Origin of the sequence: Streptomyces panaciradicis (assembly GCF_023516615.1) — a bacterium.
GTDB classification, from domain to species: Bacteria; Actinomycetota; Actinomycetes; order Streptomycetales; family Streptomycetaceae; genus Streptomyces; species Streptomyces panaciradicis.
In genome coordinates, this window is the sequence record NZ_JAMGBF010000118.1 from 1 (window position 1) to 48029 (window position 48029).

Below are 48029 nucleotides of genomic sequence, written 5' to 3' on the forward strand. Positions count from 1 at the left end.
GCCGCGGTCAGCGACGACGGCGGCCGCACCTGGCGGCCGGCCGCGGCGCCCCCGCCCGCCTACCGCTCCGGCGCCGCGTGGCTGCCGCACAGCCGCGCCGCCGCCCTCGCGGTGGGCCCCACCGGCACCGACCTCACCACGGACGGCGGCCGGACCTGGCGGACCGTCGACACGGGCTCGTACGACACCGTGGACTGCGCCGCGGACCTCGGCTGCTGGGCGGCGGGCGAGAAGGGACGGGTGGCTCGCCTGGAACGGTGACGCATGGGCCCGAATGCGGGTACCCGGTCGCCGACGGCGCCGGCCGTCGACCGCGAAAGGAGTGAGCGACCATGCCCGCAGGTTCCAGCTCGAAGCGGGAGCGCCAGTACGAGCACATCAAGGAGAGCGCGCAGGACCGGGGGGAGAGCACCAAGCGCGCCGAGGAGATCGCGGCGCGGACGGTCAACAAGGAACGCGCGCGGTCCGGCGAGTCGAAGACAGCGAGCCGCAGCTCGAAGCAGGACATGTCGTCGAGCAAGCGCGGCGGACAGCGGTCGGGCAACCGGACCGGCCCCCAGGGCCCGACCCGCGACCAGCTGTACAACGAGGCCAAGCAGCGCGGCATCGAGGGCCGTTCGCACATGAACAAGGACCAGCTGCAGCGCGCGCTGGACTCGAAGAAGAGCTGACCCGCCGGGCCCGGGCCGGCTCGCCGGGACCCGTACGCTCGTCCCCATCATGACGACCGTACGCATTCCCGCGGGCTGGCCCGCGACCGAGGAAGAGGCCCGGGCCGTGCAGGACGAACTGCGCGCCCGGGTCGTACTGGACACCCCCGGCCCGCCGCCCGGCAGCGGGCACGTCACGGGCGTCGACGTGGCCTACGACGACGAGCGGGACGTCGTGGCCGCCGCGGCCGTCGTCCTGGACGCCGCGACACTGCGGGTCGTCGCGCAGGCCACCGCGATCGGCCGCATCTCCTTCCCCTACGTCCCCGGACTCCTCGCCTTCCGGGAGATTCCGACCGTCCTCGCCGCCCTCGAAGCCCTGCCGTGCCCGCCGGGCCTGGTCGTCTGCGACGGCTACGGCCTCGCCCACCCCCGGCGCTTCGGCCTCGCCAGCCACCTGGGCGTCCTGACGGACCTGCCGACGATCGGCGTCGCGAAGAACCCCTTCACCTTCCGCCACGACGACCCGCCCGCCCCGCGCGGCAGCACCTCCCCGCTCCTCGCGGACACCGAGGCCGGCCCCGAGGAGGTCGGCCGCGCCCTGCGCACCCGCGAATCCGTCAAGCCGGTGTTCGTCTCGGTCGGCCACCGCACCACCCTCGACAACGCCTGCGCCCACGTCCTCGCCCTGACCCCCGCCTACCGCCTCCCGGAAACAACCCGCACAGCGGACACCCTGTGCCGCAGGGCGCTGCGGGAGGCGACGGAGGGGTGAGAGAGGCGTCTGAGTACCCGTACTGAGTACCTGTACGGATGTGGGCGGGTGGGTGCTGTCGGCAGGGTGGGGCCCATGACGACGCATCGCGCCCGTGCCCCCAAGCCCCTCGCCGATCCGAACCGGCCCGTCGAGCGGGCCGTGACGGCCGCTCTCGTTCTCGCCGTGCTGGCCGGGCTCGGCTGGATCGGCGGGATGATCTACACGGTGGCCGGCTGGTCGCTGTAGGGCCCGGACGGGCCGTTCCGGGTCACCGGCTCGCCGCCACCCGGAAGGTGATGCCAGCGCGGCGCAGGCGGTCGGTCAGGGCGTCGCCCATCGCGACCGCCGTGGTGACCTGACCGGACGTCGGCGGCAGGTCGTCGAAGGCCAGGGACAGGGCCGACTCGGCGAACATCTTGGCCGTCTCGTCGTAGCCGGGATCGCCGCCCGCGACCTCCGTGAAGACGCGCCGGCCGCCGCCCTCGCCGACGAAGCGGACCGTGAACCAGCTCTTGGCGCGCTTCTCGGGGTCCGGCCCGTCTCCGGGCTTGAGCCGGTCCGACAGCCAGCGCCGGGCGGGCGGCAGCTGGGCGGCCGCGACCAGTGCGCCCATGGCCGCCGCCCCGCCCACCGCGACGGGCAGGTGCCGTACCGCCGCGTAGTGCCGGTAGCGGAAGTCCGGGCCGTAGCGCTCCAGCGCCTTCGCGGACCGGTGCACGATCTGCGGGTCGATGGTCGGCAGCGGCAGCGCCCAGGCACCGACCTCCTTGGCGAACCGCGGCGCACCGGTCGGCGCGGCGGCCCGCCGGCCCACCAGGCGCGGCTCGTGGCGGCGCCGGTCCCGCTCGGCGGCCAGCATCGGCCGCAGCCGGGAGAACTGGTTGAGCGCCGAGGCGAACGTACCGCCCGAGAAGGTGGCGTCGGCGGTGACGAACCCGTCCACCCTCAGCGGCACGCCCTCGGGCAGCTGCCGCACGGTGAAGTACGCGCCCAGGTCGTGCGGGACCGAGTCGAACCCGCACGCGTGCACCAGCCGCGCGCCCGTCTCCCGCGCGCGTGCGTCGTGCCGCACGTAGGTCAGGTCCACGAACTCCGGCTCGCCGGTGAGGTCGAGGTAGTCGGCCCCGGTGTCGGCGCAGGCGGCGACGAGGTCCTCGCCGTAGGTCACGTACGGCCCCACGGTCGTGGCCACCACGCGCGCGTGCTCGGCGAGTTCGCGCAGCGAGGCGGGGTCGGCCACGTCGGCCGTCAGCACGCCGGTCTTCTCGCCGCCCGGCAGCCGCTCGCGCAGCTCCTGCAGCTTGCGCTCGCTGCGGCCGGCGATCGCCCAGCGCAGCCCCTCGGGCGCGTTGGCGGCGAGGTAGTGCGCGGTGAGCGTCCCGACGAAACCCGTGGCTCCGAAAAGCACGATGTCGTACGGACGGTCCGTCCTGTTCAGCCTGCTCATGACACCTCTTGTCCGCTGCGCGCGCCGTTGTCGGTCGCCGAGGCTAGCTTGAGGTGTGCCGGGCCCCGGCGCCGGGTGGCGCGCCCTCACCATAATTGGCTAAGCGCTTGCTCGTCCGGGTCTTGTGCTCATCGGGACAGGTTCATAGCATCACTGGTGTTACATCAGTTGTGTCATACCCATGGGATCAGTCTGGGGGCCGGATGGCGACGACGCCAGGGCAGGGGCCGCTCACCGGCGTGCGCGTGGTCGAGCTGGCCGGGATCGGGCCCGGCCCCTTCGCCGCGATGCTCCTGGCCGACCTCGGCGCCGACGTCGTCCGCGTGGACCGCCCCGGCGGCCCCGGCCTCGCGATCGACCCCGCCTTCGACGTGACCAACCGCAACAAGCGCTCGGTCGTCGTCGACCTCAAGGCCGCCGACGGCCCCGCACGCGTCCTCGACCTGGCCGCCCGCGCCGACGTCCTGATCGAGGGCTACCGCCCCGGCGTCGCCGAGCGCCTCGGCGTCGGCCCCGCCGACTGCCACGCCCGCAACCCCGCGCTCGTCTACGGCCGTATGACCGGCTGGGGCCAGGACGGCCCGCTCGCCCAGCGCGCCGGCCACGACATCGCCTACATCGCCCTCACCGGCACGCTCGGCATGATCGGCGAACCGGACCGGCCGCCGGCCGTCCCCGCCAACCTCCTCGGCGACTACGCGGGCGGCTCCCTCTACCTCGTCGTCGGCGTGCTGGCCGCCCTGCACCACGCGCGCGCCACCGGCACCGGCCAGGTCGTCGACGCCGCCATCGTCGACGGCACCTCCCACCTCTCCGCGATGATCCACGGCATGCTCGCCGCCGGCGGCTGGCAGGACCGGCGCGGCGCCAACCTCCTGGACGGCGGCTGCCCGTACTACGGCACCTACGCCACGTCCGACGGCCGCTACATGGCGGTCGGCCCCCTGGAGCCCCAGTTCTACGACGAGTTCGTCACCCTCCTGGACCTGCCGGAGCACGCCGGCGCCCGCAAGGACTGGACCCGCTGGGGCGAGCTGCGCGAGGCCGTCGCGGCCCGCTTCGCCTCCCGCACCAGGGACGAGTGGACGGCCCTTTTCGACGGCTCCGACGCGTGCGTGGCCCCCGTGCTCTCCCTGGCCGAGGCCCCCGGCCACCCGCACCTCGCCGCCCGCGGCACCTTCACCGACCACGGCGGCATCACCCAGCCCGCCCCCGCACCCCGTTTCTCCGCGACCCCCACCGCCGTGCGCACCGGCCCCGCCCGGCCGGGCGCCGACACCGCGGGCGTGGCACGCGACTGGGACGTACCCGACCTCCTGAAGGGCCTCGAATGAAGCGGCAGATCTTCGCCCCCGAGCACGACGCGTTCCGGGAGACCGTGCGCGCCTTCCTGGCCAGGGAGGTGCTGCCGTACTACGAGCAGTGGGAGAAGGACGGCGTCGTCTCCCGCGAGGCCTGGCGCGCGGCCGGCAAGCAGGGCCTGCTCGGCCTCGCCGTGCCCGAGGAGTACGGCGGCGGGGGCACCGACGACTTCCGCTACAGCGCCGTACTGGCGGAGGAGTTCACGCGCGCGGGCGCGCCCGGCCTCGCCCTCGGCCTGCACAACGACATCATCGGCCCCTACCTCACCTCACTGGCCACCGACGAGCAGAAGCGGCGCTGGCTGCCGGGCTTCTGCGACGGCTCGATCATCACCGCCATCGCCATGACCGAGCCGGGCGCGGGCTCCGACCTGCAGGGCATCCGCACCCACGCCGAGGACCGCGGCGACCACTGGGTCCTCAACGGCTCCAAGACGTTCATCTCCAACGGCATCCTCGCCGACCTGGTGATCGTCGTCGCACGGACGACGCCCGAGGGCGGCGCGCACGGGCTGTCGCTGCTCGTCGTCGAGCGGGGCATGCAGGGCTTCGAGCGCGGCCGCAACCTCGACAAGATCGGCCAGAAGGCGCAGGACACGGCCGAGCTGTTCTTCCACGACGTGCGGGTGCCGAAGGAGAACCTCCTCGGCGAGCTCAACGGCGCCTTCGTCCACCTGATGACCAACCTCGCGCAGGAGCGCCTGAGCATCGCCGTCTCCGCGATCGCCGCCGCCGAGCACCTGCTGGAGATCACCACCGCGTACGTCAAGGAGCGCGAGGCCTTCGGCCGGCCGCTCGCCACCAAGCAGCACATCCGCTTCGAGGTGGCCGAGATGGCCACCGAATGCGCGGTCACCCGCACCTTCCTCGACCGCTGCACAGAAGAGCACGCGAACGGCGCGCTCGACGCCGTGCACGCCTCGATGGCCAAGTGGTGGGCGACCGAACTGCAGAAGCGGGTCACCGACCGCTGCCTCCAACTGCACGGGGGATACGGCTACATGAGCGAATATCCCGTCGCCAGGGCCTTCGTCGACGGCCGCATCCAGACCATCTACGGCGGTACGACCGAGATCATGAAGGAGATCATCGGCCGTTCCCTGCTCGGCTGACGTCCTTCCGCCCGGCCCGACCCTCACCCTCGAAAGGCCTCCCAGTGAGCACCGAAGCGTACGTGTACGACGCGATCCGCACCCCGCGCGGCCGCGGCAAGGCGAACGGCGCCCTGCACGGCACCAAGCCCATCGACCTGGTCGTCGGACTCATCCACGAACTCCGCGGCCGCTTCCCGGGCCTCGACCCGGCCGCGATCGACGACATCGTGCTCGGCGTCGTCGGCCCCGTGGGCGACCAGGGCTCCGACATCGCCCGCATCGCCGCGATCGCCGCGGGCCTGCCCGACACGGTCGCCGGCGTGCAGGAGAACCGCTTCTGCGCCTCGGGCCTGGAAGCCGTCAACATGGCCGCCGCCAAGGTGCGTTCCGGCTTCGAGGACCTCGTCCTCGCGGGCGGCGTCGAGTCCATGTCCCGGGTGCCGATGGCCTCCGACGGCGGCGCCTGGTTCAACGACCCGATGACCAACCTCGCCACCAACTTCGTGCCGCAGGGCATCGGCGCCGACCTGATCGCCACCATCGAGGGCTTCTCCCGCCGGGACGTCGACGAGTACGCCGCCCTGTCGCAGGAGCGCGCGGCCACCGCCTGGAAGGAGGGCCGCTTCGACCGCTCCGTCGTGCCGGTGAAGGACCGCAGCGGCCTGACCGTCCTCGACCACGACGAGCACCTGCGCCCGGGCACCACCGCCGACTCGCTGGCCAAGCTCAAGCCGTCCTTCGCGGACATCGGCGACCTGGGCGGCTTCGACGCCGTCGCCCTGCAGAAGTACCACTGGGTCGAGAGGATCGACCACGTCCACCACGCCGGCAACTCCTCCGGCATCGTCGACGGCTCCGCGCTCGTCGCGATCGGCACGAAGGAGATCGGCGAGCGCTACGGCCTCACCCCCCGCGCGCGGATCGTCTCCGCCGCCGTCTCGGGCTCCGAGCCCACCATCATGCTCACCGGCCCCGCCCCCGCCACCCGCAAGGCCCTCGCCAAGGCCGGCCTGACCATCGACGACATCGACCTCGTCGAGATCAACGAGGCCTTCGCGGCGGTCGTCCTGCGCTTCGCGCGGGACATGGGCCTGTCCCTGGACAAGGTCAACGTCAACGGCGGGGCCATCGCGCTCGGTCACCCGCTCGGCGCGACCGGCGCGATGATCCTGGGCACGCTCGTCGACGAACTGGAGCGCCAGGACAAGCGGTACGGCCTCGCGACCCTCTGCGTGGGCGGCGGCATGGGCATCGCCACGATCGTCGAGCGCGTCTGAACACCCCAGCGGCCACACGAGACTTCAACGGAGACCCCCTCATGACCGAGAGCACCACCATCCGCTGGGAACAGGACCGCACCGGCGTCGTCACCCTCGTCCTCGACGACCCGAACCAGTCCGCGAACACCATGAACCAGGCGTTCCGCGACTCCCTGGCCGTGATCACCGACCGCCTGGAGGCCGAGAAGGACTCCATCCGCGGCGTCATCGTCACCTCTGCCAAGAAGACCTTCTTCGCCGGCGGCGACCTGCGCGACCTCATCCGGGTCACCCCCGAGACCGCGCAGGACCTCTTCGACGGCGGCATGGCCATCAAGCGCAACCTGCGCCGCCTCGAGACCCTCGGCAAGCCGGTCGTCGCCGCGATCAACGGCGCCGCCCTCGGCGGCGGTTACGAGATCGCGCTCGCCTGCCACCACCGCGTCGCCCTCGACGCCCCCGGCTCCAAGATCGGCTGCCCCGAGGTCACCCTCGGCCTGCTCCCCGGAGGCGGCGGCGTCGTCCGCACCGTCCGCATGCTCGGCATCGCCGACGCCCTGCTGAAGGTCCTGCTCCAGGGCACCCAGTACAACCCGCAGCGGGCCTTGCAGAACGGCCTGGTCGACGACGTGGCCGCCACCCAGGACGAACTGCTCGCCAAGGCGCGCGCGTTCATCGACGCCCACCCCGAGTCGCAGCAGCCCTGGGACAGGCCCGGCTACCGCATCCCGGGCGGCACCCCCGCCCACCCCAAGTTCGCGGCCAACCTGCCCGCCTTCCCCGCCAACCTGCGCAAGCAGACGAACGGCGCCCCCTACCCGGCCCCGCGCAACATCCTCGCCGCGGCCGTCGAGGGCTCCCAGGTCGACTTCGAGACCGCCCAGGTCATCGAGGCCCGGTACTTCGTGGAGCTGGCCGCCGGCCAGACCTCCAAGAACATGATCCAGGCCTTCTTCTTCGACCTCCAGGCCGTCAACTCCGGCGCCAACCGGCCCAAGGGCATCGAGCACCGCAAGGTCCGCAAGGTCGCCGTCCTCGGCGCCGGGATGATGGGCGCGGGCATCGCCTACTCCTGCGCCCGCGCCGGCATCGACGTCGTCCTGAAGGACGTCTCCCTGGAGGCGGCCGTCAAGGGCAAGGGCTACTCGGAGAAGCTGTGCGCCAAGGCCGTCTCCCGGGGCCGTACCACCCAGGAGAAGGCGGACGCGCTGCTCGCCCGCATCACGCCGGCCGCCGACCCGCAGGAGGTGGCCGGCTGCGACGCGGTGATCGAGGCCGTCTTCGAGAACCCCGAGCTCAAGCACAAGGTCTTCCAGGAGATCCAGCACATCGTCGAGCCGGACGCGCTGCTGTGCTCCAACACCTCGACCCTGCCGATCACCGCGCTCGCCGAGGGCGTCGAGCGCCAGAGCGACTTCATCGGCCTGCACTTCTTCTCGCCGGTGGACAAGATGCCGCTGGTCGAGATCATCAAGGGCGAGCGGACCGGCGACGAGGCCCTCGCACGCGCCTTCGACCTGGTCCGGCAGATCAACAAGACCCCGATCGTCGTCAACGACTCCCGCGGCTTCTTCACCTCCCGGGTGATCGGCCACTTCATCAACGAGGGCGTCGCCATGGTCGGCGAGGGCGTCGAGCCCGCGTCCGTCGAGCAGGCGGCCGCCCAGGCGGGTTATCCGGCCAAGGTGCTCTCCCTGATGGACGAGCTGACCCTCACCCTGCCGCGCAAGATCCGCAACGAGTCCCGGCGGGCCGTCGAGGAGGCCGGCGGCACCTGGGCGACGCACCCCGCGGAGGCCGTCATCGACCGCATGGTCGACGAGTTCGACCGCCCCGGCCGCAGCGGGGGAGCGGGCTTCTACGACTACGACGAGACCGGCAAGCGGGCCGGTCTGTGGCCCGGACTGCGCGAGCACTTCACCAAGCCGGGGCACGAGATCCCGTTCGCGGACATGCAGGAGCGCATGCTCTTCTCCGAGGCCCTCGACACCGTCCGCCTGCTGGAGGAGGGCGTCCTGACGTCGGTCGCCGACGCCAACATCGGGTCGATCCTCGGCATCGGCTTCCCCGGCTGGACGGGCGGGGTGCTGCAGTACATCAACGGCTACGACGGCGGACTGCCCGGATTCGTGGCCCGCGCCCGTGAGCTGGCCGAGCGCTACGGCGAGCGGTTCGAGCCGCCCGCGCTGCTGGTGCGCAAGGCCGAGCAGGGGGAGCGGTTCGCGGACGCGTAGCGCACCCGGGCGGCGGCGCCGGTACCTCCGGCGCCGCTGCCCGGTTTCTTTCGGTCGGGAACCGGACCCGCTTGCCCTCGCAGGCCGGGACACCCACGCTGGCCCGCGAGCCGTCAGCCCGGTCCCGTCCCCGGAGGAGCCTCATGGGATACCGTCCCGCCCTCGCCGTCCTGGACATCCTGCGCGACGAGGGCGTGGACCGCGTCTTCGGCAACCCCGGCACCACCGAACTCCCCTTCCTCGCCGCCCTCTCGGACACGCCCGGCGCCCCCGAGTACGTGTTCGGCGTCCACGAGGGCTCCGTCGTCGCCATGGCCGACGGCTACGCCCGCGGCACCGGCCGCCCGGCCTTCGTCAGCCTGCACATCGCCGCCGGTCTCGCCAACGGCCTCATCGGCCTGCTCAACGCCCGCCGCTCGCGCACCCCGCTCGTGGTGACGGCCGGTCAGCAGGACCGCCGCCACCTCCAGCAGGACCCCATGCTCTCCGGCGACCTCATCGGCCTCGCCACGCCCGCGGTGAAGGCGGCGTACGACGTCCAGCACGCCCACGACCTGCCGCTCGCCCTGCGCCGCGCCTTCGCCCTGGCCGTACGCCCGCCCGCCGGCCCGGTGTTCCTGTCCGTGCCCACGGACCTGCTCACCGAGGACACCGAGGTCGAGGTCCCCGCCCGCACCCCCGTGCCGCCCGCCGGACCCGCCGCCGGCCTCGAACGGGCCGCGTCCCTGCTCGGCGGCGCCGCCCGCCCGGCGATCGTCGCCGGGGACGGCGTGGGCCGCGAGGGCGCCCTGGCCGAGCTGGTGCGCACGGCGGAGGCCTGCGGGGCGGTCGTCCACCACCAGCCCATGGCGGACTGCCTGGACTTCCCCACCACGCACCCCCTGTACGCCGGGATGCTGCCGCCCCGTCACGACGCCGTCCGCGCCGCCCTGGCCGCGTACGACACCGTCCTGATCGTCGGAGCGCACGCCTTCACCCCGCACGCCTACACGCCCGGTCCGCCGCTGCCGCCCGGCCTGCGGGTCGTCCAGCTGGACTCCGACCCGGACGAGATCGGCCGCAACTTCCCCGCGGAGATCGGCCTGGTGGGGGCGCTCGCCCCCTCCCTGGACCGGCTCTCGGAACTGCTGCGGGACCACGTCCCCGCCCACACCGCCAAGTCCCGCACGCTGCGCGCCGGTGAACGCCACGCCGCCGAACGCGAGCGCGACGAGTCCGCCGCCCGCGCCGCCTGCTCCACGGCCCCGCTCGCCCCCTGGGCCGCCGCCCACGCCGTCGCCCGCGGCCTGCCCCCGGACGCCGTGGTCGTCGAAGAGGCCATCACCGTCGGCCTGTTGCTCCGCCGTCTCGTCCGCCTCGACCGCCCCGGGAGTTACACCCACACCGTCGGCGGCGGCCTCGGCTGGGGCATCGGCGCCGCCGTCGGCCGCGCCCTCGCCGAACCCGGCCGCCCCGTGGTCGCCGTCCTCGGCGACGGCTCCACCCTGTTCGGCCTGCAGGGTCTGTGGAGCGCCGCCCGGCAGCGCTCCCCCGTGCTGTTCGTGGTGATGGGCAACGGCGCCTACCGGACCGTGCAGGAGACCTACCGGGCGATGGGCGGTCAGGGCGTCTGCCCCGGCACGGACCTGGGCGAGCTGGACTTCACGCAGGCGGCACGGTTCTTCGGGGTGGACGCGGTACGGGCCGAGAGCGCCGAGCATGTGCGTGAACTGGTCGCGGGGGCGGGGCGGCTGACCGGGCCGCTGCTGATCGACGTACCCGTGCGGTCCTGAGCGGGGCCGGGCCGGCCCGGGCGGGGGGCCGGTCGGCCCATGGCAGCGCACCGGGACCGCGTCCACGCTGACGGCACATCAACTGACAGCCGCCCGGAGGGCCGTCATGCCACATCAGCGCACCGTCCCCAGAAGACTGCTCGTCCTGTCGTCCGCCTGCCTCCTGACCGGCGCGGCCGCCCTCGCCCTCGCCCCGGCGGCCGCCGCCGAACCCGCCACCTCCGTCGCCTACCCCTCCGGTGCGAGCGCGACCCGCTACTCGGGACTCGCCTTCGACACCTGTACGGCACCGCCGCTCGCGTCCGTGCAGGCCTGGAACGCCTCGCCGTACCGCGCCCTCGGCGTCTACGTCTCCGGCGTCAACCGCACCTGTGCCCAGCCGCAGTTGACCGCCTCCTGGGTGGCCTCCGTGTCGCAGCTGAAATGGCGTCTGCTGCCCATCCACAAGGGCCTGCAGCCGCCCTGCGGAGCGCGTCCGACCGACGACAAGATCAGCACGACGCCGGCCACCGCCCGCTCGCAGGGCACCGCCGCCGCCACCCAGGCGGTCACCGCGGCGAAGGCACTCGGCATGCGGCCGGGCAGCGCCCTGTACAACGACATCGAGAACTACAGCCAGACGGACACCACGTGCCGCACGGCCGTGCTGTCCTACCTCTCCGCCTGGACGAAGGAACTGCACCGCGTCGGCTGGGTGTCCGGCGTCTACATGAACCTCAACCTCGGCGCGGGGCAACTCGCCGCCGCCTACACTTCCACCGCCTACGCGCGCCCGGACGCCCTGTGGATCGCGCGCTACGACGGGGTCGACTCGCTCAAGGGCTGGAGCGGCGTCACCGACTCCAAGTGGGCCGTCCACCAGCGCGCCAAGCAGTTCCGCGGCGGCCACGACGAGACCTACGGCGGCGTCACCCTCAACATCGACACCGACCGCCTCGACGCTCCCGTCGCCACGGTCGCCCACCCCTACAAGGTGACCAGCACGACCGCCCTCAACGCCCGCACCGGTCCCTCGACGAGCTACCCCGTCGCCGCGACCTACGCCCCCGGCACGACCCTGAACATCCTCTGCCAGGCCCCCGGCGCCAAGGTCGCCACCACGTCGGTGTGGGACAGGCTCACCAACGGCGCCTACGTCTCCGACCACTACGTCAGCACCCCGTCCGACACCGGCTACAGCTCCCCGCTGCCCCGCTGCACCTACCCCTACCAGGTCACCGCCACCAGCGGCCTGACCGAACGCAGCGGCCCCGGCTCCGGCTACACCGCCGTCGGCACCTCACCGAACGGCGCGCTCGCCTGGGTCACCTGCCAGCGCACCGGCACGACGGTCGGCACGACGAAGATCTGGGACCGCCTCGACAACGGCCACTACCTCTCCGACCACTACGTGGCGACCCCCAGCACCACGACGTACAGCAAACCGGTCCCGCGCTGCTGACACCCGGGTGTCAGGCGGGGCGGCCCTCCTCGGGAGCCGCCAGCCACTGGTGCACCTCTTCCTTCAGCGACCGCTGGAACGTGGTCAGCAGCGCCTGCACCACGATCGGCTGCATGTGCGCGGACAGGGACTTCACGTCCTCCTCGGTCCGCTCGGACACCTCGCTGCGAAACAGCCGGGACAGCTCGCGGGCCGCCGCCCGGGAGTGCTCGATCATCACCTCGCGCGCCGCGAGGATCGCCTCCTGCGACAGCGGCACGTCGAGCAGCTGCACGGCCAGCCGCAGCAGCCCCGAGTCCACCCGGAAGGCGTCCCCCTCGCGCCGCACCATGCCCATCGCGGTCAGCCGCTCGACGTCCTCCTCGCTCAGCGCCCGCCCCGCCCGGCGCCGCAGCTCCTCGGGGGTCACCGTCTCCACGCTGTCCGGCGCCCAGGAGGCCACGACGGCCCGGTGGATCGCCAGGTCGTGGTGGCTCAGGTCGGCCGGCAGCTGCTCCATGTAGCGCTCGATCGCCGCCAGCGTCATGCCCTGGTGCTGCAGTTCCTCGATCAGGTTGAGCCGGGCCAGGTGCGCGGGCCCGTAGTGGCCGACCCGGCGCGGACCGATCACCGGCGGGGGGATGAGCCCTTTGGTGCCGTAGAACCGGACCGTGCGGACCGTGATGCCGGCCCGCGCGGCCAGCTCGTCGATCGTGAGCGTCGGCTCCCCGGTGGCGCTGTCGGTGTCGGTCGTCATGTGCAGCAGTATCGCTGTCACACCAGTACTGCGAAACCTCGGCGGCCGCTGGGTGATCATCGCCCCGCCTTCCGCCTCCCCGGCAGCCCCGTCACGGAACCGACCACGATCACCCTCATCTGGAACGCCCCCGAGGCCGGCCGAAAGACCCTCCTCATCATCGGCCTGGCCACCCCGCGGAGGGGCGCTCCTGCCGTATTTCGCCTGACGGCCGGAGGGGGCCGTTTTGCCGGGGGAGGCGGGCGGTTAGTCTCCGGTGTCGGGCCGTTGATCATTCGGCTGCTGGAGGGGCGGGGCGTCGCCGTCACCGTCCACGACCATGGGGAGGGCGGAACGTGAGTCGCGAGAACGACGTGCTCGTGCTGGGTGGGGCCGGGGTCGACACCATCGTGTACGTGCCGGAGCTGCCGTTGCCGTACGCGGACAGCTACCCGATCGAGCAAGGCATCCGCACCCGCGCCGGACAGACCGGCGACTTCGTCGCGCTCGGGCTGGCCGCCCTCGGCCTGCGCGTGCACCATCTCGACCTGCTCGGCGACGACCCCGAGGGCGACCTGGTCCGCGCCCTGCACCGGGACCACGGCATCCCGCTCACCGCGATCCCGCACCCCGCCGGGACGAAGCGCGCCGTCAACCTCGTCGGCCCCGACGGCCGCCGGCTGTCCCTGTACGACTCCAGCCGCACCCGCGGCACGGACCGCCTCCCGGAGGACGTGGTCCGCGAGCTGGCCGCGGCGAGCCGGCACGCGCACGTGTCCATCACGCAGCCGTGCGCCGAGGCCCTGCCCGCGCTGCGCGAGAGCGGCGTGACCCTCTCCACCGACCTGCACGACTGGGACGGCGAGAACCCCTACCACCAGGCGTTCGCCGACGCCGCCGACATCGTCTTCGTCTCCGCCGCCGCCCTCACCGACCCGGAGCGGACGATGCGCGCCGTCACCGAGCGCGGCCGCGCCGAGGTGGTCGTGGCGATGGCCGGGGCGAAGGGCGCCTTCCTGCTCGCCGACGACGAGCTGACCCACGTGCCGCCCGTGGCGCCGCCCTCGCCGGTGGTCGATTCCAACGGCGCGGGCGACGCCTTCGTCTCCGCGTTCCTGCACGGCTGGCTCAACCGTGAGACGCCCCGGCGCTGCGCGCTGTACGGCGCCGTCGCGGGCGCCCACGCCTGCACGGTCCCCTCGACCCGGGCGGAGCCGATCGGCCGGGAGGAGCTGCTCGCCAGGGCGGCCGAGCTGTAGGAGGCGGGGTGTGGCTCAGTGCACGTCGTTCGTCGCGGCGATCCTCTTCCACGACTTCGGCCGCGCGACCGCACCCGCCTTCCCGGTGATCGCCGCCGTCCTCGCGGCGGGCGCCGCAGGCTTCACCGGCTGGAACAGCCAGGTGTCGAACAGCGCCGCCAACGACTTGCCGGAGACCCGCTCGGCGTACGCCCGGAAGTCGGCGACCGAGGCGTTGCCGTACGCGTGCTCCTGCGGCCAGCCCTTGAGAATGGCGAAGAACGCATCGTCACCGACCTCGTTGCGCAGCGCCTGGATGGCCAGCGCCCCCCGGTCGTAGACGGCGATGTCGAACTGGTCGTCCGGCCCGGGGTCGCCCGGCTTCACCGTCCAGAACGCGTCGTCGGCCGGATGCGAGGCGTACACGTAGTCGGCGAGCTCCTGCGTCGTGCCCTCGCCCTCGTGCTCGGACCACAGCCACTGCGCGTACCGCGCGAAGCCCTCGTTGATCCAGATGTCCTTCCAGCCCTTGAGCGACACGCTGTCGCCGTACCACTGGTGGGCCAGCTCGTGCACGACCACGGACGTGTTGGAGCCGTTCGCGAACTGCTTCGGGCTGTAGTACACGCGGGTCTGCGTCTCCAGCGCGTACCCGGTGGTCGTGTTGGGCACGTAGCCGCCGGCCGAGGCGAACGGGTACGGCCCGAAGTAGCCGCTGAGCCAGTCCACGAGTTCACCGGTGCGCTCCACGCTCGCCCGCGCGGCCCCGTCGTTGTCGCCGAGGTCCTTGCTGTAGGCGTTGACGACGGGCACGCCGCCCTCCGACGTGCCGGTGGTGATGTCGAACTTCCCGACGGCCAGCGTGGTCAGATAGGTCGCCTGCGGCTTGTTCTCCCGCCAGTTGTACCGCGTCCAGCCCAGCTTCGAACTCGTCGACTGAAGCGTGCCGTTGGAGAGCGCCTGGGTGCCGTCGGGCACGGCCACCGACACGTCGTAGGTCGCCTTGTCCAGCGGGTGGTCGTTGCTCGGGTACCACCACCAGGCCGCCTCGGGCTCGTCGGCCGCGACCGCCCCGTCCGGGGTGCGGTGCCAGGTGCTGAAGCCGTACGCGCTCTTCGTGGACGGCACCCCGCTGTAGCGGACGACCACGGTGACGGACGTGCCCTTGGGCAGCGGGGTCTTCGGCGTGACCACCAGTTCGTGCTGGCCGGAGGTCGTGAAGGCGGCCGCCGCGCCGTTGACCCGCACCTCGCTGACGTCCAGCAGGAAGTCGAGGTCGAAGCTCGACAGGTCCTGTGTGGTCCTCGCCAGGATGGTCGCCGTGCCCTCCAACTCGTCGGTCGCGGGCTGGTACTTCAGACGCAGGTCGTAGTGGGAGACGTCGTAGCCGCCGTTGCCGTAGTCCGGGTAGTAGGGGTCGCCGATACCCGGGGCGCCGGGGGAGAGGCTCGCCGCCGATGCCGGGATCGCCAGCAGCAGGGAGGCCGCGGCGAGTGCGCCCGGCGCCAGGATTCTGGGGTGCACCAAGACTCCAAGTCGTAGGGGGACGAAGTCTGTTCGAAGCCTATTCAGTCCCTGTGGCTCCGGGTGTGTCCACCGCCTCCCCTGTCACACCATCGCCATTCGGCCTTCATGAACCGACCGGACCGTAGGACCGCACACGCCACCTCCGCCTCCGACGCGCCTTCTTTTGCACGGCAGTTGACCGATGTAGCGTCCCGCGCATGCCGACACGCACGCGCTTCACGACCTGGAGACCGCTCGCGACGGTGATCGTCGCCGTCCTCATGGCCGCCTTCCTCACCCCGGCGGTGGCCCACGGCGCCCCGCGCGAGAGCAGGCCCGTCTACTCGTACACCAGCGCCATCCGCGAGGCCGTGTGGGTGGACACCGGACTCGACGGCGACGGGAAGACCGACCGGGTCGCCGCCGACATCGTCCGCCCCCGCGAACCCGCCCGGCAGCACCGCAAGATCCCCGTCATCATGGACGCCAGCCCCTACTACTCCTGCTGCGGCCGCGGCAACGAGAGCCAGAAGAAGACGTACGACACCGCCGGCCACGTCGTGCAGATGCCGCTGTTCTACGACAACTACTTCGTCCCGCGCGGCTACGCCTTCGTCGGCGTCGACCTCGCCGGCACCAACCGCTCCGACGGCTGCGTGGACGTCGGCGGCCGCTCCGACATCCGGTCCGCCAAAGCCGTGATCGACTGGCTGAACGGCCGTGGCAAGGCGTACACCACCCGGACCGGGAACACACGCGCCGAGGCGGACTGGACCAACGGCAGAACCGGCATGATCGGCAAGAGCTGGGACGCCACCATCGCCAACGGCGTCGCCGCCACCGGCGTCAAGGGCCTGAGGACGATCGTCCCGATCAGCGGCATCTCCTCCTGGTACGACTACTACTTCCAGCAGGGCGCGGACCTCTACGACTCCGGCCCGGACTGGCTCAGCGACTACGTCGACAGCCCCGACGCCCGCGCCAGGTGCGCCGCCGTGCAGCGGAGAATCGCCGACGGCGCCCCGCGCACCGGCGACTGGACCCCCTTCTGGACCGAGCGCGACTACGTCAAGGACGCCGCCAAGGTGCGGGCCAGCGTCTTCCTGGTCCACGGCATGCAGGACCTCAACGTCCGCACCAAGCACCTCGGCCAGTGGTGGGACGCCCTCGCCCGGCACGGGGTGGAGCGGAAGATCTGGCTCTCCCAGACCGGTCACGTCGACCCCTTCGACTACCGGCGCGGCGCCTGGGTCGACACCCTGCACCGCTGGTTCGACCACGAACTCCTCGGCTACGACAACGGCGTCGACCGCGAGCCCATGGCCGACATCGAGCGCCACCCCGACCAGTGGGTCACCTCCAAGGTCTGGCCGCCCCGGGGCACGGCCGCCACCACCCTGCGCCCGGCCGGCGGGGCCCAGGCCGGCGTCGGCACCCTCGGCCTCACCCCCGCCTCCGGCACCGAGACCTTCACCGACGACCCGAGCCACAGCGAGACCGACTGGGCCGCGCGGATCGACACGCCGACGTCCGACAAGGCCGGCTTCGTCACCCGGCCCCTCAGCCACGACCTGCGCCTGTCCGGCTCCTCCAAGGTGACGGTCACCGCGACCCCGACCACCGCGACGGCCCACCTCTCCGCCGTCCTCGTCGACCTCGGCCCCGACACCATCCGTGACTACGCCGACGCGGGCGAGGGCATCACCACCCTCACCGACCGCAGCTGCTGGGGCGCGAGCACCCCGGGGGACAGCGCCTGCTTCAAGAACACCGCGGCGAAGACGGCCCACGTCGATTACACGGTGTTCAGCCGCGGCTGGGCCGACCTCGGCACCTACGCCTCACCCGGCAAGGGCGTCCCGCTCACCCCGGGCAAGGCGTACACCATCACCGTCGACCTCGCGGCCACCGACCACGTCGTCCCGGCCGGCCACCGCCTCGCGCTGATCGTCGCGGGCACCGACAAGGACCTCGTCGACCCGCCCGCCGACGAGCCGACGCTCACCCTGGACCTCTCCCGCACCTCGGCCCGCGTCCCGCTCCTCGGCGGCGCCCCGGCCTTCGCGCGGGCGACCTCCGGCACGGCGCCCACGCTCGCTCCGGTCACCCGCCCGACCGGCGTGGGCGACCCGAGAGGGGCACTGCGCGTCCCCGGAGACGCCCGAGTCGGCTGATCCGGCGAGCGGCGGCTCAGGCGGCCGGGCCCACCAGCCCGGCCGCCTCCTCCGCACAGCCCCACGCGACCGTCACACCGCCTCCGCCGTGCCCGTAGTTGTGCACCAGCACCCGCCCGTCCGGCAGCGGTTCCCGCTCCAGCCGCACCGCGTCCCGGGCCGGCCGCAGACCCACCCGGTGCCCCAGCACCCGCGCGCCCGCGATCTCCGGCCGCAGCGCCGCACACCGCCGTACGATCGCCTCGGCCACCGCCGGATCCGGCTCGGTGGACCACACGTCCTCCTCGTCGGTGCCGCCCAGCACCAGCCGCCCCGGCTGCGGGAAGAAGTACGCCATCTCCCCGTCGGCGCCGGTGGAGACGAGCCAGGTACGGATCCCCGGGTTCTCCACCAGGACCAACTGACCGCGCACGGGACGTACCGCGGCGTCCGACACCAGCTGCCGCGCCCCCAGCCCGGTGCAGTTGACCACGACGGGCGCGTCCGCCTCCGCGAGGCCGCCCACCGCGCGCTCCTCGACCACGCCGCCCGCCCGCACCAACCGCTTCAGCAGGTACGGCAGATGGGCCGCCATGTCGACCAGCGGCAGCCGCGCCCACAGCCCCCAGCCCGCGTACTCCTCGGCCGTCGACGCCCTGAGGTCCGGCAGCCGGGCGGCCGCCCACGCCACGTCCTCGTCCAAGGCGGTCTCGCCCATTACGCCTTCGACCATCCGTACGCCGGTCACCTCCGGGCGCGACGCGAGCTCCTCGTACACGTCCAGCGACCGCAGCGCCCACGCGCGCGCCGCCGCCGCGGGCCGGATGCGGTACGGCCACCACAGGGCGCCCGCGACCACCGAGGTGGTCCGCTCCACCGGATCCCGCGTCCACACCCGCACCCGGAGCCCCCGCTCGGCGAGGACGACGGCGGTCGAGAGCCCGATGACCCCGCCGCCGACCACCACGACATCGTTGTTCGCTGCACTCTCCACGCCCGGACCGTAGCGGAATGTCCCATGCCGTGCGCAGACCGCCCCCACTGCGGGAATACTCGACGCATGCCTGCCGAGTACGCGACCTTCGGCCTGGCACCGGCGATGCGCGCCGGTGAACTCCTCGCCAACGGCGACCACCAGGTGCACCGGGACTTCGTGGACTTCCTCGTCGACGGACGCCCGCTGCTGTTCCAGCTCTCCGACCTCGACGCCGTCTCCCCGCTCGCCTCCGACATCCCGCCCGCGATCTTCACCGAGCACGTCCGCGGCCTGCTCCTGGAGACGGACGCCCCGCTGCCCGACGGCCGGCACGTCATCTACGGCTGCCCCGAGTGCGCCGACCTCGCGTGCGGCGCGGTCACCGCGGTCATCGACCGGGACGGCGGGGACTTCGTCTGGCGGGACTTCGCCTGGCAGACCGACGAACACGCCGACCTGGAGCTCAACGGCTACCACGGCATAGGGCCGTTCCGGTTCCGCGGCACCGAGTACCGCGCCGCGCTGGCCGCCCTCCTCGACGGCGGGACCCCGTCCGCGCGGCGCCGCGTCCTGCTCATCGGAGCCCGAGTCGCCCTGCTCGCCAAGCTCGCCGCCGCCCTGCGCACCATCGGCATCGGCGCCGACATCGCCCACGACGCGCACGGCGTGCCCGCCGAGGAGCTGCGGGCCTACGGCGCCGTCGCCTTCGGCCGCGCGGTCACCGCGGAGGAACGCGCCGCCGTACGCCGATCCTTCGACCGGGCCGGCATCGAGGTCGCGTACGTCGAGGGGCTCGCCCCGATCGTGCCCCTGCTGGTCGCCCAGATCGAACACGCCCTGGACCGCAGCCCCGCCGAGCAGCGCCGCCTCACCCGGCTGGTGGCGGCCGACGGCGAGGCGGGCGTCGAGGTCACCTCGCCGTGCCGGGTGCGGCTGACCGCGTACCGCCTCGACCGCCTGTACCGCACCCACACCCACGAGGTCTTCGACGGCCTCCTCGAACCGGGCCGCCACCGCATCGCCCTGGACGCCAAGGCACGCAAGGGCGAGTCCTACGTCGTGGCCCGCACGGCCGGGAGCGTGCTGGTGGAGGCGATGCCGCGCTGACGGCCACGGGGGGTACGGCCGCTAGGATCGACGACCTGATGACTGCCACTCTCGTCGCCAAGAACCTCGCCGCCGGACACGGCGACCGCGCCCTCTTCTCCGGCCTGGACCTCGTCGTCGCGCCCGGCGACGTGATCGGACTCGTCGGCGCCAACGGCGCGGGCAAGTCCACCCTGCTGAGGATGCTCGCCGGGCTCCTCGCCCCGGAGGAGGGCGAGCTCAGGCTCTCCCCGCCGTCGGCGACCGTCGGCCACCTCCCGCAGGAGCCGGAGCGCCGCCCCGGCGAGACGGTCCGTGAATTCCTCGCCCGCCGCACCGGCGTCGCCGAGGCCCAGCGGGCCATGGACGAGGCCACCCAGGCGCTGGTCGACGGCGCGCCCGGCGCCGACGACGCCTACGCGACGAGTCTGGAGCGCTGGCTCGACCTCGGCGGCGCGGACCTGGACGAGCGGGCCGAGGAGATCACCGACTCCCTGGGCCTGGCCGTCGACCTCGACCAGCCGATGACGTCCCTGTCCGGTGGCCAGGCGGCCCGGGCGGGCCTCGCCTCCCTGCTGCTGTCCCGCTACGACGTCTTCCTCCTCGACGAGCCGACCAACGACCTCGACCTGGACGGCTTGGAGCGCCTCGAACGCTTCGTCGGCGGTCTGCGCGCCGGCACCGTCGTCGTCAGTCACGACCGCGAGTTCCTCACCCGCACCGTCACCAAGGTCCTCGAACTCGACCTCGCCCAGCAGCAGATCACCCTCTACGGCGGCGGCTACGCGGCCTACCTGGAGGAACGCGAGGTTGCCCGCCGGCACGCCCGTGAGGACTACGAGGAGTACGCCGACAAGCGCGCCGGCCTCCAGGACCGGGCCCAGATGCAGCGCTCCTGGATGGACAAGGGCGTCAAGAACGCCCGCCGCAAGGCGGCGAACGACAACGACAAGATCGGCCGCAAGTTCCGCAGCGAGGCCAGCGAGAAGCAGGCCGCCAAGGCCCGGCAGACCCAGCGCATGATCGAACGCCTGGAGGTCGTCGAGGAACCCCGCAAGGAGTGGGAACTGCGCATGGAGATCGCGTCGGCCCCCCGCTCGGGCGCCGTCGTGGCCACCCTGCGCGAGGCCGAGGTGCGGCGCGGCGGCTTCACCCTCGGCCCGGTCTCGCTGCAGATCGACTGGGCGGACCGGGTCGCGGTGACCGGCGCCAACGGCGCGGGCAAGTCGACCCTGCTCGCCGCCCTGCTCGGCCGCGTCCCCCTGGACGCGGGCGCGGCCGCCCTCGGCTCCGGCGTCCTGGTCGGCGAGGTCGACCAGGCCCGCAAGCTGTTCCACGGCACCGAGGCCCTGCTGGACGCGTTCTGTGCCGCCGTCCCCGACACCGAGCCGGGCGAAGTCCGCACCCTGCTGGCCAAGTTCGGCCTGAAGTCGGACCACGTGCTGCGCCCGGCGGCGACCCTGTCACCCGGCGAACGCACCCGCGCCGCCCTGGCACTGCTGCAGGGCCGCGGCGTCAACCTGCTGGTCCTGGACGAGCCCACCAACCACCTCGACCTGCCGGCCATCGAGCAACTGGAGTCCGCCCTCGACGCCTACGAGGGCACCCTCCTCCTCGTCACCCACGACCGCCGCATGCTGGACGCGGTCCACGTCACCCGCCGGCTGGAGGTCGCCGACGGCAAGGTGACCGAACGCTGACCCGCCCGCGGGGCCGGACGCGGGGCCGGAGCCGTCCGGCCCGCGTCCGCCGCGGTCAGCGCTTCTTCTGGTCCAGCAGCCCGGCCCGCCGCAGGGCGTCCGCCATCGCGCCGTTGGCCGGGGGAGCGGCCTGGCGCCCGCCGCCGCCCTGACGTCCGCCACCGCCCTGGCGCTGCTGCTGTTGCCGCTGCTGAGGCGGGCGTCCGCCGCGCTGCCGGCGCTCGCCCCCGCCGCCCTGCTGCCCCTGCGGGGCCGCCTCGTCGTCGAGCCGCAGCGTCAGCGAGATCCGCTTGCGCGGGATGTCGACGTCCAGCACCTTCACCTTGACGATGTCGCCGGGCTTCACCACGTCCCGCGGGTCCTTGACGAACGTCTTCGACATCGCCGAGACGTGCACCAGGCCGTCCTGGTGCACACCGACGTCCACGAACGCCCCGAAGGCGGCCACGTTGGTGACCACGCCCTCCAGGACCATCCCGGAGGCGAGGTCGGAGATCTTCTCCACGCCCTCCTTGAAGGTGGCCGTCTTGAACGCCGGGCGGGGGTCGCGTCCGGGCTTCTCCAGCTCCTTGAGGATGTCGGTGACGGTCGGCAGTCCGAACGTCTCGTCCACGAAGTCGTCCGGCCGCAGGGAGCGCAGCACGCCCGTGTTGCCGATGAGGGACGCGACCTCCTGACCGGACGTCTTCACCATGCGCCGTACGACCGGGTAGGCCTCCGGGTGCACGCTGGAGGCGTCCAGCGGGTCCTGGCCGCCGCGGATGCGCAGGAAGCCCGCGCACTGCTCGTACGCCTTGGGACCGAGCCGGGCGACCTTCTTCAGCTCGGTACGGGACGTGAACGGGCCGTTGGAGTCGCGGTGCGCCACGATGTTCTCGGCGAGGCCGGAGGTGATGCCGGAGACCCGCGCGAGCAGCGGCGCCGAGGCCGTGTTGACGTCGACACCCACGCCGTTCACGCAGTCCTCCACCACCGCGTCCAGCGAACGCGACAGCTTCACCTCGGACAGGTCGTGCTGGTACTGGCCGACACCGATCGACTTGGGGTCGATCTTCACCAGCTCGGCGAGCGGGTCCTGCAGCCGGCGCGCGATCGACACCGCGCCGCGCAGCGACACGTCCATGTCGGGCAGTTCCTGCGAGGCGAACGCGGACGCCGAGTACACCGAGGCGCCGGCCTCGGAGACCATCACCTTGGTGAGCTTCAACTCCGGGTGCTTGGTGATGAGTTCACCGGCGAGCTTGTCGGTCTCGCGGGACGCCGTGCCGTTGCCGATCGCGATCAGCTCGACCGCGTGCTCCTCGGCCAGCCGGGCCAGCTTGGCGATCGCCTCGTCCCACCTGTTGGCCGGCACGTGCGGGTGGATGACATCCGTCGCCACCACCTTGCCGGTCGCGTCGACCACGGCGACCTTGACGCCCGTGCGGAACCCGGGGTCCAGGCCCAGCGTGGCGCGCGTGCCGGCGGGGGCGGCGAGCAGCAGGTCGCGCAGGTTGGCGGCGAACACCTGGACGGCGTCGTCCTCGGCGGCCGTCCGCAGCCGCAGCCTCAGATCGATGCCGAGGTGGACGAGGATGCGGGTGCGCCAGGCCCAGCGGACCGTGTCCGTCAGCCACTTGTCGCCGGGCCGGCCCCGCTCGGCGATGCCGAACCGGGACGCGACGATCGCCTCGTACGACGAGGGCCCGTCGGTCGGCTCCTCCGGCTCCAGGACGAGGTCGAGGACCTCCTCCTTCTCGCCGCGCAGCATCGCCAGGACGCGGTGCGAGGGCAGCTCGGTGAACGCCTCGGTGAAGTCGAAGTAGTCGGCGAACTTGGCGCCCGCCTCCTCCTTGCCCTCGCGCACCTTCGCGGCGAGCCGCCCGCGCACCCACATGCGCTCGCGCAGCTCGCCGATGAGGTCGGCGTCCTCCGCGAACCGCTCGGTGAGGATCGCCCGGGCGCCGTCGAGGGCGGCCTGCGGGTCCGCGACCCCCTTGTCGGCGTCGACGAACGCGGCCGCCGCGGCGAGGGGCTCGACCGTCGGGTCGCCCAACAGCCCCTCGGCCAGCGGCTCCAGGCCCGCCTCGCGCGCGATCTGCGCCTTGGTGCGCCGCTTCGGCTTGAACGGCAGGTAGATGTCCTCCAGGCGGGCCTTGGTCTCCGCGCCCCGGATCCGCGCCTGCAGCTCCTCGGTGAGCTTGCCCTGCTCGCGCACCGAGTCGAGGATCGCGGTCCGCCGCTCCTCCAGCTCCCGCAGGTAGCGCAGCCGCTCCTCGAGCGTGCGCAGCTGCGCGTCGTCGAGCATCTCGGTCGCTTCCTTGCGGTAGCGGGCGATGAAGGGCACCGTCGAACCGCCGTCGAGCAGCTCCACGGCAGCCCTGACCTGCCGCTCCCGTACGCCGAGCTCCTCGGCGATCCTGCCTTCGATGGACCCTGCTGCCAGAGACCCGGGTGTGGTCACGATCCCGTACCGCCTTCTCACTGAGGTTGCGCGGCAATTGTGGCAGGTGACACCGACACCCGGGGATCAAGGGCGGCTTCGGCGGGCCGGGACGTGCAGGGGTCAGGCCCGGTGACCGCGCGCGGAGCCGGAGGCTCCGCCGAAGAGCCGGGCCAGGGCCCGGAAGGGCAGGGTCACGACGGTGGCGACCGCGCCACCGATCTGGCGCAGGACGTCGGCTATCGCACGGAACACGGAACTTCCCCTTTCCTCTCCCGGCCGCGGTGACCGGGAACCTCCTGGTACCCCGACGTGCGCGTCTTCCACCTCGGCAGGGCAGGAAAGGTGGGGTGCCCGTCATTGCGGCCATCGCGCGGGCTCCCGACGATGGGGACATGCGAACCGTGCTGGCCGTCCTCTTCGACGGCGTGCAGAGCCTCGACGTCTCGGGCCCGGTGGAGGTCTTCAACGGCGCCGAGCGGCACCGCCCGGGCACCTACCGGATCCGCACCGTGACCGCGGACGGCGGGCCCGTACGCACCTCCAGCGGCCTGACCCTGGTGCCCGACCACTCCTTCGCCGACGCGCCGGCCGCGCACACCCTGCTGGTGCCGGGCGGCGAGGGCACCCGGCGGCCCGACCCGGGCCTGGTGGACTGGCTGCGCGAGCAGGGCCCGCGGGCCGTGCGGCTGGTCTCCGTGTGCAGCGGGGCGCTGCTGCTCGCCGAGGCGGGCCTGCTGGACGGGCGCCGGGTCACCAGCCACTGGTCGGTGTGCGCCCGGCTCGCCCGCGACCACCCGTCCGTGGAGGTCGACCCGGACCCCATCTTCGTCCGCGACGGCAACCTCGCCACCTCGGCCGGCGTGACCTCCGGCATCGACCTCGCGCTCGCGCTCGTCGAGGAGGACACCGGCCGGGACGTCGCCCTCTCCGTCGCCCGCCACCTGGTGGTCTTCCTGCGCCGGCCGGGAAACCAGGCCCAGTTCAGCGCCCAGCTCACCGCGCAGACGGCCCGGCGCGAGCCGCTGCGCGAGGTGCAGCTGGGGGCACCTCCCACGCCTTTAGGGCAGTGGGGGAGGATCAGTGAACACCCGGGAGCCGACCTGTCGGTGGAGGCGCTGGCCGCCCGCGCCCGCCTCTCGCCCCGCCACTTCGCCCGCGCCTTCCACGCCGAGACCGGCACGACGCCCGGCCGCTACGTCGACCGCGTCCGCCTCGAACACGCCCGGCGCCTGCTGGAGGACACCGCCGGGGGCGTCGAGGAGATCTCCCGCGCCTGCGGCTACGGCACCCCGGAGGCGATGCGCCGCGCCTTCGTGCGCACCCTCGGCACCGCGCCCGCCGAGTACCGGCGCAGATTCCGCCCCACGCCCGTCCACTGAACCGACCGAACCCAGGGGGAACCATGCAGATCGCGATCGTCCTCTTCGACGGCTTCACCGCCCTCGACGCCGTGGGGCCGTACGAGACCCTCGGCCGGCTGCCGGACTCCGAGACCGTGTTCGTCGCCGAACGCACCGGCCCGGTCCGCACCGACAACGCTCTCCTGGCGCTCACCGCCGACCGCACCCTGGCCGAGGTGCCGCGCCCCGACGTCGTGGTCGTGCCCGGCGGCCCCGGCCAGACCGGGCAGATGGACAACGAGGCGCTGCTCGACTGGATCCGCGCCGCCGACGCCACGAGCGCCTGGACGACGTCGGTGTGCACCGGCTCCCTGCTGCTCGCCGCGGCGGGCCTGCTCCGGGGCCGCCGGGCCACCTCGCACTGGCTGGCCCTGGAGGAGCTGAAGCGCTTCGGCGCCGAGCCGACGGGGGAGCGGGTCGTGACCGACGGCAAGTACGTCACCGCCGCCGGGGTGTCCTCCGGCATCGACATGGGGCTCGCCCTGGTGGGCCGGATCGCCGGCGACTTCGTGGCCCAGGCCGTGCAGCTGGGCATCGAGTACGACCCGCAACCGCCCTACGACGCCGGGGCCCCGCAGAAGGCGCCCGCGGACGTCGTGGAGCTGCTGCGCTCGCGCAGCCGGTTCATCCTCGGCCGGGAAGAGCCCACGTGAACCGGGGCGGGCGGCGCTCCAGGAAGGCGGCGACGCCCTCGGCGGTGTCCTCGCCGGCGCGCATCTGCTCCGTCCAGTGGGCGTCCCGGTCGGTGCGGCCGTCGGCGAACTCCTTGGCGGCGGCCTGGGTGAGCTGGGAGCGCGAGGCCAGGATCCGGGTGAACTCCGCGACGCGCTTGGCGAGTTCGCCCTCGGGCAGCACCTCGTCCACCAGGCCGGTGCGCAGCGCCCGCCCGGCGTCGATCAACTCGCCGGAGAACAGCAGGTACTTGGCGGCGGCCGGCCCCACCAGCGACACCAGGCGGCGGGTGGAGGAGGCCGGGTAGACGATGCCGAGCTTCGCCGGCGTCACCCCGAACAGCGCGCCCTCCTCGGCGAAGCGCAGATCGCAGGCCGCCGCCAGCTGCGACCCGCCGCCCACGCAGTGCCCCCGGATCGCGGCCAGCGTCGGCTTGGGAAAGGCGGCCAGCGCCTCCTCGGCCCGCACCGCGAGCCCCTGCGCCTCCTCCGGTGATCCGCGCAGGGTGGAGATGTCGGCGCCGGCGCAGAAGGTCCCGCCCTCTCCGGTCAGCACGAGCGCGCGGACGCCCGGATCGGCGGCGAGGCCGTCGAGCAGCGGCGGCAGGGCCGCCCACATCGCGGCCGTCATGGCGTTGCGCTTGGCCGGATGGTGGATGACGACGGTGGCGACCGCGTCGGTCACGCCGTGCAGCAGCTGGGGCTCCATGGGCCGGATGCTAACCGCCGTGTCCGACCGGAACGATCGCGGGTGAACCCGTATCGCGCAAAAAGGGGTCGCAAGTGCTCGATACTCGCTGACTTCTGTTCAGTCCTCCGGGCGGCGGCGGGTCGTTACCAACACTCGACGTGTGGTGACAATCGAGCGCAAGGGTGGCGACCGGACGATGGACAACCACGGGCGCGGGTCAGGCTCGCGCCCAGCGGACGAGGGGCAGGAGCCCCTCGATCCCGGGCCGCCGGATCCACTGCCGTACGAAGGCGTCTGGCGGTTCACCGCCCCCGCCGTCGACGCCTCGGTCCCGCAGGCGCGGCACGCCGTACGGGACCTGCTGCGTCGCCAGGGCGTGCCCGTCTCCGAGGACCTGGTGCACGGTCTGCTGCTGATCGTCTCGGAGCTGGCCACCAACGCGGTCAAGCACGCGGCGCTGCTGTCGCCGACGCTCGCCGTGGAGGTCGCCGTCGGCGCAGAGTGGGTGCGGGTGTCCGTGGAGGACAACCACCCCTACCGCCCCACCGCCCTGGAGGCCGACCACGGGGGCGAGGGCGGCCGGGGGCTGCTTCTCGTCGCCGAGGTCACCCGGGAGGCGGGCGGGGTGTGCGACGTGGCGCACACGGCGAGCGGCGGCAAGGTGATCTGGGCCGCCCTGCCGCTCACACCGGTGCGGGTGCCGTGACGGTCACCAGCCGGCCGACGGGCCCGTCAGCTCCCGGACCGCCGGACGGGCGGCGTCCAGCACGGTCATGAACCAGGCCGAGAAGGTGTCCTTCTCGTGCCGCTCGGCGAGCTCCGCGGGGGTCACGAAGGCGGTCGCGCCGACCTCCTCCGGGTCCGGCCGCAGGGGCGACTGCACCATGCCGACGAAGAGGTGGTTGTACTCCTGCTCCACCAGGCCCGAGTCCGGGTCCGGGTGGTTGTAGCGGACCGTGCCCGCCTCCGCGAGCAGCGACGGCGAGACCCCCAGCTCCTCGAAGGTGCGCCGGGCCGCCGCCGCGAAGGGCGCCTCGCCGGGGTAGGGGTGGCCGCAGCAGGTGTTGGACCACACGCCGGGGGAGTGGTACTTGCCCAGGGCCCGCTGCTGGAGCAGCAGCCGGCCGCGCTCGTCGAAGAGGAAGACGGAGAAGGCACGGTGCAGCCGGCCCGGCGGCTGGTGGGCGGCGAGCTTCTCCGCGGTGCCGATCGTGACGCCGTCCTCGTCGACCAGTTCCAGCAGAATCGCGTCTGAGGTGCCGTTCGACGGACTGTGCGTCGCGGTGGCAGGTGTGATCGGCATACCCATCCTTCGCATCGGTCTTCGCGCCCCAAGTGTGCCGCACGAAACCGGCACTCCCGGCACTTCGCGGCGCGACCGCATGTCCCGCGCGCGGCGCGGGCCACGGCCGTACACCGGTCGGACGCCGGAAAGGGGCCCGGTGGTTGATCGTGCCCGGCGCGGTCGGCGGGGAACCGCCCGGGCGGGCTGTGGACTCAAGGACGCGGGCGCGCGCCGGATCGCTGCGTTCCGCCGACGGGGCGTCCCACCCGCCTCAATGGCACAGCTTCGCCTCGTGCTCGGCGTGCCCGCTCGGCTCCAGCTGGAAGGTGCAGTGCTCCACGTCGAAGTGGTCGCCGAGGCACTCCTGGAGCTCGTGCAGCATCTTCTCGTGGCCGATCGCGCTGAGCACGTCCGAGCGCACGACCACGTGCGCCGACAGCACGGGCATGCCCGAGGTGATGGTCCAGGCGTGCAGGTCGTGGACGTCCTCGACCCCGTCCAGGGCGAGGATGTGCGAGCGCACCTCGGTCATGTCGACGTCCTTGGGCGCCGACTCCAGCAGCACGTCCAGGGTCTCGCGCAGCAGCTTGAGGGTGCGCGGCACGATCATCAGGCCGATGACGAGGGACGCGATGGGGTCGGCGGCCTGCCAGCCCGTGGCGAGGATCACCAGCGCGGCGACGATCACCGCGAGCGAGCCCAGCGCGTCCGCCGCGACCTCCAGGAAGGCGCCGCGCACGTTCAGGCTCTCCGCCTGGCCGCGCACCAGCAGCGTGAGCGAGATCATGTTCGCGACCAGGCCGATCGTGCCGAACAGGACGGTCAGGCCGCCCGCGGTGTCGGCCGGGGTGACGAACCGCTGGATCGCCTCGTACAGGACGTAGCCCCCGACACCGAGCAGCAGCAGGCAGTTGGCCAGCGCGGCGAGGATCTCGGCGCGGGCGTAGCCGAAGGTGCGGTTGCCGGTCGCCGGGCGGTTGGCGAAGTGGATGGCGAGCAGTGACATGCCGAGGCCGAGTGCGTCGGTCGCCATGTGCGCGGCGTCCGCGATCAGCGCGAGGGAGTCCGCCAGCACCCCGCCGACGATCTCCAGCACCATCACGAAGAGCGTGATCGACAGCGCCACCCGCAGCCGTCCGCGGTAGGCCGCCGCCGCGGTGCCGGTGGGCGGCGCGTGCGTGTGCCCGTGCCCGTGATCGTGCCCAGCCCCCATGTCGGCCGCCCTCCTGATGTCCGCCCGGGATCACAGTGAACTACGGGGCGGGGGTATCCGGCAACGCGGCACTGAACACCGTTGTCATGTGCCCTGACCTGCGGAAACAAAGCGCAGGTCAGGGCAGTCCAAGATCACTTGGAGTGGTGGTGCCGCCAGCCCTGCCAGGCCGACTCGACCATCTCGCGCACCCCGCGCCGGGCCGTCCAGCCGAGCTCCTCGGCGGCCCGCGCGGCGGAGGCGACGGCGCGTGGCGCGTCGCCCGGCCGGCGCCCCTCGACGACCGGCGCGCGGCGGTCGCCGGTCACCTCGCCGATGACCGTGATCAGTTCGCGTACGGAGACGCCCTCGCCCCGGCCGATGTTGACCGTCAGATCGCCGCCCGCGCGGGTGTCCAGAGCCCGCGCCGCCGCGAGATGGGCCTCGGCCAGGTCGGCGACATGGATGTAGTCGCGCACACAGGTGCCGTCCGGCGTCGGATAGTCGTCGCCGAAGACCCGCGGCGCCTCGCCCCGGGTGAGCCGGTCGAAGACCATCGGGACGATGTTGAACACACCCGTGTCGGCCAGTTCGGGCGCGCCCGCCCCCGCCACGTTGAAGTAGCGCAGGCACACCGTCGTCATGCCGTGCGCCCGGCCGGCCGCCCGGACCAGCCACTCGTCGGCGAGCTTGGTCTCGCCGTAGGGGTTCACCGGCAGGCACGGCGTGGCCTCCGTGATGAGGTCCACGTCCGGGTTGCCGTACACGGCGGCCGACGAGGAGAACACGAACCGGCCGATCCCGGCCCCGGCCGCCGCCTCCAGCAGGGTCGCGAGACCGCCGACGTTCTCCCGGTAGTAACGGGTGGGCTGTGCCACCGACTCGGCGACCTGCTTGCGCGCGGCGAGATGGACGACGCCCGTCACGTCGTACTCGGCGAACACCCGCTTCAGCAGCTGCCCGTCGTACGCCGAACCCTCGACGAGCGGCACGGCGGCCGGCAGCCGCTCGGCGAACCCGGCCGAGAGGTCGTCCAGCGCGACGACCCCGTACCCGGAGTCGGCCATGAGCCGTGCCACATGGGCCCCGATGTATCCCGCTCCGCCTGTGATCAGCCATGTCATGGTCGTCCACCCTATGCCGGTGCAGGCCGGCCGTCCCCAATGTTCCGGGATGTCTGATCTGCCCCGCGCGGTTTGTGGGCGGCCCCGCGCATCACCCATGATGATCGCGGCAAAGGCCGGTGGAGACGGCGTTGATCGGCCCGTGAACGGGCGGTGAACGGCGCTCTCCGGGCATCCGATAGCCTCTGCCGACATGCCGCCCGCCTGGTGCAGCCAAGGGGCGCCCCCACCGTGCACATGACCGGCGCCCGCGCGTCGGCACCCAGGGAGTGAGTTCGGTTGTCGACCGCCATCCTCACCGGTCAGCCGGTCCCCGGATCGTCGATCGAGGGCGATCTGCGGTCCCTCGGCTTCGACGTACGGACAGCCTCCGACGCCGCCGACGCCGAGACCCTGCTCGCCCAGGTGCCCGGCGGCGAGCGGGTCGCCGTCGTCGACCCCCGCTTCGTCGGCCACCTGCACGCGCTGCGCCTCGGCCTCACCGACCCGCGCTTCGACCTCGCCGCGATCCCGGGTGCGGTCACCGCGCAGCCGGCCGGCCGCCAGGCGCTGACCCGCGCGATGGCCCGCGAGAACTCCGCGGGCGGCGGAACCGCACTCGCTGTCGACAGCCTCGCCGACCGCGTCGTCGCCGCCCTGGACGCGGACGGCGCGAGCGTGCACCACCCCGAACTCGGCAGCCTGGTCGCCGCCGTCCCCGCCGACCCGCAGGCCCGCAACGAGGCACGGCAGGCCGTCGCGGACGTCGACGACGAGGCCGTACGCCTGAAGTCCGCCGTGAAGGCCCGCGACGGCTTCTTCACCACGTTCTTCATCAGCCCCTACTCCCGCTACATCGCCCGCTGGTGCGCCCGCCGCGGACTGACCCCCAACCAGGTCACCACCGCCTCCCTGCTCACCGCGCTGATCGCGGCGGCCTGCGCGGCCACCGGCACCCGCGCCGGCTTCGTCGCCGCCGGCGTCCTGCTGATCGCGTCCTTCGTACTGGACTGCACCGACGGCCAGTTGGCCCGCTACTCGCTGCAGTACTCCACGCTGGGCGCCTGGCTGGACGCCACCTTCGACCGGGCCAAGGAGTACGCGTACTACGCGGGGCTGGCGTTGGGCGCGGCCCGCGGCGGCGACGACGTGTGGGCGCTGGCCCTCGGCGCGATGATCCTGCAGACCTGCCGGCACGTCGTCGACTTCTCCTTCAACGAGGCCAACCACGACGCGACCGCCAACACCAGCCCCACCGCGGCCCTTTCGGACAAGCTGGACAGTGTGGGCTGGACGGTGTGGGTACGGCGGATGATCGTGCTGCCCATCGGTGAGCGCTGGGCGATGATCGCCGTCCTCACGGCCGTCACCACGCCCCGGATCACCTTCTACGTCCTGCTCGTCGGCTGCGCGTTCGCGGCGACGTACACGACGGCGGGCCGCGTCCTGCGCTCGCTGACCCGCAAGGCCCGGCGCACCGACCGGGCCGCCGGGGCGCTGGCGGACCTCGCGGACAACGGACCGCTCGCCTCCCTCGTGGCGCGTGCCACACCCGTCCGGCTGGGAAACCCGCTCCTGATCGCTGCGTTCGGCACGGCGGTCCTCGCCGGCTGCCTCTTCTCCGGGGCGGCCTGGGCGCCCGTCGCCGGCGCCGTCGTCTACGCCGCAACCGCCGGTCAGGCCCTGTGCCGCCCCCTCAAGGGCGCCCTCGACTGGCTGGTCCCGCCGCTGTTCCGCGCCGCGGAGTACGGCACCGTCCTGGTCCTCGCGGCCCACGCGGACGTGAACGGGGCGCTGCCGGCGGCTTTCGGCCTGGTGGCGGCCGTCGCCTACCATCACTACGACACGGTGTACCGCATCCGCGGCGACGCCGGAGCGCCCCCGGCCTGGCTGACGCGGGCCATCGGGGGGCACGAAGGACGGACGCTGCTCGTCACCGTCCTGGCCGCGGTGCTCACCGCTTCGCAGTTCAAGGTCGCGCTCACGGTCCTCGCCGTGGCCGTGGCCCTGGTGGTGCTCGTCGAGAGCATCCGCTTCTGGGTGTCCTCCGGGGCCCCCGCCGTACACGATGAAGGAGAACCCGCATGATCGGCCTCGTGCTGGCGGCCGGCGCCGGACGGCGTCTGCGCCCCTACACCGACAGCCTTCCCAAGGCGCTGGTGCCGGTGGGGCCCGCGGGCATAGAGGGCGAACCCACGGTCCTGGACCTGACCCTCGGCAACTTCGCCGAGATCGGTCTGACCGAGGTCGCGGTCATCGTCGGCTACCGCAAGGAGGCCGTGTACGAGCGCAAGGCGGCGCTGGAGGCGAAGTACGGCCTCAAGCTCACCCTCATCGACAACGACAAGGCCGAGGAGTGGAACAACGCCTACTCCCTGTGGTGCGGCCGTGACGCCCTCAAGGACGGCGTGATCCTCGCCAACGGCGACACCGTCCACCCGGTCTCCGTCGAGAAGACGCTGCTCGCCGCGCGCGGCGAGGGCCGTCGCATCATCCTCGCCCTGGACACGGTCAAGCACCTCGCCGACGAGGAGATGAAGGTCGTCGTCGACCCCGCGAAGGGCATGACGAAGATCACCAAGCTGATGGACCCCGCCGAGGCGACCGGCGAGTACATCGGCGTGACGCTCATCGAGGGCGACGCCGCCCCCGAGCTCGCCGACGCCCTCAAGGCGGTCTGGGAGAGCGACCCGCAGCAGTTCTACGAGCACGGGTACCAGGAGCTCGTGAACCGCGGCTTCCGGATCGATGTGGCGCCGATCGGCGACGTCGAGTGGGTCGAGATCGACAACCACGACGATCTCGCCCGCGGACGGGAGATCGCGTGCCAGTACTGACCCGGCTCATCCCCTCGCCGCTCGTCGTGGACATCCGCCCGGGTGCCCTCGACGATCTGGCGTGCGTGCTGGCCGACGAGCGCATCTCCACCTCCGGGCGGCTCGCCGTCGCCGTCAGCAACGGCTCCGGGGCCCGGCTGCGCGAGCGGATCGCCCCCTCGCTGCCCGGCGCGACCTGGTACGAGGTCGGCGGAGGCACCCTCGACGACGCGGTGCGGCTGGCCGGCGACATAAAGGCCGGCCACTACGACGCGGTCGTGGGCCTCGGCGGCGGCAAGATCATCGACTGTGCCAAGTTCGCCGCGGCGCGGGTCGGCCTGCCCCTGGTCGCCGTGCCGACCAACCTCGCGCACGACGGCCTGTGCTCGCCGGTCGCCACCCTCGACAACGACGCGGGCCGCGGCTCCTACGGCGTGCCCAACCCGATCGCGGCCGTCATCGACCTCGACGTCATCCGCGAGGCGCCCGCCCGCTTCGTGCGCGCGGGCATCGGCGACGCGGTCTCCAACATCAACGCGATCGCCGACTGGGAACTGGCGAACCGCGTCAAGGGCGAGAAGATCGACGGTCTCGCCGCGGCGATGGCCCGCCAGGCCGGCGAGGCGGTGCTCCGCCACCCCGGCGGCATTGGGGACAACGGCTTCCTCCAGGTGCTGGCGGAGGCGCTGGTCCTCACCGGCATCGCGATGTCGATCTCCGGCGACTCCCGGCCCGCCTCGGGCTCCTGCCACGAGATCAACCACGCCTTCGACCTGCTCTACCCCAAGCGCGCGGCGAGCCACGGCGAGCAGTGCGGCCTCGGCGCCGCCTTCGCGATGTACCTGCGCGGCGCGCACGAGGAGTCGGCGTACATGGCCGAGGTCCTGCGCCGGCACGGACTGCCGGTGCTGCCGGAGGAGATCGGCTTCACGGTGGACGAGTTCGTCCGGGTCGTGGAGTTCGCTCCGGAGACCCGGCCCGGCCGCTTCACCATCCTGGAACACCTCGACCTGAAAACCGACCAGATCAAGGACACGTACGCCGACTATGTCAAGGCCATCGGTAGCTGAACTCCGTCCGGTCGTCCACCCCGCGGGGGTGAAGGACCGGCGCAGCGGTGAGCACTGGATGGGACGCCTCTACATGCGTGAGGTGTCCCTGCGGGTCGACCGCTACCTGGTGAACACCAGGGTCACGCCCAACCAGCTCACGTACCTGATGACCGTCTTCGGCGTGCTCGCGGCCCCGGCACTGCTCGTGCCGGGGATCACGGGCGCCGTGCTCGGCGTCGTCTGCGTCCAGATGTACCTGCTCCTGGACTGCGTCGACGGCGAGATCGCGCGCTGGAAGAAGCAGTACTCGCTCAACGGCGTCTACCTGGACCGGGTCGGCGCCTACCTCACCGACGCCGCCGTGCTCGTCGGCCTCGGCCTGCGCGCCGCCGACCTGTGGGGCAGCGGCCGTATCGACTGGCTGTGGGCCTTCCTCGGCACCCTGGCCGCGCTCGGCGCCATCCTGATCAAGGCCGAGACGGACCTGGTCGGCGTCGCCCGGCACCAGGCGGGCAAGCCCCCGGTGCAGGAGTCGGCCGCCGAGATGCGCTCCTCCGGCATGGCCCTGGCACGCCGGGCCGCCGCGATGCTGAAGTTCCACCGGCTCATCCTCGGCATCGAGGCGTCCCTGCTGATCCTGGTCCTGGCGGTCGCCGACCAGATGCGCGGCGACCTGTTCTGGACCCGCCTCGGCGTGGCCGTCCTGGCCGGCATCGCCATGCTCCAGACCCTGCTGCACCTCGTGTCCATCCTCGCCTCCAGCAGGCTGAAGTGAGCGGCATGAAGGTCGGTGCGGTGATCATCACCATGGGCAACCGCCCCGACGAGCTGCGCGCCCTGCTCGACTCGGTCGCCAAGCAGGACGGCGACCGCGTCGAGGTGGTCGTCGTCGGCAACGGCTCGCCCGTCCCCGACGTCCCCGAGGGCGTCCGCACGATCGAGCTGCCCGAGAACCTCGGCATCCCCGGCGGCCGCAACGTCGGCATAGAGGCCTTCGGCCCCAGCGGTCGCGATGTCGACATATTGATGTTCCTCGACGACGACGGCCTGCTGGCGCAGCACGACACCGCCGAGCTGTGCCGCCGGGCCTTCGATGCCGACCCCCGGCTCGGCATCATCAGCTTCCGCATCGCCGACCCCGACACCGGGGTCACCCAGCGCCGCCACGTCCCGCGCCTGAACGCCAAGGACCCGATGCGCTCCTCCCGGGTCACCACCTTCCTCGGCGGCGCCAACGCCGTCCGCACCCAGGTCTTCGCCGAAGTCGGCGGCCTGCCGGACGAATTCTTCTACGCCCACGAGGAAACCGACCTTGCATGGCGGGCCCTCGACGCGGGCTGGATGATCGACTACCGGTCCGACATGGTGCTGTTCCACCCCACGACCGCGCCCTCGCGGCACGCGGTCTACCACCGCATGGTCGCCCGCAACCGCGTCTGGCTGGCCCGCCGCAACCTGCCCGCGCTCCTGGTCCCGGTCTACCTCGGGGTCTGGCTGCTGCTCACCCTCGTCCGCCGCCCCTCGCGGCCCGCCCTGAAGGCGTGGTTCGGCGGGTTCCGGGAAGGCTGGACCACCGCATGCGGGCCGCGCAGGCCCATGAAGTGGCGTACCGTGTGGCGGCTGACCCGACTGGGCCGGCCCCCTGTGATCTGACAAGCTCGTTCCTGTGACTCCTCGGCCCGACCAAGGGCCCCAGGTTCCATGCCATGCCCGCACAGGCTGCGCATCACGAAGACGAAGGTTTCCAACCAGTGAGTGAGACAACGCACGACGGCACGGTCGCGCTGAGCGCGTTCCCGCCGCCCGACGAGGGCCTCACGGCGGCACAGCTCGCCGACAAGTACGGGCTGACCGTGAGCGGCGCCCGGCCCTCCCTCGTCGAGTACGTCCGCCAGCTCTGGGACCGGCGTCACTTCATCCTCGCCTTCTCGCAGGCGAAGCTGACCGCCCAGTACAGCCAGGCCAAGCTCGGCCAGCTGTGGCAGGTGGCCACCCCGCTGCTGAACGCGGCCGTGTACTACTTCATCTTCGGCGTCATCCTGCACGCCAGCCGGGGCCTGCCGCAGGAGGTCTACATCCCGTTCCTGGTGACCGGCGTGTTCGTGTTCACCTTCACGCAGAGCTCGATCATGACGGGCGTGCGCGCGATCTCCGGCAACCTCGGCCTGGTGCGCGCCCTGCACTTCCCGCGCGCCTCGCTGCCCATCTCCTTCGCGCTGCAGCAGCTCCAGCAGCTGCTGTTCTCGATGATCGTGCTGTTCGTCATCGTGATCGCCTTCGGCAGCTACCCCGGCCTGTCCTGGCTGCTGATCCTGCCGATCCTGGTGCTGCAGTTCCTCTTCAACACCGGGCTCGCGCTGATCGTGGCCCGCATGGGCTCCAAGACGCCCGACCTCGCCCAGCTGATGCCGTTCATCCTGCGCACCTGGATGTACATGTCCGGCGTCATGTTCTCGATCAACCACATGCTGGCCGGCCGCTCCGAGGCCTTCATCCGCGTGATGCAGCTGAACCCGGCGGCCATCTACATGGACCTGATGCGCTTCGCCCTCATCGACGGCTACGGCGCCTCCAACCTGCCCCCGCACGTGTGGGCCGTCGCCCTGTTCTGGTCCGTCGTCGTCTTCGCCGGCGGCTTCGTGTACTTCTGGAAGGCAGAGGAGCGGTACGGCCGTGGCTGAGCACAACACCGAGGACGCCGTCCCGACCGTCATCGCGGACGAGCTGCACATCGTCTACCGCGTCCACGGCGCGAAGACCGGCAAGGGCAGCGCCACCGCCGCGCTCAGCCGCATCGTCAAGCGCGGCGAGGAGCGCGGGGTGCGCAAGGTGCACGCCGTCAAGGGCGTGTCCTTTGTCGCCTACCGCGGCGAGGCCATCGGCCTGATCGGCTCCAACGGCTCCGGCAAGTCGACCCTGCTGCGCGCCATCGCCGGCCTGCTGCCCGCCGAGAGCGGCAAGGTGTACACCAACGGCCAGCCCTCCCTGCTGGGCGTGAACGCGGCCCTGATGAACGACCTGACCGGCGAGCGCAACGTCATCCTGGGCGGCCTCGCCATGGGGATGAGCCGCGAGGAGATCAGGGAGCGCTACCAGTCGATCGTCGACTTCTCCGGCATCAACGAGAAGGGCGACTTCATCACGCTGCCGATGCGCACCTACTCCTCCGGCATGGCGGCCCGGCTGCGCTTCTCCATCGCCGCGGCCAAGGACCACGACGTCCTCATGATCGACGAGGCGCTGGCCACCGGTGACCGCAAGTTCCAGAAGCGCTCCGAGGAACGCATCCGTGAGCTGCGCAAGGAGGCGGGCACGGTGTTTCTGGTCAGTCACAACAACAAGTCGATCCGTGACACCTGCGACCGCGTGCTCTGGCTGGAGCGCGGTGAGCTGCGCATGGACGGGCCGACCGAAGAGGTCCTCAAGGAGTACGAGAAGTTCACGGGCAAGTAGTCCACCCGCGCCTGGACGTAAAGCGCCAGGACGGATCGCCGGGCCCCGCCGCAACCTCCGCGGCGGGGCCCCGCGTCTGCAAAGGAAACGTCAACTCGGCGACCGCTTAGGAATCTTGACGCCAATCGGTGTGTTGTTGTGATGTGCAGGACACCCCAGGGATCCTCGCTGCGTTGTACAACGTAAGCTGTACCGGTCCCGAAACACGGCAAGTGGGGCGATAATGCGCGACACCCTCAAGCGGGACAGTCGTGCGGACGGCTGGGCGGCGTGTCCGAAATAGTGTGTATTGGGTCTGCGGTGTAGAACGGGAGATGTGACGGCAATGGCTACGGAAACTCCCCAGCTCCACGCAGCGTGTGCCGTCCCCGCGCCGGGCAGCGAGCGGTGACGGCAGGCGACTCGTCGCGCCCCGGTGATCCGGAGCGCGGCACGCTCGACAAGGCCGCGGGCGAGAACTTCCCCGTGGCGCCCTTCTTCCTGCCCAGGGACTGGCGCGACGACCTCATGGCGGTCTACGGCTTCGCCCGCCTCGTCGACGACATCGGCGACGGCGACCTGGCCCCCGGCGGCGCCGACGCCCGGCTGCTCGGCGTGTCCCCCGCGGACGCCGAGGACCGGCTGCTCCTCCTGGACGCCTTCGAGGCCGACCTCGACCGGGTCTTCTCCGGCGAGCCCCGCCACCCCCTGCTGCGCCGCCTGCAGCCCACGGTCCGCCGCCGCTCGCTCACCCCCGAGCCCTTCCGCGGCCTGATCGCCGCCAACCGCCAGGACCAGCTGGTCAGCCGCTACGAGACCTACGACGACCTGCTCGCGTACTGCGAGCTGTCGGCCAACCCCGTGGGCCGGCTGGTGCTGTCCGTCACCGGCACCTCGACGCCCGAGCGCGTCCGGCTCTCCGACGCGATCTGCACGGCGCTGCAGATCGTCGAACACCTGCAGGACGTCGCCGAGGACCTCGGCCGCGACCGCATCTACCTGCCCGCCGAGGACATGAAGCGATTCCACGTCCAGGAGGCGGATCTCGCCACACCCACCGCGGGCGCATCGGTGCGCGCACTGGTTGCATACGAAGCAGAACGCGCCCGCTGTCTCCTGAATGAAGGCGCCCCCCTGGTGGGTAGCGTCCACGGCAGGTTGAAGCTGCTGCTCGCGGGGTTCGTGGCGGGGGGAAGGGCGGCGGTCCACGCGATCGCCGCCGCCGAATACGACGTACTTCCCGGCCCGCCCAAGCCCGGCAAGCTCCGGCTGCTGCGCGAGGTGGGCGTGACTCTGCGAGGAGAGGGGTGATCCGGACCGTGGAGTCGGAACAGCACGTGTCCGCACCGGTACTCGCCGCCTACAGCTACTGCGAGGCCGTCACCGGACAGCAGGCCCGTAACTTCGCGTACGGCATCAGACTGCTGCCGACGCCGAAGCGGCGCGCGATGTCGGCGCTGTACGCGTTCTCGCGGCGCGTCGACGACATCGGCGACGGAGCGCTCGCCGGGGACGTCAAGGCCGCGAGGCTCGAGGACACCCGGGCGCTGCTGACCCGGGTGGGCGCCGGCGAGGTCGCCGAGGACGACATCGACCCCGTCGCGGTCGCCCTCGCCCACGCCGCCGAGGCCTTCCCGATCCCGCTCGGCGGCCTCGACGAACTGATCGACGGCGTGCTGATGGACGTCCGCGGCGAGACCTACGAGACCTGGGACGACCTGAAGGTCTACTGCCGCTGCGTCGCGGGCGCCATCGGGCGGCTCTCGCTCGGCGTCTTCGGCACCGAACCGGGAGCGCGCGGCGCCGAGCGCGCGTCCGAGTACGCGGACACCCTGGGCCTCGCGCTGCAGCTCACCAACATCCTCAGGGACGTCCGCGAGGACGCCGAGGGCGGACGCACCTATCTGCCCTCCGACGACCTCGCGAAGTTCGGGTGCTCAGCCGGGTTCCACGGCCCCACCCCGCCGGAGGGCTCCGACTTCGTGGGCCTCGTGCACTTCGAGGTGCGGCGGGCCCGCGCCCTGTTCGCCGAGGGCTACCGGCTGCTGCCGATGCTCGACCGGCGCAGCGGCGCCTGCGTGGCGGCCATGGCCGGCATCTACCGCCGCCTCCTCGACCGCATCGAGCGCGACCCCCAGGCCGTGCTGCGCGGCCGGGTCTCGCTGCCCGGCCGGGAGAAGGCCTACGTCGCCGTCCGCGGGCTGTCCGGCCTGGACACCCGGCATGTGACGCGGAGGACCGTCAGGAGGCGCGCCTGATGGACAAAGCGGTCCAAGGTGATTCCAGCGGCGAAAAGCGGCACGCAACCCTCCGGACGAGGACGGCGTCCCTGACTGCGACGGCCTGCCGTGCACGGTTCGACCACGGCGGTCGCGCAGGGGAGGACGCACGATGAGCGACGGCACGCGGCCGGGGGGACCGGCCGCCGGCACCCCGGGACGGTCCGGGCGCGACGCCGTCGTGATCGGCGGCGGGCTCGCCGGCATCACCGCCGCGCTCGCCCTCGCCGACGCCGGAGTCGGCGTCACCCTGGTCGAGAGCAGGCCGAGACTGGGGGGCCTCGCCTTCTCCTTCCGGCGCGGCGACCTGACCGTCGACAACGGCCAGCACGTGTACCTGCGCTGCTGCACCGCCTACCGCTGGTTCCTCGACCGCATCGAGGCGGCGGCGCTGGCGCCGCTGCAGGATCGTCTCGACGTGCCCGTCCTCGACGTCGCGCGGCCCGAGGGCCGACGGCTGGGCAGACTGCGGCGCGACGCCCTGCCCGTGCCCCTGCACCTGGGGCGCAGCCTGGCGACGTACCCCCATCTCTCGCTCGCCGAACGGGCCAGGGTGGGCCGTGCCGCGCTCGCGCTCAAGGGGCTCGACCTCGCCGATCCGGACCTGGACACGCAGGACTTCGGCAGCTGGCTGGCCGCGCACGGCCAGTCGGCGCGTGCCGTCGAGGCCCTGTGGGACCTGGTCGGGGTCGCCACCCTCAACGCGGTCGCGGGCGACTCCTCGCTGGGGCTCGCCGCGATGGTGTTCAAGACCGGTCTGCTGTCCGACCCGGGCGCGGCCGACATCGGATGGGCCCACGTCCCGCTGGGCGAACTGCACGACCGGCTCGCCCGCAAGGCGCTCGACTCCGCGGGCGTGCGTACCGAGGTCCGTACACGCGTCACCTCCGTCCTCACTGACGAAAACGGGCGCTGGAGCGTTCAGGTTCCCGGCGAACGGCTCACGGCGGACGCCGTCGTGCTCGCCGTGCCCCAGCGCGAGGCCCATGACCTGCTGCCCGAGGGCGCCCTCGACGCCCCGGAAAATCTTCTGAGGATCGGCACCGCGCCGATCCTGAACGTGCACGTCGTCTACGACCGCAAGGTGCTCGAGAAGCCGTTCTTCGCGGCCCTCGGCACCCCCGTCCAGTGGGTCTTCGACCGCACCGACGCCTCCGGACTGCGCGAGGGCCAGTACCTCGCGCTCTCCCAGTCGGCGGCGCACGACGAGATCGACGAGCCGGTCGCCGCGCTGCGCGAGCGCTACCTGCCCGAGCTGGAACGGCTCCTTCCCGGGACCCGCGCCGCCGTCGTCAGGGACTTCTTCGTGACCAGGGAGCGCACGGCGACCTTCGCTCCCGCCCCCGGCGTCGGACGGCTGCGGCCCGGCGCCCGTACCAAGGCCCCCGGCCTCTACCTGGCCGGAGCGTGGACCGCCACAGGGTGGCCCGCGACCATGGAGAGTGCGGTCCGCAGCGGTGTCAGTGCGGCGGACGCCGCGCTGAGCGCCCTGGGCCGGCCCCGCCCGCACCGACTCTTCGAGTTCGAGGAGGCGGCCTGATGCTCGACCAGCACGCGGCAGGTCCCCGCACCCCCGGTACCGCAACAAGAGGAGAGACTGTGCCCACTGTGCCCCCGGCCGAGAAGGCCGATCGAGAGACCGCAGTGGACGTGACCGCGCTCCTCGAGCGCGGCCGGACCCTTGCCACACCGGTACTGCGCGCGGCCGTGGACCGTCTCGCCGCTCCCATGGACACCGTCTCCGCCTACCACTTCGGCTGGATCGACGCCGACGGCAAGCCCGCCGACGGCGACGGCGGCAAGGCCGTACGCCCCGCCCTCGCGGTGCTGTCCGCCGAGGTCACCGGCGCCGCGCCCGAGGTCGGCATCCCCGGCGCGGTCGCCGTCGAGCTGGTGCACAACTTCTCCCTCCTGCACGACGACCTGATGGACGGCGACGAGCAGCGCCGCCACCGCGACACCGTCTGGAAGGTGCACGGCCCCGCCCAGGCGATCCTCGTCGGCGACGCCCTGTTCGCCCTCGCCAACGAGGTCCTCCTCGAACTCGGCACGGTCGAGGCCGGCCGCGCCACCCGCCGGCTGACCACCGCCACCCGCGCCCTGATCGACGGCCAGGCCCAGGACATCTCCTACGAGCACCGCGACCGCGTCAGCGTCGAGGAGTGCCTGGAGATGGAGGGCAACAAGACCGGCGCCCTGCTCGCCTGCGCCTCCTCCATCGGCGCCGTCCTCGGCGGCGCGGACGAGCGCACCGCCGACACCCTGGAGAAGTACGGCTACCACCTCGGCCTGGCCTTCCAGGCCGTCGACGACCTGCTCGGCATCTGGGGCGACCCGGTGTCCACCGGCAAGCAGACCTGGAGCGACCTGCGCCAGCGCAAGAAGTCCCTGCCGGTCGTGGCCGCCCTCGCGGCGGGCGGCTCCGCCTCGGAGCGACTCGGCGAGATCCTCGCCGCCGACGCCAAGAGCAGCGACTTCGAGAACTTCTCCGAGGAGGAGTTCGCGGCCCGCGCCGCCCTCATCGAGGAGGCGGGCGGCCGGGAGTGGACGGCGCAGGAGGCGCGCCGCCAGCACACCATCGCCATCGAGGCCCTCGACGCCATCGACATGCCCGACCGGGTGCGGGATCGGTTCGCGGCGCTCGCCGACTTCGTCGTCGTACGGAAGAGATGATCATTATCGGTCGAATAGCCCTCGCGTAGTCGCCGGCCGGCGCCGCAGCAGAGGTTTCACAGGCACCGGCCGACGGCGGACCCACAGCAGCACGACTTCGCACGACTGCACGAAGGGGAAGCCATGACAGCGACGACCGACGGAAGCACCGGGGCACTGCCGCCCCGAGCTGCCTCGGCCAGCGAAACCGAGAGCACCACCCCCGCGGCGGCCGGGGTCCACGACGTCGCCGTGCGCGCGACCCAGCGCGCGACCGACTTCCTGCTGTCCCGGCAGGACGCCCAGGGCTGGTGGAAGGGCGACCTCGAGACCAATGTGACCATGGACGCCGAGGACCTGCTCCTGCGGCAGTTCCTGGGCATCCTCGACGAGACCACCGCGCACGCCGCAGCCCTGTTCATCCGCGGCGAGCAGCGCGAGGACGGCACCTGGGCCACCTTCTACGGCGGGCCCGGCGAACTCTCCACCACCATCGAGGCCTACGTCGCCCTGCGGCTGGCCGGCGACGAACCCGACGCCCCGCACATGGCCAGGGCCGCCGCGTGGGTCCGCGCGCAGGGGGGCATCGCCGCCGCCCGGGTGTTCACCCGGATCTGGCTCGCGCTCTTCGGCTGGTGGAAGTGGGAGGACCTGCCCGAACTCCCGCCGGAGCTGATCTACTTCCCGAAGTGGATGCCGCTCAACATCTACGACTTCGGGTGCTGGGCCCGGCAGACCATCGTGCCGCTGACGATCGTCTCCGCGAAGCGGCCGGTGCGGCCCGCGCCCTTCCCGCTGGACGAGCTGCACACCGACCCGTCCGACCCCAACCCGCCCAAGCCCCTTGCCCCGGTGGCCAGTTGGGACGGCGCCTTCCAGCGGCTGGACAAGGTCCTGCACCAGCTGCGCAAGGCCGTGCCGCGCGGACTGCGCAGGGCCGCCATGAACAGCGCCGCCCGCTGGATCATCGAACGGCAGGAGAACGACGGCTGCTGGGGCGGCATCCAGCCGCCGGCCGTGTACTCGGTCATCGCGCTCTATCTGCTGGGCTACGACCTCGAACACCCCGTGATGCGCGAGGGGTTGGCCTCACTGGACCGCTTCGCCGTGTGGCGCGAGGACGGGGCCCGGATGATCGAGGCCTGCCAGTCGCCGGTGTGGGACACCTGCCTGGCGATGATCGCCCTGGCCGACGCGGGGGTGCCGGCCGACCATCCGCAGCTGGTCAAGGCCGCGGACTGGATGCTCGGCGAGCAGATCGTGCGGCCCGGCGACTGGTCCGTCAAGCGGCCCGGACTCCCGCCGGGCGGCTGGGCGTTCGAGTTCCACAACGACAACTACCCCGACATCGACGACACCGCCGAGGTGGTCCTCGCGCTGCGCCGGGTCAGGCACCACGACCCCGAGCGGGTGGAGAAGGCCATCGGGCGCGGGGTGCGCTGGAACCTCGGGATGCAGTCGAAGAACGGGGCGTGGGGCGCCTTCGACGTCGACAACACCAGCCCGTTCCCCAACCGGCTGCCGTTCTGCGACTTCGGCGAGGTCATCGACCCGCCGTCCGCGGACGTCACCGCCCACGTCGTGGAGATGCTGGCCGTCGAGGGACTCTCCCACGACCCGCGCACCCGGCGCGGCATCGAGTGGCTGCTGGCCGAACAGGAGCCGGACGGCTCGTGGTTCGGGCGCTGGGGCGTCAACTACGTCTACGGCACGGGGTCCGTCGTGCCCGCCCTCGTCGCGGCCGGCTTCCCCGGCTCGCACCCGGCGATCCGCAGGGCGGTGACCTGGCTGGAGTCGGTGCAGAACGACGACGGCGGCTGGGGCGAGGACCTGCGCTCCTACCACGACAGCAAGGAGTGGAGCGGCAAGGGCGCCTCCACCGCCTCGCAGACCGCGTGGGCCCTGATGGCCCTGCTCGCGGCGGGGGAGCAGGACTCCAGGTCCGTCGAGCGGGGCGTCGAGTGGCTCGCCGCCACCCAGCGCGAGGACGGCTCCTGGGACGAGCCCTACTTCACCGGCACCGGCTTCCCCTGGGACTTCTCCATCAACTACCACCTCTACCGGCAGGTCTTCCCGCTGACCGCGCTCGGCCGCTACGTCCACGGAGAACCGTTCTCCACCGGCAAGGGGGGCTGATGAGCACCCAGCCCGCCCCGGCACCGCTGCTGATCGCCTGCGCGCTCGGCATCGAGCGCCTCGCGCTGCGCAGGGGCGACCGCGGCGAGGCCGGCGGGCCGGTCACCGTGCTGCGGACCGGGATGGGGCCGGAGGCGGCCGAGCGGTCCGTCACGCGGGCGCTGGCCGATCCGGCGCTCACCGACGCCGCCGTACTGGCCACCGGGTTCTGCGCCGGGCTCGCGCCCGGGATGCACCCCGGGGACCTGGTCGTCGCCGAGGAGACCCGGGCCGCGGACGGAACCGTTCCGTGCGTGGGGACCGACCTCCTCGTCAAGGAGCTCGTGCGTGCGGTGCCCGGCCGCACCGTCCACACCGGCCCGCTCACCGGCTCGGACCATGTCGTCCGCGGTCATGAACGGTCGGATCTGCTCGCGACCGGCGCGATCGCGGTCGACATGGAGTCCGCCGCGACGCTCCTGAGCGCCGTGCGCACCGGCGAGCGCCCCGTTGCGGCCGTACGGGTGGTCGTGGACGCTCCTGAACATGAACTCGTCCGTATCGGCACGGTGCGCGGTGGAATATCGGCTTTCCGCGTTCTTCGCTCGGTACTTCCGGCTTTTTTCGAATGGCACCGTAATTTGCTGCTCCCCAGGAGGTGAGCCAGATGGCCATGCCGCTGCGTCAGTCCATCAAGGTCGCTACATACTTGGCCGAACAGAAGCTCCGCAAGCGGGACAAGTTCCCCTTGATCGTGGAGCTGGAACCTCTCTTCGCATGCAACCTGAAGTGCGAGGGCTGCGGCAAGATCCAGCATCCGGCGGGCGTGCTCAAGCAGCGCATGCCGGTCGCGCAGGCCGTGGGGGCGGTGCTGGAGTCGGGTGCCCCGATGGTGTCCATCGCCGGCGGCGAACCCCTGATGCACCCTCAGATCGATGAGATCGTGCGGCAGCTGGTGGCCAAGAAGAAGTACGTCTTCCTGTGCACCAACGCCATGCTGCTGCGCAAGAAGATGGACAAGTTCACGCCCTCCCCCTACTTCGCCTTCGCCGTGCACATCGACGGACTGCGCGAGCGGCACGACGAGTCGGTGGCGAAGGAGGGCGTCTTCGACGAGGCCGTGGAGGCGATCAAGGAGGCCAAGCGGCGCGGCTTCCGGGTCACCACCAACTCCACCTTCTTCAACACCGACACCCCGCAGACCATCATCGAGGTGCTCAACTTCCTCAACGACGACCTCAAGGTCGACGAGATGATGATCTCGCCCGCCTACGCCTACGAGAAGGCGCCCGACCAGGAGCACTTCCTGGGCGTGGAGCAGACCCGCGAGCTGTTCAAGAAGGCCTTCGCGGGCGGCAACCGCCGCAAGTGGCGGCTCAACCACTCGCCGCTGTTCCTCGACTTCCTCGAGGGCAAGGTCGACTTCCCGTGCACCGCCTGGGCGATCCCGAACTACTCGCTCTTCGGCTGGCAGCGCCCCTGCTACCTGATGAGCGACGGGTACGTCCCGACGTACCGCGAGCTGATCGAGGAGACGGACTGGGACAAGTACGGCCGCGGCAAGGACCCGCGCTGCGCCAACTGCATGGCGCACTGCGGCTACGAGCCCACCGCCGTCCTCGCCACCATGGGGTCCCTGAAGGAGTCGCTGCGCGCGATGCGCGAGACGGTCTCCGGAAACCGGGAGTGAGGTCATGACCGCCGTTTCCCTGGGCGTCCCCGAGGTGCCGGCCCGGCCGATCGCCGAGCGCCGCGTGTCGCGGCAGATCCACGTGGGCCCGGTGGCGGTCGGCGGCGGGGCGCCGGTGTCGGTGCAGTCGATGACGACGACCCGTACGTCCGACATCGGCGCCACCCTGCAGCAGATCGCCGAACTCACCGCGTCCGGCTGCCAGATCGTCCGCGTCGCCTGCCCCACGCAGGACGACGCGGACGCGCTGGCCACCATCGCCCGCAAGTCCCAGATCCCGGTGATCGCCGACATCCACTTCCAGCCGAAGTACGTGTTCGCGGCCATCGAGGCCGGCTGCGCGGCCGTACGCGTGAACCCGGGCAACATCAAGAAGTTCGACGACCAGGTCAAGGAGATCGCCAAGGCCGCCAGGGACCACGGCACGCCCATCCGGATCGGGGTCAACGCCGGGTCGCTGGACAAGCGGCTGCTGCAGAAGTACGGCCGGGCGACTCCCGAGGCGCTGGTGGAGTCGGCCCTGTGGGAGGCGTCCCTCTTCGAGGAGCACGACTTCCGGGACATCAAGATCTCCGTCAAGCACAACGACCCCGTCGTCATGGTCAACGCCTACCGGCTGCTGGCCGAGCGGTGCGACTACCCACTGCACCTCGGGGTGACCGAGGCCGGTCCCGCCTTCCAGGGCACGATCAAGTCGGCCGTCGCCTTCGGAGCACTGCTCTCGGAGGGCATCGGCGACACGATCAGGGTCTCGCTGAGCGCGCCGCCCGCCGAGGAGGTCAAGGTCGGCATCCAGATCCTGGAGTCCCTCGGGCTCCGGCAGCGGCGCCTGGAGATCGTCTCCTGCCCCTCGTGCGGCCGGGCACAGGTCGACGTCTACAAGCTCGCCGACGAAGTCACGGCCGGCCTGGAGGGGATGGAGGTCCCGTTGCGGGTAGCCGTGATGGGCTGTGTGGTCAACGGCCCCGGTGAGGCACGGGAGGCGGACCTGGGGGTCGCCTCCGGCAACGGCAAGGGCCAGATCTTCGTCAAGGGCGAGGTCATCAAGACCGTCCCCGAGTCGAAGATCGTGGAGACCCTCATCGAGGAAGCGATGAAGATCGCCGAACAGATGGAACAGGACGGCGTCGCCTCGGGGGAGCCGGCCGTCACCGTGAGCTGAACAGCACGGACCGAAGGGGGCCCGAGCGTGACCATTCTGGAGAACATCCGGGGACCACGCGACCTTAAGGCGCTGTCCGAGGCGGAACTTCGCGAACTGTCAGAGGAGATCCGGGAGTTCCTGGTGCACGCGGTCGCCAGGACCGGCGGACACCTCGGGCCCAACCTGGGCGTGGTGGAACTGTCCGTCGCGCTCCACCGGGTCTTCGAGTCACCGGTGGACCGCATCGTCTGGGACACCGGCCACCAGAGCTACGTCCACAAGATCCTCACGGGCCGCAAGGACTTCTCCAAGCTGCGCGGCAAGGGCGGCCTGTCCGGCTACCCCTCGCGCGAGGAGTCCGAGCACGACATCGTCGAGAACAGCCACGCCTCCACGGCGCTCGGCTGGGCCGACGGCCTCGCCAAGGCCCGCCAGGTGCAGGGGGAGAAGGGGCACGTCGTCGCGGTGATCGGCGACGGCGCGCTGACCGGCGGCATGGCCTGGGAGGCGCTGAACAACATCGCGGCCGCCAAGGACCGGCCGCTGATCATCGTCGTCAACGACAACGAGCGGTCGTACGCCCCGACCATCGGCGGGCTCGCGAACCACCTCGCCACCCTGCGCACCACCGACTCCTACGAGAAGGTCCTCGCCTGGGGCAAGGAGGTGCTGCTGCGCACACCCGTCGTCGGC

Annotated in this window: 44 protein-coding genes; 34 read left to right on the forward strand and 10 right to left on the reverse strand. The window is 72.3% G+C overall.

Annotated elements, in window-relative coordinates; all coding sequences use genetic code 11:
- The 4 genes from M8J74_RS32050 to mmpA form a co-directional block, all read left to right on the forward strand.
- Positions 1-261, forward strand: a 261-nt coding sequence (locus tag M8J74_RS32050; RefSeq protein ID WP_505016713.1) for a beta propeller repeat protein, incomplete at its 5' end; no start/stop codon positions are given.
- Positions 262-332: 71 nt separating this feature from the next.
- Positions 333-671, forward strand: coding sequence for a plasmid stabilization protein (locus M8J74_RS32055; RefSeq protein WP_249839799.1), 339 nt, complete (start codon positions 333-335; stop codon positions 669-671).
- 49 nt (positions 672-720) lie between these two features.
- Positions 721-1425 (forward strand): endonuclease V, encoded by a 705-nt coding sequence (locus M8J74_RS32060; protein ID WP_249839800.1) that lies wholly within the window; start codon positions 721-723, stop codon positions 1423-1425.
- Positions 1426-1500: 75 nt separating this feature from the next.
- The gene (gene mmpA / locus M8J74_RS32065; protein ID WP_203237637.1) at positions 1501-1653 is read left to right on the forward strand and encodes a morphogenic membrane protein MmpA; all 153 of its coding nucleotides are present in this window, start codon (positions 1501-1503) and stop codon (positions 1651-1653) included.
- A 22-nt stretch (positions 1654-1675) separates the two neighbouring features.
- On the opposite strand, the gene M8J74_RS32070 is transcribed toward mmpA, so the two are convergent.
- Positions 1676-2854, reverse strand: coding sequence for a saccharopine dehydrogenase family protein (locus tag M8J74_RS32070; protein ID WP_249839801.1), 1179 nt, complete (start codon positions 2852-2854; stop codon positions 1676-1678).
- Positions 2855-3057: 203 nt separating this feature from the next.
- Between M8J74_RS32070 and M8J74_RS32075 the strand changes: the two genes are divergently transcribed.
- From M8J74_RS32075 to M8J74_RS32100, 6 genes are all read left to right on the forward strand, one after another.
- On the forward strand, positions 3058-4188 hold the full coding sequence (locus M8J74_RS32075) for a CaiB/BaiF CoA transferase family protein (protein WP_249839802.1): 1131 nt from the start codon (positions 3058-3060) through the stop codon (positions 4186-4188).
- The gene (locus M8J74_RS32080) at positions 4185-5327 is read left to right on the forward strand and encodes an acyl-CoA dehydrogenase family protein (protein ID WP_249839803.1); all 1143 of its coding nucleotides are present in this window, start codon (positions 4185-4187) and stop codon (positions 5325-5327) included. The genes M8J74_RS32075 and M8J74_RS32080 overlap by 4 nt, the downstream gene beginning before the upstream one ends.
- Positions 5328-5371: 44 nt before the next feature.
- Positions 5372-6586, forward strand: coding sequence for an acetyl-CoA C-acetyltransferase (locus M8J74_RS32085; RefSeq protein ID WP_249839804.1), 1215 nt, complete (start codon positions 5372-5374; stop codon positions 6584-6586).
- A gap of 41 nt (positions 6587-6627) precedes the next feature.
- Complete coding sequence (locus tag M8J74_RS32090) at positions 6628-8802, forward strand: 3-hydroxyacyl-CoA dehydrogenase NAD-binding domain-containing protein (RefSeq protein ID WP_249839805.1); 2175 nt, start codon at positions 6628-6630, stop codon at positions 8800-8802.
- A gap of 143 nt (positions 8803-8945) precedes the next feature.
- The gene (locus M8J74_RS32095) at positions 8946-10574 is read left to right on the forward strand and encodes a thiamine pyrophosphate-binding protein (protein ID WP_249839806.1); all 1629 of its coding nucleotides are present in this window, start codon (positions 8946-8948) and stop codon (positions 10572-10574) included.
- A 106-nt stretch (positions 10575-10680) separates the two neighbouring features.
- The gene (locus M8J74_RS32100; RefSeq protein WP_249839807.1) at positions 10681-12015 is read left to right on the forward strand and encodes a glycoside hydrolase domain-containing protein; all 1335 of its coding nucleotides are present in this window, start codon (positions 10681-10683) and stop codon (positions 12013-12015) included.
- Between the two features lie 10 nt (positions 12016-12025).
- Here M8J74_RS32100 and M8J74_RS32105 read toward each other — a convergent pair whose 3' ends face one another.
- On the reverse strand, positions 12026-12751 hold the full coding sequence (locus tag M8J74_RS32105; protein ID WP_249839808.1) for a MerR family transcriptional regulator: 726 nt from the start codon (positions 12749-12751) through the stop codon (positions 12026-12028).
- 335 nt (positions 12752-13086) lie between these two features.
- Between M8J74_RS32105 and M8J74_RS32110 the strand changes: the two genes are divergently transcribed.
- Positions 13087-13989 carry an adenosine kinase gene (locus M8J74_RS32110; RefSeq protein WP_249839809.1) on the forward strand — a complete coding sequence of 301 codons (903 nt, stop codon included), beginning with the start codon at positions 13087-13089 and terminating at the stop codon, positions 13987-13989.
- A gap of 15 nt (positions 13990-14004) precedes the next feature.
- On the opposite strand, the gene M8J74_RS32115 is transcribed toward M8J74_RS32110, so the two are convergent.
- Entirely contained in the window at positions 14005-15492 is a 1488-nt protein-coding gene (locus tag M8J74_RS32115; protein WP_249839810.1) for a M1 family metallopeptidase, read from the reverse strand.
- A gap of 200 nt (positions 15493-15692) precedes the next feature.
- Between M8J74_RS32115 and M8J74_RS32120 the strand changes: the two genes are divergently transcribed.
- Positions 15693-17648, forward strand: a complete 1956-nt coding sequence (locus M8J74_RS32120) for a Xaa-Pro dipeptidyl-peptidase (protein ID WP_249839811.1) — start codon at positions 15693-15695, stop codon at positions 17646-17648.
- Between the two features lie 16 nt (positions 17649-17664).
- Here the strand turns inward: M8J74_RS32120 and M8J74_RS32125 are convergent, their stop codons facing one another.
- Entirely contained in the window at positions 17665-18621 is a 957-nt protein-coding gene (locus tag M8J74_RS32125) for an FAD-dependent oxidoreductase (protein WP_249839812.1), read from the reverse strand.
- A gap of 66 nt (positions 18622-18687) precedes the next feature.
- Here M8J74_RS32125 and M8J74_RS32130 point away from each other — a divergent pair, with 66 nt between their 5' ends.
- Positions 18688-19710 carry an oxidoreductase gene (locus tag M8J74_RS32130; protein ID WP_249839813.1) on the forward strand — a complete coding sequence of 341 codons (1023 nt, stop codon included), beginning with the start codon at positions 18688-18690 and terminating at the stop codon, positions 19708-19710.
- A 38-nt stretch (positions 19711-19748) separates the two neighbouring features.
- Positions 19749-21389 (forward strand): ABC-F family ATP-binding cassette domain-containing protein, encoded by a 1641-nt coding sequence (locus M8J74_RS32135; protein WP_249839814.1) that lies wholly within the window; start codon positions 19749-19751, stop codon positions 21387-21389.
- A gap of 55 nt (positions 21390-21444) precedes the next feature.
- On the opposite strand, the gene M8J74_RS32140 is transcribed toward M8J74_RS32135, so the two are convergent.
- Complete coding sequence (locus M8J74_RS32140) at positions 21445-23832, reverse strand: Tex family protein (RefSeq protein ID WP_249839815.1); 2388 nt, start codon at positions 23830-23832, stop codon at positions 21445-21447.
- A gap of 102 nt (positions 23833-23934) precedes the next feature.
- Positions 23935-24066 (reverse strand): LPFR motif small protein, encoded by a 132-nt coding sequence (locus M8J74_RS44630; protein WP_268257645.1) that lies wholly within the window; start codon positions 24064-24066, stop codon positions 23935-23937.
- Positions 24067-24206: 140 nt separating this feature from the next.
- On the opposite strand from M8J74_RS44630, the gene M8J74_RS32145 reads away from it, so the two are divergent.
- Positions 24207-25193 carry a GlxA family transcriptional regulator gene (locus M8J74_RS32145; protein ID WP_249839816.1) on the forward strand — a complete coding sequence of 329 codons (987 nt, stop codon included), beginning with the start codon at positions 24207-24209 and terminating at the stop codon, positions 25191-25193.
- Between the two features lie 23 nt (positions 25194-25216).
- The gene (locus M8J74_RS32150; protein WP_249839817.1) at positions 25217-25867 is read left to right on the forward strand and encodes a DJ-1/PfpI family protein; all 651 of its coding nucleotides are present in this window, start codon (positions 25217-25219) and stop codon (positions 25865-25867) included.
- Here the strand turns inward: M8J74_RS32150 and M8J74_RS32155 are convergent.
- The gene (locus M8J74_RS32155) at positions 25839-26594 is read right to left on the reverse strand and encodes an enoyl-CoA hydratase/isomerase family protein (protein WP_249839818.1); all 756 of its coding nucleotides are present in this window, start codon (positions 26592-26594) and stop codon (positions 25839-25841) included. The genes M8J74_RS32150 and M8J74_RS32155 overlap by 29 nt on opposite strands.
- A gap of 178 nt (positions 26595-26772) precedes the next feature.
- Here M8J74_RS32155 and M8J74_RS32160 point away from each other — a divergent pair, with 178 nt between their 5' ends.
- Complete coding sequence (locus M8J74_RS32160; RefSeq protein ID WP_249839836.1) at positions 26773-27282, forward strand: ATP-binding protein; 510 nt, start codon at positions 26773-26775, stop codon at positions 27280-27282.
- Between the two features lie 3 nt (positions 27283-27285).
- Here the strand turns inward: M8J74_RS32160 and idi are convergent, their stop codons facing one another.
- From idi to galE, 3 genes are all read right to left on the reverse strand, one after another.
- A complete protein-coding gene (gene idi, locus M8J74_RS32165; RefSeq protein ID WP_249839819.1) occupies positions 27286-27879 on the reverse strand; it encodes an isopentenyl-diphosphate Delta-isomerase in 594 nt (197 codons plus the stop codon).
- A 253-nt stretch (positions 27880-28132) separates the two neighbouring features.
- Positions 28133-29074, reverse strand: coding sequence for a cation diffusion facilitator family transporter (locus M8J74_RS32170; protein WP_249839820.1), 942 nt, complete (start codon positions 29072-29074; stop codon positions 28133-28135).
- A 134-nt stretch (positions 29075-29208) separates the two neighbouring features.
- Positions 29209-30177 (reverse strand): UDP-glucose 4-epimerase GalE, encoded by a 969-nt coding sequence (gene galE / locus M8J74_RS32175; RefSeq protein WP_249839821.1) that lies wholly within the window; start codon positions 30175-30177, stop codon positions 29209-29211.
- Positions 30178-30456: 279 nt separating this feature from the next.
- Here galE and M8J74_RS32180 point away from each other — a divergent pair, with 279 nt between their 5' ends.
- The 17 genes from M8J74_RS32180 to M8J74_RS32255 all read left to right on the forward strand — a co-directional run.
- Positions 30457-32244, forward strand: a complete 1788-nt coding sequence (locus M8J74_RS32180; RefSeq protein WP_249839822.1) for a DUF5941 domain-containing protein — start codon at positions 30457-30459, stop codon at positions 32242-32244.
- Entirely contained in the window at positions 32241-32993 is a 753-nt protein-coding gene (locus M8J74_RS32185) for a phosphocholine cytidylyltransferase family protein (RefSeq protein WP_249839823.1), read from the forward strand. The genes M8J74_RS32180 and M8J74_RS32185 overlap by 4 nt, the downstream gene beginning before the upstream one ends.
- Complete coding sequence (locus M8J74_RS32190) at positions 32981-34042, forward strand: iron-containing alcohol dehydrogenase family protein (RefSeq protein ID WP_249839824.1); 1062 nt, start codon at positions 32981-32983, stop codon at positions 34040-34042. Before M8J74_RS32185 ends, M8J74_RS32190 begins: the two co-directional genes overlap by 13 nt.
- Positions 34020-34799: a CDP-alcohol phosphatidyltransferase family protein gene (locus tag M8J74_RS32195; protein WP_249839825.1), complete on the forward strand. Its 780-nt coding sequence runs from the start codon at positions 34020-34022 to the stop codon at positions 34797-34799. Before M8J74_RS32190 ends, M8J74_RS32195 begins: the two co-directional genes overlap by 23 nt.
- A gap of 5 nt (positions 34800-34804) precedes the next feature.
- Complete coding sequence (locus M8J74_RS32200) at positions 34805-35677, forward strand: glycosyltransferase family 2 protein (protein ID WP_249839826.1); 873 nt, start codon at positions 34805-34807, stop codon at positions 35675-35677.
- Between the two features lie 98 nt (positions 35678-35775).
- Positions 35776-36705: an ABC transporter permease gene (locus M8J74_RS32205; RefSeq protein WP_249839827.1), complete on the forward strand. Its 930-nt coding sequence runs from the start codon at positions 35776-35778 to the stop codon at positions 36703-36705.
- Positions 36698-37477, forward strand: coding sequence for an ABC transporter ATP-binding protein (locus M8J74_RS32210; protein WP_249839828.1), 780 nt, complete (start codon positions 36698-36700; stop codon positions 37475-37477). Before M8J74_RS32205 ends, M8J74_RS32210 begins: the two co-directional genes overlap by 8 nt.
- 387 nt (positions 37478-37864) lie before the next feature.
- Positions 37865-38767, forward strand: a complete 903-nt coding sequence (gene hpnC, locus M8J74_RS32215; RefSeq protein WP_249839829.1) for a squalene synthase HpnC — start codon at positions 37865-37867, stop codon at positions 38765-38767.
- Positions 38764-39714: a presqualene diphosphate synthase HpnD gene (gene hpnD / locus M8J74_RS32220; RefSeq protein WP_249839830.1), complete on the forward strand. Its 951-nt coding sequence runs from the start codon at positions 38764-38766 to the stop codon at positions 39712-39714. Before hpnC ends, hpnD begins: the two co-directional genes overlap by 4 nt.
- Complete coding sequence (locus M8J74_RS45075) at positions 39714-39851, forward strand: DUF6380 family protein (protein WP_372500336.1); 138 nt, start codon at positions 39714-39716, stop codon at positions 39849-39851. The genes hpnD and M8J74_RS45075 overlap by 1 nt, the downstream gene beginning before the upstream one ends.
- Complete coding sequence (gene hpnE, locus M8J74_RS32225; RefSeq protein ID WP_249839831.1) at positions 39848-41275, forward strand: hydroxysqualene dehydroxylase HpnE; 1428 nt, start codon at positions 39848-39850, stop codon at positions 41273-41275. The genes M8J74_RS45075 and hpnE overlap by 4 nt, the downstream gene beginning before the upstream one ends.
- Positions 41276-41343: 68 nt before the next feature.
- Complete coding sequence (locus M8J74_RS32230) at positions 41344-42408, forward strand: polyprenyl synthetase family protein (protein ID WP_249839837.1); 1065 nt, start codon at positions 41344-41346, stop codon at positions 42406-42408.
- A gap of 123 nt (positions 42409-42531) precedes the next feature.
- The gene (shc, locus tag M8J74_RS32235; RefSeq protein WP_249839832.1) at positions 42532-44523 is read left to right on the forward strand and encodes a squalene--hopene cyclase; all 1992 of its coding nucleotides are present in this window, start codon (positions 42532-42534) and stop codon (positions 44521-44523) included.
- Entirely contained in the window at positions 44523-45164 is a 642-nt protein-coding gene (locus M8J74_RS32240; protein WP_249839833.1) for a phosphorylase family protein, read from the forward strand. The genes shc and M8J74_RS32240 overlap by 1 nt, the downstream gene beginning before the upstream one ends.
- A gap of 5 nt (positions 45165-45169) precedes the next feature.
- Entirely contained in the window at positions 45170-46192 is a 1023-nt protein-coding gene (gene hpnH / locus M8J74_RS32245; RefSeq protein ID WP_249839834.1) for an adenosyl-hopene transferase HpnH, read from the forward strand.
- A gap of 4 nt (positions 46193-46196) precedes the next feature.
- Entirely contained in the window at positions 46197-47354 is a 1158-nt protein-coding gene (gene ispG, locus M8J74_RS32250; RefSeq protein ID WP_058921837.1) for a flavodoxin-dependent (E)-4-hydroxy-3-methylbut-2-enyl-diphosphate synthase, read from the forward strand.
- A 27-nt stretch (positions 47355-47381) separates the two neighbouring features.
- Positions 47382-48029 (forward strand): 1-deoxy-D-xylulose-5-phosphate synthase N-terminal domain-containing protein (locus M8J74_RS32255; RefSeq protein ID WP_249839835.1); only part of this gene is annotated, 648 nt, incomplete at its 3' end.

Excerpts from the sequence above, each read along its gene's own strand:
- M8J74_RS32055 (WP_249839799.1), top strand. The coding sequence starts at position 333 with ATGCCCGCAGGTTCCAGCTCGAAGCGGGAGCGCCAGTACGAGCACATC.
- M8J74_RS32060 (WP_249839800.1), top strand. The coding sequence starts at position 721 with ATGACGACCGTACGCATTCCCGCGGGCTGGCCCGCGACCGAGGAAGAG.
- mmpA (WP_203237637.1), top strand. The coding sequence starts at position 1,501 with ATGACGACGCATCGCGCCCGTGCCCCCAAGCCCCTCGCCGATCCGAAC.
- M8J74_RS32070 (WP_249839801.1), bottom strand. The coding sequence starts at position 2,854 with ATGAGCAGGCTGAACAGGACGGACCGTCCGTACGACATCGTGCTTTTC.
- M8J74_RS32075 (WP_249839802.1), top strand. The coding sequence starts at position 3,058 with ATGGCGACGACGCCAGGGCAGGGGCCGCTCACCGGCGTGCGCGTGGTC.
- M8J74_RS32080 (WP_249839803.1), top strand. The coding sequence starts at position 4,185 with ATGAAGCGGCAGATCTTCGCCCCCGAGCACGACGCGTTCCGGGAGACC.
- M8J74_RS32090 (WP_249839805.1), top strand. The coding sequence starts at position 6,628 with ATGACCGAGAGCACCACCATCCGCTGGGAACAGGACCGCACCGGCGTC.
- M8J74_RS32095 (WP_249839806.1), top strand. The coding sequence starts at position 8,946 with ATGGGATACCGTCCCGCCCTCGCCGTCCTGGACATCCTGCGCGACGAG.
- M8J74_RS32100 (WP_249839807.1), top strand. The coding sequence starts at position 10,681 with ATGCCACATCAGCGCACCGTCCCCAGAAGACTGCTCGTCCTGTCGTCC.
- M8J74_RS32105 (WP_249839808.1), bottom strand. The coding sequence starts at position 12,751 with ATGACGACCGACACCGACAGCGCCACCGGGGAGCCGACGCTCACGATC.
- M8J74_RS32120 (WP_249839811.1), top strand. The coding sequence starts at position 15,693 with ATGCCGACACGCACGCGCTTCACGACCTGGAGACCGCTCGCGACGGTG.
- M8J74_RS32130 (WP_249839813.1), top strand. The coding sequence starts at position 18,688 with ATGCCTGCCGAGTACGCGACCTTCGGCCTGGCACCGGCGATGCGCGCC.
- M8J74_RS32135 (WP_249839814.1), top strand. The coding sequence starts at position 19,749 with ATGACTGCCACTCTCGTCGCCAAGAACCTCGCCGCCGGACACGGCGAC.
- M8J74_RS32145 (WP_249839816.1), top strand. The coding sequence starts at position 24,207 with ATGCGAACCGTGCTGGCCGTCCTCTTCGACGGCGTGCAGAGCCTCGAC.
- M8J74_RS32150 (WP_249839817.1), top strand. The coding sequence starts at position 25,217 with ATGCAGATCGCGATCGTCCTCTTCGACGGCTTCACCGCCCTCGACGCC.
- M8J74_RS32155 (WP_249839818.1), bottom strand. The coding sequence starts at position 26,594 with ATGGAGCCCCAGCTGCTGCACGGCGTGACCGACGCGGTCGCCACCGTC.
- M8J74_RS32160 (WP_249839836.1), top strand. The coding sequence starts at position 26,773 with ATGGACAACCACGGGCGCGGGTCAGGCTCGCGCCCAGCGGACGAGGGG.
- idi (WP_249839819.1), bottom strand. The coding sequence starts at position 27,879 with ATGCCGATCACACCTGCCACCGCGACGCACAGTCCGTCGAACGGCACC.
- M8J74_RS32170 (WP_249839820.1), bottom strand. The coding sequence starts at position 29,074 with ATGGGGGCTGGGCACGATCACGGGCACGGGCACACGCACGCGCCGCCC.
- galE (WP_249839821.1), bottom strand. The coding sequence starts at position 30,177 with ATGACATGGCTGATCACAGGCGGAGCGGGATACATCGGGGCCCATGTG.
- M8J74_RS32185 (WP_249839823.1), top strand. The coding sequence starts at position 32,241 with ATGATCGGCCTCGTGCTGGCGGCCGGCGCCGGACGGCGTCTGCGCCCC.
- M8J74_RS32195 (WP_249839825.1), top strand. The coding sequence starts at position 34,020 with ATGTCAAGGCCATCGGTAGCTGAACTCCGTCCGGTCGTCCACCCCGCG.
- M8J74_RS32200 (WP_249839826.1), top strand. The coding sequence starts at position 34,805 with ATGAAGGTCGGTGCGGTGATCATCACCATGGGCAACCGCCCCGACGAG.
- M8J74_RS45075 (WP_372500336.1), top strand. The coding sequence starts at position 39,714 with ATGGACAAAGCGGTCCAAGGTGATTCCAGCGGCGAAAAGCGGCACGCA.
- hpnE (WP_249839831.1), top strand. The coding sequence starts at position 39,848 with ATGAGCGACGGCACGCGGCCGGGGGGACCGGCCGCCGGCACCCCGGGA.
- shc (WP_249839832.1), top strand. The coding sequence starts at position 42,532 with ATGACAGCGACGACCGACGGAAGCACCGGGGCACTGCCGCCCCGAGCT.
- M8J74_RS32240 (WP_249839833.1), top strand. The coding sequence starts at position 44,523 with ATGAGCACCCAGCCCGCCCCGGCACCGCTGCTGATCGCCTGCGCGCTC.
- hpnH (WP_249839834.1), top strand. The coding sequence starts at position 45,170 with ATGGCCATGCCGCTGCGTCAGTCCATCAAGGTCGCTACATACTTGGCC.
- ispG (WP_058921837.1), top strand. The coding sequence starts at position 46,197 with ATGACCGCCGTTTCCCTGGGCGTCCCCGAGGTGCCGGCCCGGCCGATC.